The organism is Rhodococcus sp. 852002-51564_SCH6189132-a, from assembly GCF_001665495.1.
Classification (GTDB): Bacteria; Actinomycetota; Actinomycetes; order Mycobacteriales; family Mycobacteriaceae; genus Rhodococcus; species Rhodococcus pyridinivorans.
The window spans coordinates 1-55,331 of the sequence record NZ_LZMJ01000072.1; the positions used below are offsets into that span (position 1 = coordinate 1).

At 68.9% G+C, this 55,331-nt stretch carries 62 protein-coding genes and 1 pseudogene (1 of these 63 running past the window's edge); 18 read left to right on the plus strand and 45 right to left on the minus strand.

Features of this window, described 5'->3' with window-relative positions:
- Positions 1-106 precede the first annotated feature (106 nt).
- The 5 genes from A5767_RS18275 to A5767_RS18295 all read right to left on the minus strand — a co-directional run bounded on the left by A5767_RS18275 (position 107) and on the right by A5767_RS18295 (position 5,480).
- The gene (locus A5767_RS18275) at positions 107-1,672 is read right to left on the minus strand and encodes a uroporphyrinogen-III synthase (protein WP_033096113.1); all 1,566 of its coding nucleotides are present in this window, start codon (positions 1,670-1,672) and stop codon (positions 107-109) included.
- A 63-nt stretch (positions 1,673-1,735) separates the two neighbouring features.
- Positions 1,736-2,746 carry a hydroxymethylbilane synthase gene (gene hemC / locus A5767_RS18280; RefSeq protein ID WP_006552338.1) on the minus strand — a complete coding sequence of 337 codons (1,011 nt, stop codon included), beginning with the start codon at positions 2,744-2,746 and terminating at the stop codon, positions 1,736-1,738.
- Positions 2,743-4,164 (minus strand): glutamyl-tRNA reductase, encoded by a 1,422-nt coding sequence (locus A5767_RS18285; RefSeq protein ID WP_024101721.1) that lies wholly within the window; start codon positions 4,162-4,164, stop codon positions 2,743-2,745. The genes hemC and A5767_RS18285 overlap by 4 nt, the downstream gene beginning before the upstream one ends.
- On the minus strand, positions 4,161-5,030 hold the full coding sequence (locus A5767_RS18290; RefSeq protein WP_019291201.1) for a redox-sensing transcriptional repressor Rex: 870 nt from the start codon (positions 5,028-5,030) through the stop codon (positions 4,161-4,163). Before A5767_RS18290 ends, A5767_RS18285 begins: the two co-directional genes overlap by 4 nt.
- 159 nt (positions 5,031-5,189) lie before the next feature.
- Positions 5,190-5,480 (minus strand): glutaredoxin family protein, encoded by a 291-nt coding sequence (locus A5767_RS18295; protein ID WP_006552340.1) that lies wholly within the window; start codon positions 5,478-5,480, stop codon positions 5,190-5,192.
- Positions 5,481-5,722: 242 nt separating this feature from the next.
- Between A5767_RS18295 and A5767_RS18300 the strand changes: the two genes are divergently transcribed.
- Positions 5,723-6,679, plus strand: coding sequence for an HAD family hydrolase (locus tag A5767_RS18300; RefSeq protein WP_006552341.1), 957 nt, complete (start codon positions 5,723-5,725; stop codon positions 6,677-6,679).
- Positions 6,680-6,691: 12 nt separating this feature from the next.
- On the opposite strand, the gene A5767_RS18305 is transcribed toward A5767_RS18300, so the two are convergent.
- From A5767_RS18305 to A5767_RS18330, 7 genes are all read right to left on the minus strand, one after another.
- Positions 6,692-7,675 carry a lysophospholipid acyltransferase family protein gene (locus A5767_RS18305; protein WP_006552343.1) on the minus strand — a complete coding sequence of 328 codons (984 nt, stop codon included), beginning with the start codon at positions 7,673-7,675 and terminating at the stop codon, positions 6,692-6,694.
- Positions 7,672-8,703 (minus strand): NAD-dependent epimerase/dehydratase family protein, encoded by a 1,032-nt coding sequence (locus A5767_RS18310; protein WP_006552344.1) that lies wholly within the window; start codon positions 8,701-8,703, stop codon positions 7,672-7,674. Before A5767_RS18310 ends, A5767_RS18305 begins: the two co-directional genes overlap by 4 nt.
- Positions 8,704-8,928: 225 nt before the next feature.
- Entirely contained in the window at positions 8,929-9,030 is a 102-nt protein-coding gene (locus tag A5767_RS22805) for a 30S ribosomal protein bS22 (RefSeq protein ID WP_003402602.1), read from the minus strand.
- Between the two features lie 260 nt (positions 9,031-9,290).
- Positions 9,291-9,527, minus strand: coding sequence for a helix-turn-helix domain-containing protein (locus tag A5767_RS18315; protein WP_006552345.1), 237 nt, complete (start codon positions 9,525-9,527; stop codon positions 9,291-9,293).
- A gap of 213 nt (positions 9,528-9,740) precedes the next feature.
- Positions 9,741-10,601, minus strand: a complete 861-nt coding sequence (proC, locus tag A5767_RS18320) for a pyrroline-5-carboxylate reductase (RefSeq protein WP_039958125.1) — start codon at positions 10,599-10,601, stop codon at positions 9,741-9,743.
- A gap of 77 nt (positions 10,602-10,678) precedes the next feature.
- Positions 10,679-11,536 carry a thioesterase family protein gene (locus A5767_RS18325; RefSeq protein WP_064852876.1) on the minus strand — a complete coding sequence of 286 codons (858 nt, stop codon included), beginning with the start codon at positions 11,534-11,536 and terminating at the stop codon, positions 10,679-10,681.
- Positions 11,533-12,198 carry a MerR family transcriptional regulator gene (locus A5767_RS18330; RefSeq protein ID WP_006552348.1) on the minus strand — a complete coding sequence of 222 codons (666 nt, stop codon included), beginning with the start codon at positions 12,196-12,198 and terminating at the stop codon, positions 11,533-11,535. Before A5767_RS18330 ends, A5767_RS18325 begins: the two co-directional genes overlap by 4 nt.
- Before the next feature lie 94 nt (positions 12,199-12,292).
- On the opposite strand from A5767_RS18330, the gene A5767_RS18335 reads away from it, so the two are divergent.
- On the plus strand, positions 12,293-12,709 hold the full coding sequence (locus tag A5767_RS18335) for a hypothetical protein (RefSeq protein ID WP_064852877.1): 417 nt from the start codon (positions 12,293-12,295) through the stop codon (positions 12,707-12,709).
- Here A5767_RS18335 and A5767_RS18340 read toward each other — a convergent pair.
- The 3 genes from A5767_RS18340 to A5767_RS18350 are packed head-to-tail and all read right to left on the minus strand — an operon-like array spanning position 12,668 to position 15,856.
- Entirely contained in the window at positions 12,668-13,621 is a 954-nt protein-coding gene (locus A5767_RS18340; protein WP_019291195.1) for a sugar phosphate isomerase/epimerase family protein, read from the minus strand. The two genes, A5767_RS18335 and A5767_RS18340, sit on opposite strands and share 42 nt — an antisense overlap.
- Positions 13,622-13,625: 4 nt before the next feature.
- The gene (locus A5767_RS18345) at positions 13,626-14,906 is read right to left on the minus strand and encodes a hypothetical protein (RefSeq protein WP_064852878.1); all 1,281 of its coding nucleotides are present in this window, start codon (positions 14,904-14,906) and stop codon (positions 13,626-13,628) included.
- A complete protein-coding gene (locus A5767_RS18350) occupies positions 14,903-15,856 on the minus strand; it encodes a Ppx/GppA phosphatase family protein (protein WP_082920950.1) in 954 nt (317 codons plus the stop codon). Before A5767_RS18350 ends, A5767_RS18345 begins: the two co-directional genes overlap by 4 nt.
- Before the next feature lie 45 nt (positions 15,857-15,901).
- Between A5767_RS18350 and A5767_RS18355 the strand changes: the two genes are divergently transcribed.
- Positions 15,902-16,732: a hypothetical protein gene (locus tag A5767_RS18355; RefSeq protein ID WP_024101732.1), complete on the plus strand. Its 831-nt coding sequence runs from the start codon at positions 15,902-15,904 to the stop codon at positions 16,730-16,732.
- Here A5767_RS18355 and A5767_RS18360 read toward each other — a convergent pair.
- The 4 genes from A5767_RS18360 to A5767_RS24035 form a co-directional block, all read right to left on the minus strand.
- Positions 16,714-17,403, minus strand: a complete 690-nt coding sequence (locus A5767_RS18360; protein WP_006552355.1) for a response regulator transcription factor — start codon at positions 17,401-17,403, stop codon at positions 16,714-16,716. The two genes, A5767_RS18355 and A5767_RS18360, sit on opposite strands and share 19 nt — an antisense overlap.
- Before the next feature lie 61 nt (positions 17,404-17,464).
- Entirely contained in the window at positions 17,465-18,646 is a 1,182-nt protein-coding gene (locus A5767_RS18365; protein ID WP_064852879.1) for a sensor histidine kinase, read from the minus strand.
- 201 nt (positions 18,647-18,847) lie between these two features.
- Positions 18,848-19,594 carry a phosphoglyceromutase gene (locus A5767_RS18370; protein ID WP_064852880.1) on the minus strand — a complete coding sequence of 249 codons (747 nt, stop codon included), beginning with the start codon at positions 19,592-19,594 and terminating at the stop codon, positions 18,848-18,850.
- Between the two features lie 145 nt (positions 19,595-19,739).
- The gene (locus tag A5767_RS24035) at positions 19,740-19,898 is read right to left on the minus strand and encodes a hypothetical protein (protein ID WP_331712102.1); all 159 of its coding nucleotides are present in this window, start codon (positions 19,896-19,898) and stop codon (positions 19,740-19,742) included.
- A 34-nt stretch (positions 19,899-19,932) separates the two neighbouring features.
- Here A5767_RS24035 and A5767_RS18375 point away from each other — a divergent pair, with 34 nt between their 5' ends.
- Positions 19,933-21,339: an NAD(P)-binding protein gene (locus A5767_RS18375; protein WP_331712103.1), complete on the plus strand. Its 1,407-nt coding sequence runs from the start codon at positions 19,933-19,935 to the stop codon at positions 21,337-21,339.
- On the opposite strand, the gene A5767_RS18380 is transcribed toward A5767_RS18375, so the two are convergent.
- From A5767_RS18380 to A5767_RS18405, 6 genes are all read right to left on the minus strand, one after another.
- Entirely contained in the window at positions 21,269-22,855 is a 1,587-nt protein-coding gene (locus A5767_RS18380) for an AMP-binding protein (protein ID WP_006552359.1), read from the minus strand. The two genes, A5767_RS18375 and A5767_RS18380, sit on opposite strands and share 71 nt — an antisense overlap.
- A gap of 247 nt (positions 22,856-23,102) precedes the next feature.
- Positions 23,103-23,432, minus strand: a complete 330-nt coding sequence (locus tag A5767_RS18385) for a transglycosylase family protein (protein WP_006552360.1) — start codon at positions 23,430-23,432, stop codon at positions 23,103-23,105.
- Positions 23,433-23,876: 444 nt separating this feature from the next.
- Entirely contained in the window at positions 23,877-24,431 is a 555-nt protein-coding gene (locus tag A5767_RS18390; RefSeq protein ID WP_006552361.1) for a YbjN domain-containing protein, read from the minus strand.
- Entirely contained in the window at positions 24,428-25,762 is a 1,335-nt protein-coding gene (gene mshA / locus A5767_RS18395) for a D-inositol-3-phosphate glycosyltransferase (protein WP_006552362.1), read from the minus strand. The genes A5767_RS18390 and mshA overlap by 4 nt, the downstream gene beginning before the upstream one ends.
- Positions 25,759-26,661, minus strand: a complete 903-nt coding sequence (locus A5767_RS18400) for an alpha/beta fold hydrolase (RefSeq protein ID WP_033096122.1) — start codon at positions 26,659-26,661, stop codon at positions 25,759-25,761. Before A5767_RS18400 ends, mshA begins: the two co-directional genes overlap by 4 nt.
- A 5-nt stretch (positions 26,662-26,666) precedes the next feature.
- Entirely contained in the window at positions 26,667-27,965 is a 1,299-nt protein-coding gene (locus A5767_RS18405; protein ID WP_231913221.1) for an MFS transporter, read from the minus strand.
- Between the two features lie 80 nt (positions 27,966-28,045).
- On the opposite strand from A5767_RS18405, the gene A5767_RS18410 reads away from it, so the two are divergent.
- Positions 28,046-29,140 (plus strand): tocopherol cyclase family protein, encoded by a 1,095-nt coding sequence (locus A5767_RS18410; protein WP_064852882.1) that lies wholly within the window; start codon positions 28,046-28,048, stop codon positions 29,138-29,140.
- A 15-nt stretch (positions 29,141-29,155) separates the two neighbouring features.
- Here the strand turns inward: A5767_RS18410 and A5767_RS18415 are convergent, their stop codons facing one another.
- Positions 29,156-30,481, minus strand: coding sequence for an ROK family transcriptional regulator (locus A5767_RS18415; protein ID WP_064852883.1), 1,326 nt, complete (start codon positions 30,479-30,481; stop codon positions 29,156-29,158).
- A 282-nt stretch (positions 30,482-30,763) separates the two neighbouring features.
- Positions 30,764-31,441 carry a TetR/AcrR family transcriptional regulator gene (locus tag A5767_RS18420; protein WP_033096125.1) on the minus strand — a complete coding sequence of 226 codons (678 nt, stop codon included), beginning with the start codon at positions 31,439-31,441 and terminating at the stop codon, positions 30,764-30,766.
- Between the two features lie 83 nt (positions 31,442-31,524).
- Between A5767_RS18420 and A5767_RS18425 the strand changes: the two genes are divergently transcribed.
- Positions 31,525-32,274 carry an SDR family NAD(P)-dependent oxidoreductase gene (locus A5767_RS18425; RefSeq protein WP_006552368.1) on the plus strand — a complete coding sequence of 250 codons (750 nt, stop codon included), beginning with the start codon at positions 31,525-31,527 and terminating at the stop codon, positions 32,272-32,274.
- Positions 32,275-32,417: 143 nt separating this feature from the next.
- On the opposite strand, the gene A5767_RS18430 is transcribed toward A5767_RS18425, so the two are convergent.
- Positions 32,418-33,512: a UDP-N-acetylmuramate dehydrogenase gene (locus A5767_RS18430; protein ID WP_082937742.1), complete on the minus strand. Its 1,095-nt coding sequence runs from the start codon at positions 33,510-33,512 to the stop codon at positions 32,418-32,420.
- A gap of 23 nt (positions 33,513-33,535) precedes the next feature.
- Here A5767_RS18430 and A5767_RS18435 point away from each other — a divergent pair, with 23 nt between their 5' ends.
- From A5767_RS18435 to A5767_RS18445, 3 genes are all read left to right on the plus strand, one after another.
- Positions 33,536-34,045, plus strand: coding sequence for a DUF2505 domain-containing protein (locus A5767_RS18435; protein ID WP_006552370.1), 510 nt, complete (start codon positions 33,536-33,538; stop codon positions 34,043-34,045).
- Between the two features lie 75 nt (positions 34,046-34,120).
- Complete coding sequence (locus tag A5767_RS18440) at positions 34,121-34,621, plus strand: DUF2505 domain-containing protein (RefSeq protein WP_064852884.1); 501 nt, start codon at positions 34,121-34,123, stop codon at positions 34,619-34,621.
- A gap of 3 nt (positions 34,622-34,624) precedes the next feature.
- Positions 34,625-35,434 carry a methylase gene (locus tag A5767_RS18445; protein WP_019291178.1) on the plus strand — a complete coding sequence of 270 codons (810 nt, stop codon included), beginning with the start codon at positions 34,625-34,627 and terminating at the stop codon, positions 35,432-35,434.
- Positions 35,435-35,469: 35 nt separating this feature from the next.
- Here the strand turns inward: A5767_RS18445 and A5767_RS18450 are convergent, their stop codons facing one another.
- Positions 35,470-36,087: a type IV toxin-antitoxin system AbiEi family antitoxin domain-containing protein gene (locus A5767_RS18450; RefSeq protein ID WP_006552373.1), complete on the minus strand. Its 618-nt coding sequence runs from the start codon at positions 36,085-36,087 to the stop codon at positions 35,470-35,472.
- 104 nt (positions 36,088-36,191) lie between these two features.
- Here A5767_RS18450 and A5767_RS18455 point away from each other — a divergent pair, with 104 nt between their 5' ends.
- Complete coding sequence (locus A5767_RS18455; RefSeq protein ID WP_064852885.1) at positions 36,192-36,944, plus strand: LmeA family phospholipid-binding protein; 753 nt, start codon at positions 36,192-36,194, stop codon at positions 36,942-36,944.
- 38 nt (positions 36,945-36,982) lie between these two features.
- Here the strand turns inward: A5767_RS18455 and deoC are convergent, their stop codons facing one another.
- Positions 36,983-37,648, minus strand: coding sequence for a deoxyribose-phosphate aldolase (gene deoC, locus A5767_RS18460; RefSeq protein WP_019291175.1), 666 nt, complete (start codon positions 37,646-37,648; stop codon positions 36,983-36,985).
- A 194-nt stretch (positions 37,649-37,842) separates the two neighbouring features.
- Between deoC and A5767_RS18465 the strand changes: the two are divergent.
- The 3 genes and pseudogenes from A5767_RS18465 (at position 37,843) to purU (ending at position 40,205) form a co-directional block, all read left to right on the plus strand.
- Positions 37,843-38,375 (plus strand): annotated as a pseudogene (locus A5767_RS18465) (GNAT family N-acetyltransferase).
- Positions 38,372-39,241: a class I SAM-dependent methyltransferase gene (locus tag A5767_RS18470; RefSeq protein WP_064852886.1), complete on the plus strand. Its 870-nt coding sequence runs from the start codon at positions 38,372-38,374 to the stop codon at positions 39,239-39,241. Before A5767_RS18465 ends, A5767_RS18470 begins: the two are co-directional and overlap by 4 nt.
- Positions 39,242-39,317: 76 nt before the next feature.
- Complete coding sequence (gene purU / locus A5767_RS18475; RefSeq protein WP_006552379.1) at positions 39,318-40,205, plus strand: formyltetrahydrofolate deformylase; 888 nt, start codon at positions 39,318-39,320, stop codon at positions 40,203-40,205.
- 95 nt (positions 40,206-40,300) lie between these two features.
- On the opposite strand, the gene A5767_RS18480 is transcribed toward purU, so the two are convergent.
- From A5767_RS18480 to A5767_RS18505, 6 genes are all read right to left on the minus strand, one after another.
- The gene (locus A5767_RS18480) at positions 40,301-41,338 is read right to left on the minus strand and encodes an alpha/beta fold hydrolase (RefSeq protein ID WP_064061803.1); all 1,038 of its coding nucleotides are present in this window, start codon (positions 41,336-41,338) and stop codon (positions 40,301-40,303) included.
- 40 nt (positions 41,339-41,378) lie between these two features.
- Positions 41,379-42,302 (minus strand): AurF N-oxygenase family protein, encoded by a 924-nt coding sequence (locus A5767_RS18485; protein ID WP_006552381.1) that lies wholly within the window; start codon positions 42,300-42,302, stop codon positions 41,379-41,381.
- Between the two features lie 89 nt (positions 42,303-42,391).
- Positions 42,392-42,682 (minus strand): DUF2516 family protein, encoded by a 291-nt coding sequence (locus A5767_RS18490; RefSeq protein ID WP_024101750.1) that lies wholly within the window; start codon positions 42,680-42,682, stop codon positions 42,392-42,394.
- A 64-nt stretch (positions 42,683-42,746) separates the two neighbouring features.
- Complete coding sequence (locus A5767_RS18495; RefSeq protein WP_006552383.1) at positions 42,747-43,661, minus strand: hypothetical protein; 915 nt, start codon at positions 43,659-43,661, stop codon at positions 42,747-42,749.
- Positions 43,658-44,134, minus strand: coding sequence for a helix-turn-helix domain-containing protein (locus A5767_RS18500; RefSeq protein WP_006552384.1), 477 nt, complete (start codon positions 44,132-44,134; stop codon positions 43,658-43,660). The genes A5767_RS18495 and A5767_RS18500 overlap by 4 nt, the downstream gene beginning before the upstream one ends.
- Before the next feature lie 61 nt (positions 44,135-44,195).
- Positions 44,196-45,407, minus strand: a complete 1,212-nt coding sequence (locus A5767_RS18505) for a DUF445 domain-containing protein (protein ID WP_259443923.1) — start codon at positions 45,405-45,407, stop codon at positions 44,196-44,198.
- A gap of 156 nt (positions 45,408-45,563) precedes the next feature.
- On the opposite strand from A5767_RS18505, the gene A5767_RS18510 reads away from it, so the two are divergent.
- The 3 genes from A5767_RS18510 to A5767_RS18520 all read left to right on the plus strand — a co-directional run bounded on the left by A5767_RS18510 (position 45,564) and on the right by A5767_RS18520 (position 47,672).
- The gene (locus A5767_RS18510; RefSeq protein ID WP_039585416.1) at positions 45,564-46,307 is read left to right on the plus strand and encodes a TetR/AcrR family transcriptional regulator; all 744 of its coding nucleotides are present in this window, start codon (positions 45,564-45,566) and stop codon (positions 46,305-46,307) included.
- 44 nt (positions 46,308-46,351) lie between these two features.
- Positions 46,352-46,705 carry a DUF4873 domain-containing protein gene (locus A5767_RS18515; protein WP_064852887.1) on the plus strand — a complete coding sequence of 118 codons (354 nt, stop codon included), beginning with the start codon at positions 46,352-46,354 and terminating at the stop codon, positions 46,703-46,705.
- 109 nt (positions 46,706-46,814) lie between these two features.
- A complete protein-coding gene (locus A5767_RS18520) occupies positions 46,815-47,672 on the plus strand; it encodes a polyphosphate kinase 2 family protein (protein WP_019291166.1) in 858 nt (285 codons plus the stop codon).
- Positions 47,673-47,773: 101 nt separating this feature from the next.
- Here A5767_RS18520 and A5767_RS18525 read toward each other — a convergent pair whose 3' ends face one another.
- The 4 genes from A5767_RS18525 to A5767_RS18540 all read right to left on the minus strand — a co-directional run bounded on the left by A5767_RS18525 (position 47,774) and on the right by A5767_RS18540 (position 50,575).
- Positions 47,774-47,995 carry a hypothetical protein gene (locus A5767_RS18525; protein ID WP_006552390.1) on the minus strand — a complete coding sequence of 74 codons (222 nt, stop codon included), beginning with the start codon at positions 47,993-47,995 and terminating at the stop codon, positions 47,774-47,776.
- Between the two features lie 63 nt (positions 47,996-48,058).
- The gene (locus tag A5767_RS18530) at positions 48,059-48,622 is read right to left on the minus strand and encodes a dihydrofolate reductase family protein (RefSeq protein WP_019291165.1); all 564 of its coding nucleotides are present in this window, start codon (positions 48,620-48,622) and stop codon (positions 48,059-48,061) included.
- Positions 48,619-49,650, minus strand: coding sequence for a helix-turn-helix domain-containing protein (locus tag A5767_RS18535; RefSeq protein ID WP_064852888.1), 1,032 nt, complete (start codon positions 49,648-49,650; stop codon positions 48,619-48,621). Before A5767_RS18535 ends, A5767_RS18530 begins: the two co-directional genes overlap by 4 nt.
- 67 nt (positions 49,651-49,717) lie before the next feature.
- Entirely contained in the window at positions 49,718-50,575 is an 858-nt protein-coding gene (locus A5767_RS18540; protein ID WP_024101755.1) for an SDR family oxidoreductase, read from the minus strand.
- 151 nt (positions 50,576-50,726) lie between these two features.
- Here A5767_RS18540 and A5767_RS18545 point away from each other — a divergent pair, with 151 nt between their 5' ends.
- Entirely contained in the window at positions 50,727-51,746 is a 1,020-nt protein-coding gene (locus A5767_RS18545) for an iron-containing redox enzyme family protein (protein WP_082937741.1), read from the plus strand.
- A 78-nt stretch (positions 51,747-51,824) separates the two neighbouring features.
- Here the strand turns inward: A5767_RS18545 and A5767_RS18550 are convergent, their stop codons facing one another.
- The 3 genes from A5767_RS18550 to A5767_RS18560 all read right to left on the minus strand — a co-directional run bounded on the left by A5767_RS18550 (position 51,825) and on the right by A5767_RS18560 (position 53,901).
- Positions 51,825-52,097, minus strand: a complete 273-nt coding sequence (locus A5767_RS18550) for a hypothetical protein (protein WP_006552395.1) — start codon at positions 52,095-52,097, stop codon at positions 51,825-51,827.
- Between the two features lie 126 nt (positions 52,098-52,223).
- Positions 52,224-53,330, minus strand: coding sequence for an NAD-dependent epimerase/dehydratase family protein (locus A5767_RS18555; RefSeq protein WP_064852890.1), 1,107 nt, complete (start codon positions 53,328-53,330; stop codon positions 52,224-52,226).
- A gap of 25 nt (positions 53,331-53,355) precedes the next feature.
- Positions 53,356-53,901, minus strand: coding sequence for a Dps family protein (locus tag A5767_RS18560; protein ID WP_006552397.1), 546 nt, complete (start codon positions 53,899-53,901; stop codon positions 53,356-53,358).
- Positions 53,902-54,118: 217 nt separating this feature from the next.
- On the opposite strand from A5767_RS18560, the gene A5767_RS23440 reads away from it, so the two are divergent.
- A complete protein-coding gene (locus A5767_RS23440) occupies positions 54,119-54,274 on the plus strand; it encodes a DUF6131 family protein (protein ID WP_006552398.1) in 156 nt (51 codons plus the stop codon).
- Between the two features lie 211 nt (positions 54,275-54,485).
- Here the strand turns inward: A5767_RS23440 and A5767_RS18565 are convergent, their stop codons facing one another.
- Positions 54,486-54,740 (minus strand): CDGSH iron-sulfur domain-containing protein, encoded by a 255-nt coding sequence (locus A5767_RS18565; RefSeq protein ID WP_019291160.1) that lies wholly within the window; start codon positions 54,738-54,740, stop codon positions 54,486-54,488.
- 4 nt (positions 54,741-54,744) lie between these two features.
- Positions 54,745-55,331, minus strand: the 3' portion of a protein-coding gene (locus tag A5767_RS18570) for a HemK2/MTQ2 family protein methyltransferase (RefSeq protein ID WP_019291159.1). 40 nt of this gene lie beyond the right edge of the window; only the last 587 of its 627 coding nucleotides appear in the window; the start codon falls outside the window, past its right edge — the gene reads right to left on this strand; it ends in the stop codon at positions 54,745-54,747.

Consider the following 55,331-nt stretch of genomic DNA (forward strand, 5'->3'; position numbering starts at 1 on the left):
GGGCCGTGGGTCCCCCACCTGCGCCCCCCCCCATCCCTCCGGGGGGGGGCGCGCCCGGTTTGCGCCCCCCCCCGCCCCCCCCCACGGATCATCGGATCACCAGAGATCAGCGGCGGGCGCGGGACTTCTTCCGCGGCGGAGGCAGTGCGCCTTCCGCGCGGAGCCGGGCCGCGTGCTCGGCGAGCGCGTCGACCAGGGGCCCGATCTGCGCGGTCTCGGGCTGCACGTCCACCCGCAGGCCGAACTCGATCGCCGTCTCGGCCGTCTTCGGGCCGATACACGCGACGATCGTGCGGGCGTGCGGCTTGCCGGCGATACCCACGAGATTGCGGACCGTCGACGACGAGGTGAAGCACACCGCGTCGAAACCACCGGTCTTGATCATCTCGCGGGTCGCGGCCGGCGGCGGAGCGGCACGCACGGTGCGGTAGGCGGTGACGTCGTCGATCTCCCAGCCGCGCTCGCGCAGACCCTCGGCGAGGGTCTCGGTGGCGATGTCGGCGCGCGGCAGCAGCACCCGGTTGACCGGATCGAAGACGTCGTCGTACGGGGCGAACTCGGCGAGCAGGCCGAGGCTGGACTGTTCGCCGCTGGGCACGAGCTCGGGGATGATGCCGACCGAGCGCACCTTCGCAGCGGTGGCCTCACCGACGCACGCGATCTTGACGCCGGAGAACGCGCGCGCGTCGAGACCGAACGCCTCGAACTTCTCCCACACCGCACGCACCGCGTTGGTGGAAGTGAACACCACCCACTGGTAGCGACCGTCGACCAGGCCCTTGACCGCACGTTCCATCTGCGCGGGACTGCGCGGCGGCTCGACCGCGATGGTCGGCACCTCCATCGGGATCGCGCCGTGCGTGACGAGCCGCTCGCTCATCTCGCCGGCCTGATCCTTGGTGCGGGGCACGAGCACGGTCCAGCCGTACAGGGCGCGCGACTCCCACCACGACATCTTGTTGCGGTGCGAGACGACCTTGCCGACGGTGACGACGAGCGGTCCGACGAGCTCGGAACCCGCGTCGTTCAGGGTCGCGAGGGTGGCCTCGACGGTGCGCTGCTGACGGGTGGTGCCGCGCACGGTGATCGCGGCGGGGGTCTGCGGCGCCAGGCCGTGTTCGACCAGCGCGCTGGCGGTCTCGGCGAGGTGGCCGGAGGTCGCATGGAGGACGAGGGGGCCGGGGGCGGCGGCGAGCGCGGCCCAGTCGACCTCTCCGCGCACGTCGACCTCGGTGTGGCACGAGCCGAGCGCCATACCGGCGTAGCTCGGCACGGACGATCCGGCGGGCAGGCCCGGCAGGACCTCGAAGACCACCTGGGTGCGGGCGACGGCGTTGACCTCGGCGATCACCGAGTCGGTGGTGAGCGGGTCGCCCGCGACGAGGCGCACCACGTCGCGACCGGCCTTCGCCTCGGCGACGAGCGTCTTGGCGACCTCGGCGGGCTCGCCGAGCGCGGGACGGACCTCGGCGACGGGCTCACCGGTCTCCGGGTCGGTGCCGTGGTCGACACCGACGAGGGCCACGACACCCTTGTCGACATCGGGGTCGGTGAAGGCGATCGTGGCGCCCGCCAGCACGTCACGCGCGCGCACGGTGAGCAGCGCAGGATCGCCCGGGCCCGATCCCACGAACAGGATGCGCCCGGGGTTGTGCTTACGGACTCGGCTCATCGGTCATTCTCCAGTGCGGTCAAATCAGCGGTAAGGGCAAATCGGGTGACGGTGCCGGCTGTGTCAATCATCGGCAGGTCTCGTCTCGGGGAGGACCCCGTGCTCGACCATGAGCTCGCGCGCACCGAGGTCGAGCAGTTCACGGGCGACACGGCGACCGAGTTCCTCGGCCTTCTCCGGCGCCCCCACCGCGCTCGCTCGCAGCACATCCGATCCGTCCATGGCGGCGGCGCATCCGCGCACCGACAGTTCCTCGATCACCCGGCCGTCGTCGTCGAGCGATTCGACGACCTCGGCGATCGCCCCCACCGGTGCGGTGCATCCGGCTTCGAGTTCGGCGAGCAGCGAGCGCTCCGCGACGACTGCGGCGCGGCTCGGCGCATGGTCGAGTCCGGCGAGCAGCTCGATCATCTCGGGATCGTCCGACCGGCACTCCACGGCGAGCGCACCCTGCGACGGCGCGGGCAGCATCTGTACCGGTTCGAGGGACTCGGTGACCCGGTCCAGGCGTCCGATCCGCGACAGTCCGGCACGCGCGATGACGATCGCGTCGAGTTCGCCGGAGTCGACCTTGCCGATGCGGGTGTCGATGTTGCCGCGCAGCGGTTCGATCTGCAGTCCCAGGCCGAGCGCAGCGAGTTGTGCCCGCCGGCGCGGCGCCGAGGTACCGACCTTGGAGCCGGGCGGCAGCTCGCCGAGGACGAGTCCGTCGCGGGCGACGAGCGCGTCGCGCGGGTCCTCCCGCTCGGGGACGGCCGCGACGACGAGGCGCGGATCCTGGAAGGTCGGCAGGTCCTTGTAGGAGTGCACGGCGACGTCGACCTCACCTGCGAGCAGCGCCTCGCGCAGCTCGGCGGTGAACACGCCGACGCCGATGCGCTGCACCGGGCCGGGCGTCACATCGCCCTTGGTGGTGATGATGACGAGCTCTGCCGGGCGACCGGCGGCAATCAGTGCGTCGCGCACGGTACCGGCCTGGGTCGTGGCGAGCACGCTGCCGCGGGTACCGATCCGCAGGGGACGATCCTGCCGAGCAACATCGTCGCGGGAAACCGATGCGGCTTCGGTGCTCATGCGGTGCCGTCCTTTCGTGAGGCCTGGAGTTCGGTGGTGACAGCGGGGTCGAGTGCGGCGGACAGATCCCCCGAGAGGGTGGGATCGGTCAGCGAGTTCAGATCTTTGGTGGGTGTCGCGACCGCCTCGACCGAGCCCGGGCGCAGCTCGAACAGCTCGCGCAGGGCCTCGGCGTACTGGTCGCCTCCCGGCGTCGACGCGAGCTGCTTGACGCGCACCGTCGGTGCGTGGAGGAGCTTGTCGACGACCCGGCGCACGGTGCGGGCGACCTCGCCGCGCTGGCCGTCGTCGAGATCGGGCAGTCGCGATTCGAGGCGCATCAGTTCGCCCTCGACCACTTCGGCGGCGCGCTGACGCAGTGCCGTCACGGTGGGGGTGACCTCGGCGAGTCGCTGCGCGGTGAGGTACTGCGACAGCTCGGCGGCGACGATCGTGCGGGCGGCCTCCGCGTCGGTCGCGGCGGCGCCGGCCGACGGGTCGCGCTGCAGCGACTCCATGTCGAAGACCTGCACACCGGGAAGACCGGCCACGGCGGTGTCGACGTCGCGCGGCAGACCGAGATCGCAGATCGCGAGGGGGCGTTCGCCGCGGCCGGGCTGCGCGAGTGCGCGGTGCGCGTCGGCGAGCGTGACGACGGCGCCCACGGCTCCGGTGCAGGTGACGGCGACGTCGGCGCGGCTCAGTGCGGTCGCGAGATCGTCGAATCCGACGACCTCGGCGTCGACACCGGCGGCCTGTGCGGTCTCGGCGAGTCGCTCGGCACGGTCGCGGGTGCGGTTGGCGACGACGATCGAGCCGACCTCGGCCCGGACGAGATGCGCGACGGCGAGACCACCCATGGCGCCGGCACCGATCACCGCGGCGGTGCGGCCCTTCAGGGCGCCTCCGAGGAAGTTCGAGGCCTTGTCGAGCGCGACCGACACGACGGATGCACCGGCGGCGTCGATGCCGGTCTCCGAGTGCACCCGCTTGCCGACGCGCAGCGCCTGCTGGGCGAGTTCGTGCAGGGTGCGGCCGGCGGCCTGCTGAGCGTCGGCGGCGGCGTAGGCGGTGCGGATCTGGCCGAGGATCTGCTGCTCCCCCACGACCATCGAGTCGAGCCCGCTGGCGACGGAGAACAGGTGTTCGGCAGCGGCCTCGCTGTAGCGGACGTAGGCGTGCTTGTGCAGTTCGGTGACGGGCAGACCCGAGTGCTCGGCGAGCAGTTCGCTGACCGCGGCGAGCGCGCCGTGGAAGGCGTCGACCACCGCGTAGATCTCCACCCGGTTGCAGGTGGAGACGATCATCGCTTCGGAGATCTTGTCCGACGCCAGCATCTTGTCGGTGAGCTTGGGGCGGTCGGTGTCCGTGACCGCCACCTTCTCGAGCACCGGGACCGGTGCGCTCCTATGCGATATCCCGACGAGGAGAACACTCACGGTGCGATCACCGATCCGTTTCTGGTCGCGGCCGAGCCCATCGGACCCGCCTTTCCTGTTGTGGTACGCCGAGCAGAGCTTCGGGTGGACACCCGCGGTATGCCGGCGGGGCGTACGTCGCCGGCAGCAGGACGAACGTCAGCGGTCGCGGCCCGGGGGGTCTCCCCGTTGCGGGTGCTGTTGAAGGACAGGACCTGCATCTCGACGGACAGATCGACGCGTCGGATCTCGACGTGGTCGGGGACATCGAGTTCGACGGGAGCGAAGCTCAGGATGCTGCGCACTCCTGCGAGCACGAGCCGATCGCACACCTGCTGTGCTGCCTCGTCGGGGGTGGCGACGACACCGATGGTCGCGCCGAGTTCATGGGCTCCGTTCTCGAGATCGTCGACGTGACGCACGACGAGATCGCCCACACGTGTGCCCACCACGTCGGGATCGGAATCGAAGAGTCCGGCCATCGTGAAACCGCGGCGGTCGAAGCCCGGATACCGGGCGAGGGCGCGGCCGAGGCTGCCAACTCCGACGAGCACGACGCGATGGCCCCGGTCGAGTCCGAGAGCTGCTTCGATGCGGGACTGGAGGCGCAGGACGTCGTAGCCGACGCCGCGCACTCCGTTGGGTCCGAGGAAGGACAGATCCTTGCGCAGTTTGGCCGAACCGACCCCGGCGGCGGCCGCGAGTTCCTCACTGGAGACGATGAGAGTGCCCGCTTCGGCGAACGCACCGAGGACCCGGAGGTAGGTCGCGAGACGCGTCACAGTAGCCTGTGGGATATCGCGGACCGGAGGAGTGGGAGTGGCACCCTCGCCGGACTCGGCGGTGCCGCGAGCGTCCTCGCCCTGCGGTGGGTGCAACTGCGTCACGGTACGTGGCTCCTCGTCCGGCCGGTGGATACACGCCTGGCCTCACGGTGATCCGGGAATTCGTTCACACCACGGTAACCGCTTGTGAAGCCATGCACAAAGTTGCTCGAAGCACCCCGAATGTGCTTCCCACCTGCTGTACGACGAGGACCTGCCGACTCACCGAGCGAGATCTGCGCGCAGTCGCGGCTCGTCGACCTCCCAGTAGCTGTGCTCGCGTCCGTCGAGCAGAACGACGGGCAGACGGTCCCCGAATTCGGCCCTCAGATCGGGATCGGTTGCGGCAGCGACATCCACGTCGATGCAGGTGACCTCGACGCCGAGTTCCTCCGCGAGCGCCTCGAGCTGCTCGCGCGCAGGACCGCACGCACCGCACCCGGCGCGCACGAGAAGGGTCAGGTGATGACGGCTCGCGGAGCCGCTCGTTGCCGATGACGATTGCTCACTCATGCCTCCACTGTGCGGCACGACCTGTCGAGATGAACGTCACACCTCGTCACGGGGGCGACGGCCTCCCGGTGAGGGGCGGTGTCGCGGGCTAGGCTTGGCGCGGGTCGCCCGTGCATGCGGTCGCCATATGTGCGGCGCCCGGAAGTGCAGGGGTCACACGGGGCCCGCCCGTTTCGACAGCCCCGCCCGTTACGACACCGGAGGTGCGAGTGCCAGGACGTTCGTTTCCCTACGGATGGGGCATGGGTGAGACGTGGGCGAGCATCATCCGTCCCGGACGTCGGCTCTTCTCTCGCAAATTCGGACCCAGCGAGGAAGAGGTCCGCGCCAATCTCGCAGGTGAGGCGAGCGCCGATGCCGCCCTCGCGTTGCAGGAATCCCGCGTCGAACCCGAGCCCTCCCCCGATACCGCTCCCGTCCCGCGCGATCTGACCGCGGCGGCGTTCTTCGACGTCGACAACACGATGGTGCAGGGCGCGTCGATCATCCACTTCGCCCGCGGCCTCGTCGCCCGGAACTACTTCGACAAGTCCGACTTGTTCGAGTTCGCCTGGCAGCAGGTCAAGTTCCGCCTGACGGGCAAGGAGAACATGAACGACGTCGCGTCCGGTCGCGACAAGGCGCTGTCGTTCGTGCAGGGCCGCTCCACGGAGGAACTGCGCCGGCTCGGCGAGGAGATCTACGACGACATCATCGCCGATAAGATCTGGCCGGGCACCCGCGCGCTCGCGCAGATGCACCTGGACGCGGGCCAGCAGGTGTGGCTCGTGACCGCGACGCCGGTCGAACTGGCCGACGTCATCGCCGAACGCCTCGGCCTGACCGGTGCGCTCGGCACCGTCGCCGAGTCGAAGGACGGCGTCTTCACGGGCCGTCTCGTCGGCGACATCCTGCACGGTCTCGGCAAGGCGCACGCGGTGCGGGCCCTCGCGATCCGTGAGGGTCTGAATCTCAAGCGCTGCACGGCTTATTCGGACAGCCACAACGACGTGCCGATGCTCTCGGTGGTCGGCACGGCCGTCGCGATCAATCCCGATCCGGATCTACGGCAGGTCGCTCGCACACGCGGGTGGGAGATCCGCGACTTCCGGACGGCGCGCAAGGCCGCGAAGGTCGGGGTGCCGACGGCGCTCGGTCTCGGTGCCGCGGGTGGTGCTGTCGCGGTCCTCGTGGGTCGCCGCCGCGACCGAGCGGCTTGATTTTCGAGGTGCTCAGCCGAGGAAGACGTTCCGCCGGCGCGTGAGCAGTTTGTAGAGGGTCTGCTGGATCGTCTCGCGCACGTGGTCGGTGACCTCGAACAACACCATCGGATCCTCCGCCGAGGCCTCGTCGTACACGTCGGTGACGATGGGTGTGCCGAACTCGATGTACCACTTCGACGGCAGCGGCACGATCCCGAGCGGGCCGAGCGCCGGGAACAGCGGGGTGATCGGGAAGTAGGGCAGGCCGAGCAGGCGCGCGAGCGAGGTGAGGTCGGCGATGTTCGGGTAGATCTCCTCGGAGCCGACGATCGAGCACGGCACGATGGGCGCCTGGGTGCGCAGGGCCGCCGACACGAAACCGCCGCGGCCGAACCGCTGCAGTTTGTAACGCTCCTTGAACGGCTTGCCGAGTCCCTTGTACCCCTCGGGGAAGACCGCGACCACCTGGTCCTGCCGGAGGAGTCGTTCGGCGTCGGGATGGCACGCGAGGGTGTGGCCGGCCTTGCGCGTCACCGTCCCCACCACGGGCATACCGAAGGCGAGATCGGCGGCGAGCATCCGCAGGTGACGATCCGCGTGGTCGTGCACGGCGACGGAGGTCATCAGTGCGTCGACGGGGAGCGTGCCGGCGTGGTTGGCGACGACGAGTGCGCTGCCCTCGGCGGGGATGTTCTCGACGCCGCGGACCTCGACGCGGAACCACTTGTCGAACAGGGGTCGCAGCACCGGCAGGACGACGTTCTCGGTGAAGTGCGGGTCGAAGCCGAAGTCGTCGACTTCGTAGTCGCCGGTCATCCGGCGGCGCACGAACTCGGCGGTGGCGGTGACCTGTTGTGCGAGCGTGCCGCGCAGGTCGTCGAGGAATCGATCGGTGCGGTTCACCTGCTCGGGGGTGGGCGGTGGCCCCATCGACGGATGGGGTGTGCGTGTGACCCGTTCACCGGGACGGCGGTTGCCGGCGTGCAACGGGATGACCTTCGCGACCTCCGTCATCGCGTCTCCCTCGTCTCTCCGAGCACGGAGAGCGCCATCGACTCGGCCTTGTCCACCCATTCGGTCTTCACGATGCGGGTGAGGGCGAGGCCCCGGGCGAAATCGTCGAGCGCTTCTCTCGTGGTCCAGCGTGGTTCGAATCCGAACTCGTGGCGCATGCGCGTGGTGTCGAGTCCGCATCCGAAATGGAAATAGTCGAGTTCTTCTTTGGTGAAGGAGTTCATCACGGAACCCATGAGTGCGTGCCCGACCGTGCGGAACAGCGCGTAGGGCATCGGCACGGTGACGCCACCGGCCCGGCGCACGGCCTGGGTCATCGTGACGATCCCCTCACCGGCGATGTTGTACGTCCCTGACGGTCCGGCGACGACCGCGTGTTCGAGCGCACCGAGTGCGTCCTCCTCGTGCAGCAACTGTAGTCGCGCGTCGCGGCCGAGCACGTTGGGGACGAGCGGGGAGGTGAGATAGCTCGACACCGAGCCGGGCAGCCGGTTCCCGACGGTGGGTGCGAACCGGAGGATGGTGGTCGCGATGTCGCTGCGCCGCCGGGCGACGCCGCGCAGATATCCCTCGACCTCTATCATGTCGCGGGCGAAGGCGCCCGTGGGCCGGCGGCGGGCGCTCATCTCCTCGGTGAACTTCGCGGGGTCCTTGGCACTCGATCCGTAGAGGACGGACGACGAGCGCAGCACGATCCTGCGCACCGAGGGTGCCTTCTGGCACACCGCGAACAGCTGCATCGCGCCGAGGACGTTCATGTCCTTCATCGCCGTGCGGCTCCCGGACTTCGGGGCCTTCGTGACGGCGGACGCGTGGACGACAGTGTCGACGTCCATGTTGCGGATGATCTTGCCGATGAGTGGGTTGCGGATGTCGGCGAGCACGAACTCGGCCCGCCCCATGCGCCGGAGCATGTCCTTCGACGGCGACTGGGTGTCGACGCCGATCACCCGCTCGATGTCGGGATTCTGGGCGAGCCTGGTGACGAGGAAACCACCCAGGAACCGACTTGCTCCGGTGACCAGCACGACTCGTGGACGTGCCACTTCGTGCCCCTGCGAAACCACTCGTGAAACCCCCTGCTGCCCCACACGCGTCATCGGTCACATTCGCCCCGACGCGGTATGCCGTCCCACAATACGGCCACTTCGCCGCCATCGCACGACTCGTGGGTGAACTTTCGTGTACCGGGATCCACAGACGAACGATGCCCGCCACCATGGAAGGTGACGGGCATCGGATAGGCGCAGGGCTTACTTGCCGAGTTTACGACGCTGCACTCGGGTGCGGCGGAGCAGCTTGCGGTGCTTCTTCTTCGACATGCGCTTACGGCGCTTCTTGATCACAGATCCCATGTGGGCATCCCTCACGTTCCTTGTAGCGTTCCTGCGCACGCCGGTGACGTACGCCTGATGTATGTCGACGCTGGGCCTCGTGGCGACGAGTAACAGCGCCTCACGACACCGGCTGGCCGGTACGACGACAAGCAATCCTACCGGGGCGGCCCACCCGGCGTGAAACCGAGGTCCGTCCCGGAACGCGACTTCCCTCGCGCACCGGATCCGTTCGTCGTACCGTCGTCCCCGACGATGCGCCGATCGTCCCTGTCCGACCTCTATCCGACGTCGAAGTACGACGTCTCGAGGTAGTCGTGGACGGCCTTCGCATGCACGCGGAACGAGCGTCCCACACGCACTGCGGGTAGTTCGCCACTGTGCACCAGCCTGTACACGGTCATCTTCGACACCCGCATGAGAGCTGCTACTTCGGCAACCGTCAGGAACTGGGTACCGGCGAGAACCGACTGTCCGTCTTGAGGTTGACCCTTCGACGGCGTGTTTCCTGAAACCATTACACACCTCCGGCACGCCCGCGCCGCCGGCTTCCCCTCCGGCGGAACAGACACGCACGTGCTGATTCGAGCTTAGCGTGACGAATGGTTCCTGTGCGACGATGCAGCTGGGGAATTTCCGGCGGGCGGCTGTTCGTCGCCACGCTACGCCCTACGGTGACGTCTGTCAGCGTTGCGCAGTGACACCTGTCAGTGCCTCGGGTGGATGCCCTGTCAGGCCGTCCCGGAGAGCCCCTCGCGGGCCGCAGGCGACGGCTGATCCGATGCCGCCCCGAGTTGCGCGGAACGGCGCTTCGCAGCGTCGAGCGCCTCGTAGAAGGCCGTACGCAGGCCTCCACGCTCGAGTTCGCGGATCGCGGCCGCCGTGGTGCCACCCGGCGAGGTGACCGCGGCGCGCAGGTCGGCAGCGTTGTCCCCCGAGCGCGTGAGCATCGCGGCCGAGCCGGTCATCGTCTGCACCACCAGATCGGTGGCCACCGCCCGCGTCAGGCCGAGCGAGACACCGGCGTCGATCATCGCCTCCGCGACGAGAAAGAAATATGCGGGCCCGGATCCGGAAACCGCGGTGACCGCGTCGATCTGCGCCTCCGGGACCACCGAGACCGTTCCCACGCTCGCGAGGATCTCGCGGACCGTGTCGAGATGCTGCTGCTTGACGTACCGACCGGCGGACAGCACGCTCGCGCCCTCCCCGACGAGAATCGGGGTGTTCGGCATCACGCGCACGACGGGGAAGCCGGCCGGGAGCTTGGTCTCGTAGCGGACCGTCGGGATGCCCGCGGCAAGCGACACCAGGATCTGCTCGTCGTCGTTCCCGGCGTCGACCGCCGCGAGGGCGGTGACGACGACGTCCACGTCGTTGGGCTTGACGGCCACGACCACCACGTCGGCGCCTTCCGCGGCGTCGGAGGTGCTGTCGGTGACCCGGATCGAGTAGGCCCGGGACAATTCCTCACGCCGTTCCTCGAACTTCTCGGCGACCACGAGATCCTTGGTCGCGAAGCCGTTCTTCAGCAGACCCGAGATCAGCGCCTCGCCGATCCTGCCGCCACCGATCACTGCGATTCTCGTCATGGGGACAGCCTGCCACGACCGTCCGTGCGGCCTACACCACGGTCACCGCCTGTCGGGACCTACCGCGTTCGGGCCTATCAGCGCGGCATCATGGCCAGCTGACGCGATTGCACGACCACCTGGCCGGTCGAGTCGACGACGGTGTGGTCCTCCTCGAACCAGGTGCTGCCGAGCACGCTGCTCTCGGCGATGACCCGCAGCCATCCCGGAGCCGGAACCCGCCGCAGATAGGCGGTGAGTTGCACCGTCGGCGCCCAGCCGAAACGGCCGAGGTTCATCGCGACGGGAGCCGACACGTCGCCGCACATGAGCGCGAACAGCACCGAGGTGTCGACGTCGGCCTCGTCGCCCGGCGACGGCCGCGTCCACATCGACACGAGCGGTTCGCCCTGCTGCCCGTCGAGGAAACGCGCGGTGGCGGAGTCGATCCGGAGGTGGGAGGTGGCGGCGAACTTCACGATCTGCCCCATGGGGTGCTCGGGGGTGACGAGCACCGACTCGGCCGGCGGGTCGGCGGGCATGGTGGTCGCGCGGTGCGGCACCGTGTGGAAGGGCTCCTCGGTATCCGGCGTGCCGAGGGTGACACTCGCCCGCACCGCCACACGCCCGGCCTGGGACAGTTCGACGTCCACAAGGGCGATCTGCTTGCCCTGCTTGCGTAGGACGGTGGTGAGTTCGACGTCGCCGGGGTCGGGCGCGGCGACGAACGAGGCACTCACGGCGAGGGGCTGGGTGAGCGGGTCGACGCCGGCGTCGAGCACCGACCTGCGCGCCGCGGACGCGCAGACCGCGAGCATGCATCCGCCGTGCGCCTTGGGCCCGATGGTCCACACCGGATCGATGTGCGCCTGCCAGGCCGCCGTGCCATCCGGGTGCTCTCCCGGCACCCGGGTGACCGAGGTCAGGTCGAGGAAGGGCTGGTCGGTGAGGGTCACTGCTGCTCCTGGTCGTCGTTCGGGGCCGGATCGGCGCCGGTCGTGGGGGGTCCACCGGACCCGAACATGCGGGCGGCGAGATGCTGGTGGGCCAACCGGCGCATGGCCGTGAGGACCGGTTCGTACAGGGCGGTCCCGAGCACGGCCGCTTCCACGGTGGCTTCCCGGGAGTGCGTCGGCAGCAGTTCGAGGTCGAGTTCGGCGATGGCGCGGACGTGACGGCCGTAGGCGTCGATCCGGCGGTCGTCCATCCGCAGGCCGGCGGCTTCGAGTGCCGCGAGCGCGTGTTCGAGTTGCGCCACGGCCGCGAACCGTGGGTCGTAGACCTGGCCGAGGCGTTCGAGCAGGTGGCGGGCGCGGGGATAGCCGGGACCGGCCGAGTCCTCGACGTAGGGTGGCAGCGCGGCGATGGCGTGGCCGAGTTCGACGAAGAGGTCGTCGCGGGGATTGTCGACGAGATCCACGACGGTCTTGATCTTCTCGAGGGGCAGACCCTGCGCGGCGAGTGACCGGACCAGACCCAGGCGCCGCACGTGCCGGTCGTCGTAGGTCGCCGAGGTGACGCTCGTCGCCACGCCCGGCATGAGCAGCCCCTCGCGCAGGTAGTACTTCACCGTCGGCAGCGGTATGCCGCAACGCTCGGCGAGTTCCGAGATACGCACCGATCACCTCCGCTCCTCGACACCGGATACTACAACTATCCAGTATTGGATAGTTGTAGTATCCAGTCACGGAGTACCGGCCGAGGAGGCCCTCATGCGTCCGCTCGTGACCATCGTTCTCGGGAGCACCGTGCTCACCGTCGCAGGCATCGCCTTCGGAGGCACCTTCCTGCTACGCGTCGCCGCGGGCGGCGTACCCACCAACGACCTGCAGAAGACGTTCTTCCGTGCCGGTCACGCCCACGCTGGAGTACTCGTCACCCTCGGGTTGCTCATCGCCGTTCTCACGCACGTCGTGGGCGCATCACCCGGTTGGTCGGCGGCCGGCGCCATCGCCGTGCTCGTCGCCGCGATCCTGATCCCGGCAGGCTTCTTCCTGTCGGTGCTCGGGCCCGATCCGACGCGGCCCGGCCGGATATTCGCGGCGGTCCGGCTCGGCGCCGTCTCCCTCACCGCGGGCGTGCTGATCTCAGGCGTCGCCGTGCTCGCCGCCGGAATCGCTGCCCTCTGAGGCGGGGACGCGCGCGATGTCCGTGTGCCGGGGACTCTCGGGGCCGGCGGTGATCGCGCGCGTCGCCGAGCGATCCAGGTGCGTGCGCGCGAAGGCCAGCGAACGCGCCAGCATCCCGGCGCGCTCCGCACGCGTCCGTGCGCTCTGGGTGCTGATCTCGAGCACCACGTGCCCGCCGAAGTCGCTCGCGGCGAGCCGGCGGCACACGTCCGCACACGGCTGCGTGCCCGTTCCCGGGACGAGGTGTTCGTCGAGCGAGGAGCCCCGGCCGTCGGCGAGATGGAGGTGGGCGAGCCCCTCCCCCATCCGATCCGCGAGCGCGAGGGCGTCGGCCCCCGCGGTCGCGGTGTGCGACAGGTCGAGCGTGTAGTGCGCGAAACCGGTGTCGGTGGGGTCGAGCGACGGGCTGTAGGCCGAGACCGCGCGGCCGGGACCGCGCCGGCGCAGACGTTCGGCGCCGCGATCACGACCGCCGAAGACGACGTCGGCCCTCATCGGGTACATGTTCTCGACCGCGAGCACCACGTGGCTGTCGGCCTCGAGCGCCGCGACCTGGTCGGAGAATCCCTCCGCATAGCGACGCTGCCACCGGAAGGGCGGATGGACCACGACGGTCTCCGCACCGAGGATCTCGGCGACACGCACCGAACGGTCGAGCTTGGCGGCGGGATCGGATCCCCACACGCGCTGCGAGATCAGCAGACACGGCACGTGCACGGCGAGCACCGGCACGCCGTACTCGCGGACCAGACGCTCCACCGAGGTGGGGTCCTGGCTCACCGGTTCGGCCCACACCATCAGCTCGACCCCGTCGAAACCGAGATCGGCCGCGAAGCGGAACGCCGCTTCGGTGTTCTCCGGATAGACCGAAGCGGTGGACAGCCCTACCCGGATTCCCTGCGCGGTCGGCATCGGCTCACCCGGGCAGCAGGAACAACAGCGGCCCGAAGGCCACGAATGCTCCCACCGCGAGCGCGATGAGCTGACTCGTGATGTCGTCGGTGCGCCGCAGGACACGCACCAGCGCGACCAGGCCCACGATCACCAGCAGCGCGAGCGCGAAGGCGACCCACGGCATGAGGTCCCACAACCGCTCGAAGCCCTTGAAGAGCAATCCGCCCGCGACGATCGCGGCGACGCTCTCGCCGATCAGTAACGCCCATTGCTTGAGGCCACTGCCCTGCTCCGCGTCGGCGGACTCGTCGTCCGCACTCTTCCGTGCCGAGTCGTCGGCGGCGTCGGACGTCGCCTTCCCACCCTTGCCGCGGGACTTCCGCGACCGCGACGATGCCACTCCCTCCGAAGCGTCGGGCGCGGCACCCGCAGCACCGATGGTGTCGGTCGAGTCGTCGGCGTCGGAACCGGTGCCCTGCAGGTCGCTGGCGGGGCCGGACAGTAGTCGCGGTTCGGCGACGTCGGCCTTGCGCACCGACACCACCGGGACGCTCGCCTTCTCGGACTTCTTGTCCGCCTTCTTGTCGGCGACCGCTGCTCCTTCACCGGACTGCGAGCCGGGCGCTGCCGCTCCGAGATGCGCCCGCGCGCGCCGGGGAAGCGCCTCGGGACGGATGACCTCGGTCGGCGACTCGATCTTGGGCGGCGCCGCCTTGGACGCTGCCTTCGTCGATGCGGCCGTCTTCGACACCGTGTCCGTCTTCGACACCGTGTCCGTCTTCGGCACTTCATCCGCGGCTGCAGGCACCTTCGCCGCCGGGCCGGACGGCGCCTTCGCAGTGGGTGGTGTTTTCGCGGCAGGCGGCGTCTTCGTGACGGCAGGCGTGCTCGTTCCGGTCTTCACCGGCGGCGTCTTCGTCTCGACGGCAACCCGCGGGGTCACGGTGGTCTTCTCGATGTCGGACAGCGCGAAGGTCGCCGCCTTCGGCGTCTCTAGCTTCGGGGTCTCGACCTTGCGTGGCGCCGGGACGGCCTTCGGCGGGGTCTCCGCCTCGACAGCAGCCGTCGAGGACGACGAATCCGCCTGCCCGGCAGCGCTTTCCGCATCGGTCGGGGTATTCCGCTCGACCTTGCTGTCTGCGCGGGTGATCGGGATCTCGCCCGTCAGTTCGGCGACGGAGATGCCGCCGCTCGCACCTCGTCGGCGTCGTCCCCCGGCCCGTGTTCCCACCTTCTGGCCGTTACGCGCCAACAGCTCGGCCACGGAGATCTGCCCCGTGTCGTTGCTGCGATTCTCGCTCATCCGGTTGCCACCACCAGTTCGCCACCCATATCCGTATCGAGCTTCCGAAGAATCAGGCCTTCGCGCAACGCCCACGGGCAGATCTGCAGCGTCTCCACTCCGAGGGCACGCATGCTCGCCTCCGCGACGAGGGCGCCGGCGACGAGTTGCTCGGACCGGTCCGAGCTGACGCCTTCGAGTTCTGCGCGGTCGGCCGTGGTCATCCGGGAGATGAATGCGATGAGCTGGCGCAGTCCGCTGGCCGTCAGGGTCCGTTGTACCCGCAGGCCGGCGGACGAGGGGGCCGCGCCGGTCAGGCGGGCGAGGGTCCGGAAGGTCTTGGAGGTGCCCACACACAGGTCGGGGTCGCCCGCGTTGCGTATGGCCTTCGCCGGCTCGGCGAGTTCGGCGTCGAGCCAGTCGCGCAGCGCCGAGATCCGGCGCTTGCCGGGCGGGTCCTCACGGAACCAGTCGCGGGTGAGCCGTCCCGCACCGAGCTGGAGCGAGTAGGCGATCTCGGGGTCCTCGTCGCCACCGAAGGTGAGCTCGAGCGAACCACCGCCGATGTCGAGGTCGAGGATGTTTCCGGCGCTCCAGCCGTACCAGCGGCGCACCGCGAGGAAGGTCAGCCGCGCCTCGTCCTCGCCGGAGAGCACGTCCAGCGACACCCCGGCCTCCCGGCGCACCCGCTCGAGGACGGCCTCGGAGTTGCCGGCGTCGCGCACCGCGGACGTCGCGAACGCCATGAGCTCGCCGCATCCCGAGGTGCGGGCGATGCTGGCGAATTCGGCGGCGGTCTCGACGAGCTGATCGGCGCCGTTGGAGGTGATGTCGCCGTTGTCGTCCATGTTCTCGGACAGCCGCAGCGTGGCCTTCGTCGAACTCATCGGCGTGGGGTGCCCACCACGATGGGCGTCCACCACCAACAGGTGAACGGTGTTGCTTCCGACGTCGAGTACCCCTAAGCGCACATCAATACGGTACTGGGTCTACCGTCGGGACCTGTGACAGCAGGTATGTCCCATGCCCCACACAAACTCGACCCGGCCCCGGAAGTCCCTCTCGACTTTCCTCGGGAATGGGTGGAGTTCACCGACCCCGACAACGACGAACACGTCATCGCCGCAGACATGACATGGCTGCTCTCGCGGTGGACCTGCGTGTTCGGCACTCCGGCGTGCCAGGGCATCATCGCCGAGCGACCCGACGACGGGTGCTGCTCGCACGGTGCGTTCCTGTCCGACGACGACGATCGCCAGAAGCTGGCGAAGGCAGTGAAACACCTCACGCCGGCCGATTGGCAGTTCATGGACAAGGGCCTGGGCAAGAAGGGCTACCTCGAAGAGGACGAGATCGACGACGAGCCCGCCCTGCGCACCCGCCGCTACAAGGGTGCGTGCATCTTCCTGAACCGTCCCGGATTCGAGGGCGGCCAGGGCTGTGCCCTCCACACCATGGCGTTGCGACGCGGCATCGAACCGCTCGAGATGAAGCCGGACGTGTGCTGGCAGCTCCCGATCCGCCGCACCCAGGACTGGGTCGAGCGTCCCGACGGCACCGAGATCCTGCGCACGGTCATCACCGAGTACGACCGACGCGGCTGGGGTGAGGGTGGGCACGACCTCGACTGGTACTGCTCGGGCTCTCCCGACGCGCACGTCGGCGAGCGTCCGGTCTGGCAGTCGTACGCCCCCGAGCTCACCGAACTCCTCGGTGCGGCGGCCTACGACGAGCTCGCGCGCCTGTGCCGGCGACGCCAGGGACTGGGTCTGATCGCGATCCATCCCGCGACGTCGGCAGCACAGGCGGGCTCCGATGCCGGCTCCGATCAGGCCTCGAGCTTGTAACCCAGACCGCGCACCGTCACGAGGTGACGCGGCTTGGCCGGATCCTCCTCGATCTTCGAGCGCAGACGCTTGACGTGGACGTCGAGGGTCTTGGTGTCGCCGACGTAGTCGGCGCCCCACACCCGGTCGATGAGCTGTCCGCGGGTGAGCACCCGCCCGGAGTTCCGCAGGAGATATTCGAGCAGGTCGAATTCCTTGAGCGGCATGGCAACCGGCTCACCGTTGACGTGTACGACGTGACGGTCGACGTCCATCCGCACGGGTCCGGCCTCGAGCAGTCCGTCGTCCGCCGCTACCTCGCTCTCGGTGTCGGCCCCGCGCCGCAGGACCGCACGGATCCGGGCGATGAGTTCACGCGCCGAGTACGGTTTGGTGACGTAGTCGTCGGCGCCGAGTTCGAGCCCGACGACCTTGTCGATCTCGCTGTCGCGAGCGGTGACCATGATGACCGGCACACCCGAGCGGGTCCGCAACTGCTTGCACACGTCGGTGCCGCTCATCCCGGGGAGCATCAGGTCGAGCAGGACGATGTCGGCGCCCTCCCGGTCGAACTCGGCGAGGGCCGAGGGGCCGTCGCCGGCGATGGTCGTCTCGAACCCCTCCTTCCGCAGCAGGAAGGCGAGCGGATCCGCCAACGATTCCTCGTCCTCGACGATCAGCACACGCGTCACGAGCTGGTCCTCCGTCTGTTTCTCGATATCCGTCCGCCCGGGAACCCGGGTGGGGTCTGCGTCACGATCCGACCACCTTCTCGGTGCGGTCGGCGGTGTGGTTCTCGTCGTCCTCGGCGTCCTCGACGTGAGCCGGGACGAGGAGGGTGAAGGTGGAGCCGGTACCGGGCTTGCTCCACAGGGTGATCTCGCCGTGATGGTTCGCAGCGACGTGCTTGACGATGGCCAGCCCGAGGCCGGTGCCTCCGGTGGCCCGCGACCGGGCCTTGTCGACGCGGAAGAAGCGCTCGAAGACCCGCTCCTGGTCCTCCTTGGCGATACCGATCCCCCGGTCGGTGACGGCCATAGCGACCTTGCCGTCGCGCAGCGACCTGCTGATGGTCACCGGTGAGCCGGCCGGGGAGTAGGCGATCGCGTTCTCGATGAGGTTGGTGAGGGCGCTGACGAGCAGCGTTCGGTCGCCGAGGATCTCGAGACCGCTCGGCCGGTCGGTGCTGATGGTGATCGAGGCGTTCTCGGCGGTCAGGCGCGTGCGGTCGAGAGCCTCGTCGACGACGGCGTCGACGTCCACGACCTCGAGATCGGGCAGTTTCTCGGCACCCTGGAGCTTCGAGAGGGCGATCAGTTCGGTCACCATGTTGCCGAGGCGCGTCGCCTCGCGTTGGACCCGTTCGCCGAAGTGGCGGACGGTCTCGGGATCGTCGACGGATTCGAGCAGCGCCTCCGCGAGCAACGCCATCGCGCCGACGGGGGTCTTCAGTTCGTGGCTGATGTTGGCCACGAAATCGCGCCGGGTGGCCTCCATGCGGACGTGCTCGGAGTCGTCGAAGGCGTAGAGCACGACGAAGCGCGGATCCTGGTCGAGCAGCAGCCGGACGGTGCAGCGCACCGCGACGGGCTCGCGGCCGAGCAATGCCTTCGCGCCCAGGTCGAGTTCGATCGGCTTCCTCTTCTCGAGCACCTGGCAGGCGGCCGCCCAGGCCCGGTCGTCGATCTGCCGGTTGCGGACGAGGCCGAGTTCCTCGGCGCGCGGGTTCGACAGGACGACGTCGTGGAACTTGTCGACCACCGCGATACCGGTCGACGCCCCGTGCACGACCCGGTCGAGCACGTCGAACATCGTGAGGTCGGCTTGGTCGCTATCGTGGGCCCGGCGCTGCACCAGCCTCCCGGCGGCGACGGTGACGATCCCGCCGAGGACCGCTGCGACCACGGCCAGCAACACGGCCTGCGTAACACTCACACTTCGAATCGTAATGACACCGGTACCCCACCGGACAGCGGGTCGACGGCATTTCCCGCACGTCACACCCCATTTTTCGGACGTTGGAGTGTTGTTCACCCTTTGTTCGCCCAGAACGGACCACTCTGCGACGGACCTGCACGAACGAACCGACCCCGTCACCGAACGGCAACGGGGTCGGATCTCGCTTCCGTGAGGCTGCTACTTGGCGCCCTGGTTCGCGACCGCCGCCGCACCGGCAGCTGCGGCCTCGGGGTCGAGATAGGTGCCACCCGGGTTCAGCGGGCGCAGGTTCTCGTCGAGGTCGTAGCGCAGCGGGATGCCCGTCGGAATGTTCAGGCCCGCGATGTCGTCGTCGGAGATCCCGTCGAGGTGCTTGACGAGCGCGCGCAACGAGTTGCCGTGCGCGGTGACGAGCACGGTCTTGCCCGCGAGCAGGTCCTGGGAGATCGTCGACTCCCAGTACGGGATCAAACGGGCGACGACGTCCTTCAGGCACTCCGTGAGGGGAACCTCGTCGACGTCGGCGTAGCGCGGGTCGGCGTCCTGGCTGTACTTCGAACCCGGCTCGATCGGCGGCGGCGGGGTGTCGTAGCTGCGACGCCACAGCATGAACTGCTCCTCGCCGAACTCGTCCTTGATCTCGGACTTGTTTTTGCCCTGGAGCGCGCCGTAGTGGCGTTCGTTGAGACGCCAGTCGCGGATGACGGGGATCCAGTGCCGGTCGGCGGCGTCGAGCGCGAAGTTGGCGGTGCTGATCGCGCGGCGCAGCAGGGAGGTGTAGGAGACGTCGGGAAGCACATTGTGCTCGACGAGGAGGGCACCGGCCCGCTTGCCCTCGGCGATCCCCTTGTCGGTCAGATGCACGTCCACCCAGCCGGTGAACAGGTTCATCGCATTCCATTCGCTCTCGCCGTGGCGGAGCAGAACAAGTGTTCCGATAGTCATGACCCAATCCTGACATGCACGGATGGGGATTTCGCCACGGGCGCCCCCGATCGTGGGCCGTATCTGACAATGTACGTTGCCAGGAACGCGGGAGTCGGCGCCGCGCACCACAGTTCGTCATCACCGACACACACGGGATTCGATGTCACACCGGGGTCCGCAGCCACACCGGGGTCCGCAGCCACACCGGGGTCCGCAGCCCGACGGACGCATGTCCCGCCGCACCGTCCTCACCGCCCTCGGCGCGCTCGGGGCCGCAGCCCTGCCGGTCACGGCGGGCGCACAGCCGAGCCCTGCCGGTCACGGCGGGCGCACAGCCGAGCCGCCGCGCACCGGCGGTGCACTCCGGCGGACGCCGGGTCGCGATCCTCGGCGGCGGGATGGCCGGACCGGCCGCCGCGCACGAGTTGATCGAACGCGGCTTCGAGGTCACCGTCTTCGAGCCGACCGCGCTCGGCGGCAAGGCGCGCAGCACCCCCTCCCCCGGCACCGCGGCAGGCGGCCGCCTCGATCTGCCCGGTGAACACGGCTTCCGCTTCTTCCCCGGCTTCTACCAGCACATCCCCGACACGATGCGACGGATCCCGTTCCCCGGAAACCCGAACGGCGTGTTCGACAAACTCGTTGCGGGACACGGCTTCCGGATGGCGATCCCCGGCGCGCCCGACCTCACCGCCCCGGCCTCCATCGCACCGTTGCGCTTCGATATCTACGACCCGCTGAGTCTGCAGGAGAGCCTGACGGCGGCCTTCTCCCTCGGCGGCTCGATCCCACCGCACGAGCTCGCGGTCTTCATGCGCAAACTCGTCATGTTCCTCACCAGCAGCCTCGAACGTCGCGACGGCCAGTGGGAACACGAGACGTGGGCGCAGACCCTCGAGGCCGACGGCAAGTCGAAGGGATACCGCGAGATCCTCGTCTCCGCACTGACGCGACAGCTCGTCTCCGCACTGACGCGACAGCTCGTCGCGGCGATGCCGGCCGAACGCGCCGTCTCGCTGTGGCGCGGCGACTTCCCTCAACGGTACGGCGACGGTTCGGCGCACGACTGCCTGTCGGTGGACATCTCCGACTGGGACACCCCCGGCATCCTCTACGGCAGAACCGCCAGGCAGTGCACGCCGGAGGAGATCGCCCGCGAGGTGTGGGCGCAGATGTCGGCCTGCCTCGAGGACGGGACGGGCGCGATCGACGAGAACGACATCGCCTCGTGGTTCCTCGATCCCGGCGTGAAGTGGGGAGCCGGTGGCGTCACCAACGACACCCGCTGCTCATCAACACCGCGGGGTCGCTCGCGAACCGGCCCGAGGCACACACCGCGATCCCGAACCTGTTCCTCGCGGGCGACTACGTCCGCAACGACATCGACCTCGCGACGATGGAGAGCGCGAACGAATCGGCGCGGGCGGCGGTGGGTGCGTTGCTCCAGACTGCGGGCTCCCCCGCCGCACCGCCGGCACTGTACAAGTTGCACGAACCGCCCGAACTGGAACCCTTGCGGCGCATCAACGCCGACCGGTACCGAGCGGGACAACCACACATGCTCGCCTGATCGGGCAGGGTCCTCCACGGCCCGAGAGGTCGAGGCCCGGCGGTTCCGTAGCAGGGGCCGGACAGCGGCATCCCCGGGAGACACACGATCTCCCGGGGATCCACACGTCGCCGGTGCGCCCGTCAGGCGTTCAGGGCGCGCAGATCCTTCCGAAGAATCTTGCCCGCAGAGGATTTCGGCACCGTGTCGATGAACTCGACCTGGCGGACCTTCTTGTGCGGCGCGACCCGCGCGGCCACGAAGTCGATGACCTCGTCCTCGTCGATCGTCGAATCCGGCTGCCGGACGACGAAGGCCTTCGGAACCTCCTCGCCCTCGGCGTCACGGACGCCGATCACCGCGGCGTCGGCGATCTGCGGGTGCGTGAGCAGCAGAGCCTCGAGCTCGGCCGGCGGCACCTGGTAGCCCTTGTACTTGATGAGTTCCTTGAGCCTGTCGACGATCCGGACGGCACCCTTCCCGTCGACCGTGGCGATGTCGCCGGTGTGGAGGAAGCCGTCCTCGTCGAGGGTGTCGGCCGTGGCCTCGGGATTGCCGAGATAACCGACCATGACGTTCGGTCCCTTGCACCACAGTTCGCCGGGCGCCGAAACGCCGTCGCCGGTGGGATATTCGACTTCCTCGCCGGTGGCGGGATCGACGATCTTGCATTCCATGTTCGCGATCGTCGGTCCCACCGAATCGAGTTCGGTCTCGTTGTCCTCGAAGGGAATTGCGTGCGACACGGGAGACATCTCCGACATGCCGTATCCCTGCCGGACGTTGCAGCCCAAGCGCTTCGCGACCGATCCGGCGAGTTCCTTGTCGAGCGGTGCAGCACCGGAGAAGACCGTGTGCACGCTCGACAGATCGTACTGGTCGACGAGGGGGTGCTTGGCGAGCGCGACAGCGACCGGCGGCGCGATGAACACGTACGTGCACTTGTGTTCCGAGATGTAGGTGAGGAAGTCGACGAGGTCGAACTTCGGCATCGTCACCAGCGACGCGCGGTTGTACAGCGCGGCGTTCAGCAGCACCGTCATGCCGTAGATGTGGAAGAACGGCAGCAGTGCGAGCACGCGGTCGTCGGCGGCGATACCCATCCGCGGGGTGATCTGGCAGACGTTCGCGACGAGATTGCGGTGCGTGAGCATCACGCCCTTGGGCCGGCCGGTCGTGCCCGAGGAGTACGGCAGTACCGCGAGGTGGGTGGCCGGATCGAACTCGACGGCGGGAGCCGGTGAACCCTCGGTGAGCACGTCGCGCAGGGACGGATGGCCCTCGGCGCCGTCGAGCACGAAGAGCAACTCGTCGGGGATCCCGGCGGCCGCGGCGGCCTCCTTCGCCTGCGGCAGGAACGGGGACACCGTGAACAGTGCCACGGCCCCCGAGTCGTCGAGTTGCTTCGAAATCTCCCCGGCTGTGTAGAGGGCGTTGATCGTGGTCGCGGTGGCGCCGGACCTCAGGATGCCGTGGAAGACCGAGGCGAAGGCCGGCACGTTGGGTGCGAGCAGCCCGACGACCTTCCCCACACCGATGCCCCGGGCGGCCAGCGCTCCGGCGACGGCGTCGATGTGGGCCACGAGCGTGCGGTAGTCCGTCACGGTGCCGGACGCGCCGTCGATGAGCGCGGGTCGATCGAGCTCGGACTCGTCGAGCGAACCGAACAGGAAGTCGTAGACACTCGATGCCGGGATGTCGACGTCGGGAAAGGGACTGCGGAAACTCATTACTCATCCTCCGAGCATTCTGCTGGCACGCCGTGCCGACTTTCGGTCGAGTCCACACTACCGCAGCGGTTGTGAAGCCCGTCACACGCGCTGTGTGAGGATTGCGAGGATACCGTTCCCGGCGCGGTTCGCCTGCCGGAGAGCACGAACCCCGCGTGCGACGGATCGCACGCGGGGTTCGGAAGCTGCTGGAGCTGCGCTCACGATGTCGTGTGAGCTGCGCTCCCTACGCCCGAGGGCGCTGCGGTCAGAGGTACTGACCGCAGACCGGCCATGCACCGACGCCCTGTCCGGCGAGGACGTTCTCGGCGACGCGGATCTGCTCCTCGCGCGAGGCGTTGTTCGCGGTTCCCGAGCCACCGTAGGCCTCCCAGGTGCTCTGCGAGAACTGCAGACCGCCGTAGTAGCCGTTACCGGTGTTGATCGCCCAGTTTCCACCGCTCTCGCACTGTGCGACGGCATCCCAGTTGCCGGATGCGGCGTTGGCGGTACCGGCACCCAGAGCGAACGGGGTCGCAACGAGTGCAGTGGAGGCAGCGAGGGTGCCCAAGGCGCGCTTGATCGTGAACTTTGCCATGTGGATGAATCCTTTCCGGCTGCTTGCGAGGCCCCCGACGCAATGGGTCCGCCACATGTGGGCTGGACGGTCGGTGCCGGCGACACGGTGCGGTGCTCGCGCACGCCCGGTCGCTCTCTCGCTCCACCCCTCGGCAGGTTGTGGATCCGACAATCCCGCGGGGGTGGAACGAGCGGCTGCGGGGCCGGTGTGTAACGCCCGTCGGTATCGGGCCTACATCGACGGTAAGGGTTCATCACGGCGAGGTCACGGGTCGATTTTCCGGTACGGCTGTGCGAGAAACCGGACCGGCGATCGACAAAACCCCAGTTCGCTTCGCGGGAACGCACCGTTTCCCGGACGTTTCCAGCGGATTTCGATTGTGGTGATGGTCACACCATACGGCCGTGCAGACCTCTCCAACCGGACATGTTCACGGCGAGATAACGGTGTCCGGCAACGCCGTCACCCGTTCGCTTCGCGCCGATCCTCGGGTTCGTCGTCGTCCACATCGGGCTCGAACGGCGTGCCGGTCTCCTCCTCGATGAGGTGACGGAACGGCTCGAGATTGCGCAACGGTTCGCCGCGCGAGACCCGCCACTCCCATTCGCGCTTGATGGACGTGATGAACCCGATACCGAGGATGATGTTGAAGTCGTGGTCCGCCGCCTCGAGGACCTGCCCGAGGACCGCGTCGATCTCCTCGGGGGTCACCGCGTGCGCGGCGATGCGTCCCACCAGATAGATGTCGCCGACCTTGTCGAGCGTGTACGCCACGCCGTAGAGGCGACGGTTGCGGCGCAACAGGTAGCGGTACACCGATTCGAAGTTCTCGTCCGGCTTGCGGCACACGAACGCCTCGACCCGCACACCGTGCTGTCCGACGCTGAGCAGCGTGGTCGTCTTGAGCTTCTTCTCGCCCGGGAGCTCGACGACGAAGTGCCCGCCCTCCTTGACGGAGAACTCGAGCTCGCGATCGCGCAGCGTCGATTCGATCAGTTCGATGAGCCGGTCGCTCATGCCGTGACTCCCCTCGTCCGTCGCAACTTCCACACTCCACGCTGCCGTCGCAGCGAGTGCTCGCCGGTACCGAAGGCGCGGTTGCGGCGCATCCCGGCCCGTCGGTAACTGTCGAGCAGTCCTTCCGCGGTGTGTTCCCACGAGAAGGACTCCGCATGCACGGGCGCGGTCGCCGCGAATCGGGCGAGACGATCCGGATCGCCGACGAGCGACCGCAACGCCGTCGCCCAGTCGTCGATGCGGTGCCCGTCGACGAGCACGCCGGTCTCCCCGTCGCGCACGGCGACGCCGAGACCACCGACGTTCGCGGCCAGCACGGGCGTGCCGCAGGCCTGCGCCTCGATCGCGACGAGACCGAAGGACTCCGAATAACTCGGCACCGCAACGAGATCCGCAGCCCGGTAGACCTGGACGAGACGGTCCGGCGGCTGCGGCGGGAGGAAGGTGACCCGCGACGCGATACCCAGTGCGGACGCGAGTTCGATGAGCGCGTCGGGGCGCTCGAGACCCGTTCCCGACGGGCCTCCCACGACGAGGACCCGCAGCGGCATGCCGGGGTCGTCGGCGAGGGCCCGCGCCGCGGCCTCGAGCAGCACGTCGGGAGCCTTGAGCGGCTGGATGCGGCCTACGAACGCCACGACGGTCTCGCGCGGATCGAGTCCGAGCTCGGCGCGGGCGGCCGCGCGGTCGCCGGGCCGGTAGCGGTTCAGGTCGGCGCCCGGTGCGACGACGTCGATCTTCGCGGGATCGGCCCCGTAGATGCGTTCGAGCTGCCCCGCTTCGTCGGCGGTGTTGGCCACCAGGCGGTCGGACTCCGCGACGACCTGCTGTTCCCCGATCTGCCGGGCTGCGGGTTCGGGGGTGTCGCCCTCGGCGAGCGAGGCGTTCTTCACCGCGGCGAGCGTGTGGGCGGTGTGCACGAGCGGCACACCCCAGCGGTCGCGGGCGAGCCAACCGACCTGCCCCGACAACCAGTAGTGCGAGTGCACCAGGTCGTAGTAGCCCTGCGGGTGCCGTGCCTCCTCGCGCAGCACGCCGGCAGCGAAAGCGCACAGCTGCGTCGGCAGGTCGTGTTTGTCGAGGCCTTCGAAGGGGCCGGCCTCGATGTTGCGGACGAGCACCCCGGGCGCGGCCTGCTGGACGGCCGGATCGGCCGACGAGGTCGCGCGGGTGAAGATCTCGACTTCGACGCCGCGACGCGCGAGCTCGACGGCGGTCTGCAGGACGTACACGTTCATACCGCCTGCGTCCCCGGTTCCGGGCTGCGCCAGCGGCGAGGTGTGGACCGAGATCACGGCCACGCGGTGCGGGCGGCTGGGCTGGGACGTCACCCCTCCATACTGCCCTGCTGCCGATCTTCGCGTGTCGCCGCCTCCGCCGTCGCGGTGCGAGCGAACTCTCCGACCTCCGACACGAATCGGTGGGGATCTTCGACGAACGGACCGTGGTCGACGCCCTCCCAGATCGAGGTCGTGGCGCGTCGCAGCAGCGACGCCGCGTGGTGCGCCGCGGAGACGTCGACGACCGAGTCGGCGTCGCCGTGCAGGAGGAGAACCGGCACGTCCAGACCGGCGAGCAGGTCGTCGTTGCCCACCGCCCGGTCGAACAGCGCCGCACGGACGCGCGGCGGGGTGGACAGGCTCGCGCCGAACAAGGCCTGCGACACCGCACCCTTGCCTTCGAGGAGAGCGCTGCCCTCGACGACGGGACCGGTGAGGGCGTTGCCGAAGGAGCCGAGCGCGCGCACCGCTTCCTTCGGGTCCTCCGACATCGCGGCGGGAATCGCGGCACGCATCGAGGCACCGACGCGTCCGCCCTTCTCGCCACGGCCGATGCTCGTGATGGCACCCACGAGAACCAGGCCGGCGACGGCTCCCGCGCCGTGTTCAGCGAGATAATCGCAGATCACCAGGCCGCCGTACGACCAGCCGAGCAGCACCGCCGGGTTCGTCTCGGAGACGTTCTCGGCGGCGAGCACCGCGGCGAGGTCGCCGGCCCACAGGCTGCGATCGGCGTATCCGGTCTCGGGGGCCTGCGAATAACCGTGTCCGCGCAGGTCGACGGCGACCACCCGGAAGTCGCGGGCGAGTGCGTCGAGAACCCCGTCGCCCCAGCACTGTGACGACTGCGCCCACCCGTGGAGCAACACCAGAACCGGTGCCGTCTCGGAGCCGAATGCGCGATAGACGAGGGAGGTGCCGTCGATACCGGCCACTTCACGAACTGCCATGCGCGTCACTCTAACCGTGCTCGCACATGGATCCCGCCGGCACAGGTGACCGCGAGGATGCCCGAGGCAACCGCCACGAGATATCCGGTGCCGGCGTCGGTCCGGTCGATGACCTGTCCCACCAGCGCCGAACCCGCGGCGACGCCGACGCCGACACCCGCGACCGTCCAGGTGATGCTCTCGGTGAGCCGGTCGGGCGGCACGATCTGCTGCGTCAGCGATGTCGCCACGATCATGATGGGTGAGATCGCGCATCCGGCAACGAAGTACAGCACCGTGAGCATCGGCACCGAACCGGCGAGCAGCAACGGGCACAGCAGGACGGCGAGAGTGCCGGTGGCGGCGAACAACTGGCGGGTCGGAGCACTCGATCCCACCCGGCTACCGAAGATCAGGCCGCTCGTCGCCGAACCCGTCGCGAACAGCGCGAGCGCGAAGGTGGCCGATCCCGGAGAGTTCTGTTCGGCCGTGAACGCGACGGCCGCGACATCGATCACCCCGAAGACCACACCCATCGCGACCATCACCACGACGATCGACAGGAGGACGGGCATGCGCAGGATGTTCGTCCGCGCACGGTCGTCGGTGTGCGGTTGCACGGGAGGCTCCGTGCTGCGCAGCGCCGCGAGGGCGAGGGTGCCGACGAGCAGCAGGACGGCGCCGAGCAGCGGGCCGGCCTCGGGGAAGACTGCCACGCTCAGGCCCACCGACAGGACGGGGCCGACGATGAAGCACACCTCGTCGACCACCGCTTCGAGTGCGAAGGCGGTGCGCAGTCGCGGGGTGCCGCCGTAGAGCTGTGTCCACCGCGCCCGCACCATCGCGCCGATCGTGGGCATGAGTCCGGCCGGGATCCCGCAGACGAACAGCCACACCGTGGGCACCTCGAACCGGACGCCGGCGAGCATCGCGAGGGTGGCGACCGCACTGACGGCCGCGGCCGTGGGCAGGACCCGTCGCTGGCCGTACCGGTCGACCGCGCGGGAGACGAGCGGGGTGAGCACGGCGTACGACAGCGCGAACACCGCGGACAGTGCGCCGCCGACCGCGTAGTTCCCCTCGAGCTGGGAGAACATCGTGACGATGCCGATCCCGACCATCGCGATCGGCAGGCGCGCCACGAATCCCGCCAGGCAGAACGCGGCTGCCCCCGACGCTGCGAACAACTCGCGGTACGAGCCGCCCTTCTCTCCTGTCACGTACTTCTCGCGTTCTCTTCGGTCCGATCCGGTCCGGTCAACGTTATGGCCGACCGACCACGCGAGGTGCAGGTACCTCCCGACCTCCGGACGTCGCCGCCCCATTCCGCACGTTCCGTGACGGGAACGGCCATGCTTGGTACATCCGGGGAACGGACAGGACGGATCTACGGAACGGAGCGGGCATGGCGGTGCACGAACGACACGGGCGGCTCTCACCGAAGGAACTCTCACCGAGGAATCTGTGGACCCGCTACCGCGCGTCGGGAGCGGATCTGCCCTTCGGGAATCCTCTCGCCGCGCACGGCGTCGCGATGGAGGGTTACTTCTGGCGCTTCACCCAGCCCGGAACCGGCCGCGTCGTCATCGCCCTGTGCGGGGTCAACCGTGCGGACGACTCGGGAGGGCCCGGCTCGCACTGGGCGACGCTCGGCCTGGCCGCCCATCCCGGGGGTTTCCTGCGCACCGCCGCGCATCCGGTGGCCGCTGCCGATCCCGATCGGCTCGGCGCGTCGGCCGGCGACGTCTTCTGTGGCGACAGCGAACGCGTGTGGATGGATCTCGGCGACGACGCCCGTCTCGACATCCGGTTGTCGGATCTGCGGCCCTGGCCGCGACGCCGCTTCGGCGCGTCGAGCGTCTTCCATTCCGTCCCCGGCCTCAACCAGTACTGGCATTCCTGGCTGCTCGGCGGCCGGGTGGAAGGGCACGCGATCCTCGGCGACGAGAAGTGGGATCTGACCGGAGCCCAGGTCTACGGCGAGAAGAACTGGGGTAAGGGCGGTTTCCCCGAGTCGTGGTGGTGGGGGCAGGCGCAGGGATTCGCCGACCCGCAGGCGTGTGTGGCGTTCGCCGGCGGGCAGGTGCATTCGGGTCCGCTGCGCACGGAGGTCACGGCGGTCGTCGTCGCACTAGCCGACGGGCGCATCGTGCGACTGGGCAATCCCGTCACATCCCCCGTCCGGGCGACGGTCACCGACGAGAGCTGGCACCTGCGCGGCCGCAATGCCCGCTGGAGCGTGGAGATCTCGGGAAGCTCACCCCTCGGAGCGGCGCACGTCCTTCCGGTCCCCCTGCCCGCGGAACGACGGAACGTCGCCGGTTCGATCGAACATCTCGGCGGTCGCATGACCGTGACGGTCCACGAACGCGGGAAACTGGTGTGGGCCGACGAATCGCACTCGGCCGCACTCGAACACGGCGGGCTGGACCGGGCCCGGGCGGAACTCGACCGGCGGGGCGCCGCTGCGGACGCGACGGACGCCCCACCGAGCGTGTGAATCCGACGGGATCACTCAGAGTTCGGTGCGCTTCATCGCCGCGATCGGATCCGAGAACAATGAGCTGAGCGAGACGACACCCGCGGCGTGGGCCTGCACCCGGTTGCCGAAGCCGGTGATGCGGATGTCCTTGCGCGGCAGGATGGTCGACGCGGCGAACGCGCGGGCGACGTGCGGAACCGCGGCCGGGTACTCGGTGAAGGCCTGTCCGCCGAGAATCACACGGTCGGGATTGAACAGGTCGCGCAGCATTCCGACGGTGCGGCCGAGCACGGTGGCCCGCTCGACGAACAGACCGTGGGCGGCCTCGGAACCGTCCCGCGCGAGGCGGTAGAGCGACTGAATGGTGTTGTCGCCGTCGGCGAGGATGCCCTCGGCCACCGCGCGCTGCACGACCGCCCGATCGCTCACCGTCGCTTCGAGGCAACCCGTGCCACCGCACGAGCACCGGGCCGACGAACCGGTGGGGAAATGCGTCACCGAACCCGGACCGCCGGCAGGGGTGTGCACCTTGCCCTCGAAAGTGATTGCCACACCGGCCGTCTCACGAACGTAGAAGTACAGGCCGGTGCCCTTGGCCTCGGGGGCGTCGCGATCGGGGGTGAGGAGCAGTTCGGAGGCGGCCATCGCCTCGACGTGCGCGGCCACCGAGACCGGAAGCCCCATACCGCCACCGACGATCGCGCCGACCCGGGCGTCGACCCAGCCGAGTCGCGGGTGCGTGACGACGGCGGTGTTCGAGTCCACCCGCCCGCCGAGTGCGACGCCGACCCACAACGGGGCGCGGCGGTGCCACCGCCCGACGAAGGCCTTGGCGCTCGCGGTGATCGACGCGAGCGCGGCGTCCTGGTCGCCGGTCGGCGTGGGGACCTCGACGGCGCCGATGATGCGACCGCGCAGGTCGCTGGCGACGATGCCGGTGGTGACGGCACCGATGTGAATGCCGACCGTCAGGTACCGCTCGTGGTCGACCTCGACGGGAACACGCGGCCGGCCGACCGCGCCGGGTTCGGTCAGGTCGGCGCGCTCACGCAGCAGACCTGCCGAGAGCAGGGCCGACACCTGACGATTGACGGTGGCGATGCTCGCACCGGTGACCTTGGCGATCACGTCGCGCGAGACGGGGCCGCGGTTGGCGGCGACACGGAAGACCGACGCCCCGGTGCCGTCGGCGATACGCAGGTCCGGCGGAACGATCCTGACGGGGCTCGACACACGGGAGGTGCGGGGACGGACGACCGTCGCACGCGTGGATCCACGGACGGCGGAACCGGCGGCGCGACGGGGCGCGGACGACCGCGAGGGAAGGGAAACGGACGGCGAGAGAGTGGGAACCGACACGGCGCTGATCCTTGGCTGCTGATCCGGACGTGATGACCGGAGAACGGGCGGGAGACGATCGACGCACCGAGACCCCGACGTGGAGAACATGATCGGAGACGGACCCGCACAACGAGGGCGGGATCGGTGCGGAGTTACTTTCCGCAGCAGCGACAACAGAGTTCGCGCGCCAGAGGCAGCCGTGATCCCAGCGCGGCGGTCACATAGGTGACCCGCGGTGCGGAGGCGTGGCCGACTGACATGTCGCTCAAACTATCGCCCGAACCGCGTCGTGTCCAATCCTCACCGATCCGGTGGGAAATCTTCCTGCACGTCCCCGCGTGCGTGCGCGGTCTCCGCCGACACCGGGGCGAGCAACAACGCCTCCCATGCGTCGACGAGCGCGGCGAGTTCTGCCGTGGTGGGTGATTCGCCTGCACGGTGACACCGCGCCAGCGCACCGACGGTGCCGGAGTAGACCAGCCGCAGACGCTGCCCGGCGATATCGTCGGGCAACGGCCCGAGCAGGGTCCGTAGCGCGGTGTCGGACCGGCGGCCGCTCTCGGTTCCCGTCGGTCCGGTGACGCGGAAGCACTCGGCGAACCGGTCGTGGTTCGACAGCCGGTCGAGGAAGGCGACGTAGTGGTTGTTGCGGCCGAGCGTGCCGGCCAGGGGGCGGATGATCACCCACAGCAGGTCGCGGACCGAGAGGGTCTCCCGCGTCCGCAGCATCTCGGCGAGGAGCGCTTCCCGCTGGGAGTTCAGGGCGGGCAACCGGTGGGAGAAGACCGCCTCGAGCAACCCCTCCTTGGTGCCGAAGTAGTAACCGACCACGGACGAGTTGTGCTGTCCGGCGGCCTTGCGGATGTCGGCGAGGGTGACCCCGTCGTATCCACTGCGGGCGAAGAGCCGCTCAGCGGCTTCGACGAGCCGGATCCGGGTCTGTTCGCCCGAACTGTATCGACCGCGGGTGGTGGTCATACGCCGCAGGGTAGCCGCACGGAAAGGACTTCGCAGGCCGGGACGTGCGGCGGCATCCGGTGCCCGACACTACGATTGCCCCCATGAGCATCTCTCCCGATTCCCGCGTCGCCGTCGTCACCGGAGCCTCCTCCGGAATCGGCGAGGCGACCGCCCGCACGCTCGCCGCACAGGGCTTCCACGTCGTGGTGGGCGCACGCCGCCTCGACCGCCTGCAGAAGCTCGCCGACGAGATCGGCGGTACCGCGCTCGAGCTCGACGTCACCGACGAGGATTCGGTCGACGCTTTCACCACGGTGCTGCCGCGGGTCGACGTGCTGGTCAACAACGCCGGTGGCGCCAAGGGACTCGCACCGGTGGCCGAGGCCGTCGAGGACGACTGGCGCTGGATGTGGGAGACCAACGTCATCGGCACCATGCGCATCACCAAGGCGCTGATCCCCAAGCTCATCGCCTCGGGCGACGGCCTGATCGTCACCATCACCTCGGTCGCGGCCTTCGAGGCCTACGACAACGGCGCCGGCTACACCTCGGCGAAGCACGCGCAGGCCGTGCTGCACCGCACGCTGCGCGGCGAACTGCTCGGACAGCCCGTCCGCCTCACCGAAGTCGCGCCGGGCGCGGTCGAGACCGAGTTCTCGCTGGTGCGCTTCGAGGGCGACAAGGATCGGGCCGACAAGGTGTACGAGGGCATCACCCCGCTCGTCGCCCAGGACATCGCCGACATCATCGGCTTCGTCGCGTCGCGGCCGTCGCATGTCAACCTCGACCAGATCATCGTCAAGCCGCGCGACCAGGCCAATGCCGGCCGGTTCCACCGCGTCACCGACTGACCCACCGCGGTGGTGGGCGCGGCGAGGCGGTCGCGCCCACCCCCGTCGGTACTGTCACGGTCACCGTGGGTGGGCGGGAGCTGGTCTTCGATCCCGCCACCGCCTTCGGGGTGTTCGACCGGGGACGACGGGCGGGCCGTCCGTCAGATCACGCAGTTCACGGTGACGGGTTCGGGATGCAGACGGACCCCGAAGGCGTCCTCGACGCCGTCGCGCACCGTCCGCGCCAGCGCCACGAGGTCCGCGGCCGATGCCGCTCCCCTGTTGGTGAGCGCCAGCGTGTGCTTCGTCGACAACCGCGCCGGTGCGTCGGCGCTGGGGAAACCCTTCACGAAACCGGCCCGCTCGATGAGCCATCCGGCCGACAGTTTGGTGCCGCCGTCCGCGGGGAACTGCGGGATGCGCACGTCCTCCCCCACCTTCGCCGCGATGGCCGCGAGCACCTGCGGCAGGCGGTCGTCGGGGACGACGGGATTCGTGAAGAACGATCCGGCGCTCCAGGTGTCATGGTCGTCGGCGTCGAGCACCATGCCCTTGCTGCGGCGCAACGCGAGCACGTGCTGGCGTACCTGCGCCGCCGGCCGGCGCTCGCCCTCCTCCGCACCCAGCGCGACAGCGAGCTCCCGGTATGCGAGGGGTGCGGACGAACCGTCGCTCCGCACGTCCAGTTCCACCTCGAGGACGACCGCTGCGTCGGTGTGCTTGAGGATGCTGGTCCGGTAGCCGAGACCGAGTGCCTCGGGGCCGGCCCACGAGTCCTGGCCGGTGGCGCGGTCGAACAGGCGGACGCGACGCAGGATCGAGCCCACCTCGACGCCGTACGCGCCGACGTTCTGCACCGGCGTCGCTCCCGTGGAGCCGGGGATGCCCGACAGGCATTCGAGGCCGCCGAGGCCGGCCTCCACGGTGGCCGCGACGACGGCGTCCCATTCGGCTCCCGCGTCCACCCGGACGTGGTCGTCGCGGAGGTCGACACCGGTGGTCGCGACACGCACCACCACGCCGTCGAAGCCGTCGTCGCCGATCACGAGGTTGGAGCCACCCGCGAGGAGCAGCAGCTGCACTTCCTGCTCGTCGAGCAGGCGCACGACCTCGATCAACGACGCGGTGGACGTGCATTCGACGAGATACCGGGCGGGGCCACCGAGCCGGAGGGTCGTGAATTCCGACAGCGACACCTGCTCGGACACCGTGGCTCCCGTTTCGACGAGCCGGGCCCTGGTACGTGGATCAAGCACCAGCAAACGGTAGCGTGCCCCGTATGGGCAGCCCTATCGACCACACTGCGAACTACTCGTCCCCGCCTGCTGCGGTCCACGCGGCGTTCGTCGATCCGCAGTACTGGCAGACCCGGCTGCGTGAGGTCGGTGGCCCGGGTGCGGCGGTCGAACGCGCCGACACCGGCGACGGCACGATCGAGCTCGACCTCCATCAGGCCATCCCGGCCGAACACCTGCCGAGCATGGTCACGAGCCTCCGCCCGGGCGATCTCGTCATCCGGCGTCACGAATCGTGGGGAGCGCTCGCCGACGGCCGCGCCGAGGGCAGGTTCTCGGCCCACGTCGACGGCATGCCCGGCGAGGTCACCGGTGGGATGACGCTCATCGCCGACGGCGCGGGCTCGTCCGTCGTCATCGAGGGCACCGTCGAGGTGAAGATCCCGTTCCTCGGTTCCAAGATCGAGGGGATGATCGTCGAGCAGCTCGTCGAGCTGTTCGACGCGGAGCGCACCTTCACCGAGCAGTGGTTGAACGGGGATCACTCGGCCTGATCGCACCCCCGCTGAGCTCTCCGTGGACGGTCGCGATTTCCGGGCAGGCCGTCCGGCGCGGTAACCTGGCCGGTCGTGGCACGGCGTATCGACTACTCCGCCCGCTTCCCTCATCCACCGGAGCGGGTGTACGAGGCTCTCGCCGACCCCGCCCACTGGGAAGCGCGGATGACCGAGATGCGCAAGTACTCGGAGAACCACGTCCGCGGGTTCACGGTCTCCGAATCGGGCATCGCGCTGGTGTTGCACCACGTCCTGCCGCGTTCCGACCTGCCGGAGATCGCCCGCACGGTGATCAAGAAGGACATGGTCATCACGCGCAAGGAGAACTACGGGCCGTTCACCGACGGCGCGACCGGCACCTACCAGGCGTCGATCCCCGGCGGTCCGGGTAGCCTCACGGGCACGATGGAGCTCTTCGGCGACGACCATGGCGCCACGCTCCGCACCACCTCCGAGGCCAAGGTGCACATCCCGTTCGTCGGCGGCAAACTCGAAGAACTCATCCTCACCAATCTCGTCGACGTGTTCCGCACCGAAGCGGCCATCACCGCCGACTGGCTCGCCGGTCGGTAGCGCGTGCGGAATCGAGGACCCGTCGGTGTCGTCACGCGCGGCACCACCGGCATCAACAGGCTGCGCCGCAGCGACCGCTGGGCGATGCACGACCCCCACATCATGAGGGCGTTGACGCACGCCACCGACCCGCTGGTGGTCGATCTGGGTTACGGCGCCATGCCGGTGACGACCCTCGAACTCGCCGCGCGCCTGCGTCGGGTCCGCAGCGATCTGCGCGTGGTCGGTCTCGAGATCGATCCGGACCGTGTGGTCCCGGGCCGCGACGGTGTCGAGTTCGCCCGGGGCGGCTTCGAGCTCGCGGGCCTGCGCCCGACCCTGGTCCGGGCCTTCAACGTGCTCCGGCAGTATCCGGAGGAGGCGGTCGAACCGGCGTGGGCGCACCTGCGTTCCGGTCTCGCTCCCGGCGGCCTGCTCATCGACGGCACGTGCGACGAGCTGGGCCGGCGCTGCGCCTGGGTGCTCCTCGACGAGCACGGTCCCCGTTCGCTGACCCTGGCGTGGAGCCCGTTCCACGTGGAGAGACCGTCCGACGTCGCCGAACGGCTGCCGAAGGCGCTGATCCACCGGAACGTCCCGGGCGAGCCGATCCACGCGCTGCTCCGCGCGGCCGACCGGGCGTGGGCGACGAGCGCTCCGCACGCGGCGTTCGGGCCGCGGATCCGATGGAAGGCGACGCTCGAGCTGCTGCGGGATCAGGGCTTCCCGGTGTCTCCGCCCCGCCGCCGTCTGCGTGACTGCGTGCTGACGGTGCCGTGGGACGCGGTCGCGCCCGCCGGCGCACCCGTTGCATCCGAGCTGGTCGCGGTCTGAGACCGTCTGTCCGAGTTCGTCGTCGCTCCGGTCGGTCAGCCCGCGGCGAGGAGCGCGAGCTCGATCCGGTCGGCCACTGCGGCCGGCTGGTTCGCCACGGCGGCGTGCAGCTGGTCGGAGTCGACCCGTCCGAGCGCGATTGCGTCGCCGACGAGTTCGTCGAGCACTTCCTGGGACACGCCGCCGGCCGCGAGGTCGACCGCGGTGCGGGCGGGTGTGGTGATCCGGAAGGCCCCGACGACCTCGCAGTCCTCCTCTGCCAGCGTCCGGTGATGCAGCGCGAGCCGGTTGCTCGGCACGGTGCGCTGGTCGGGTGTGGACAGGTGCAGGAAGCGGGGCTGCAGGTGGCCCATGCCGTGCAGGTCGGCGGCGCTCTGGTGCGAGACGACCGCTTCCCCCTCGTACCAGGTGCACCATTGGGCGAATTCGTCGAACTTCGTCCGTGGGCTGTCGCTGAGGCGGAACAGTTCGGTCTCGACGCGGATCCACAGTCCCGCCTCGATGCGTTCCGCGAAGTCGTGAGCTGCTATTCCGTGACCGACGGCCTGGCGTGCGGTGAAGAACCCGGCTTGTGTGGCGGCGAGGCGCCGCAGCGAGTCGTCGGCATCGGCCCGCCCGGTTGCGTCGTAACCTGAATCCGTCCACCCTGTCATGGCGCCCAGCGTAGCCGAAGAATGTGGTACACCTCACATATTTTCCTCATCCTGTGGCCGTGTGCTCAGTCGATCCTCAGCGTCGTCCGGAAGAATCGGCGACCATGACGCAACGGAAGCGCAACCGCACCGTCACGATCGCCGTCGTTCTCGTCGCGGCGCTGGTCGCAGTCCTGGTGGGCGCGGAGGTCTACGTCCGCAACCGCGCGACGGCCTGCCTCGCCCAGTCCTTCGAGAGCGAGCTCGGCACGGGAGTCGACGTCGACCTGAGCTGGAAGCCGGTGTTGCTCCAGCTGCTCGACCGGCAGGTTCCCTCGGTCGCTCTCGACAGCGACGACACCGCCTTCGGTCCGGCCCAGCAGATGCAGGTGCACGCCGAGGTCAACGATGTCGACCTGCGCGACTCCGCCGAGGGCGCCGGCACCATCGGCAGCTCGAGTGCCGACGTCTCGTGGCCCACCTCCGGGATCCTCGCGACCGTGCAGAGCCAGTCGGTCGGCGGCCTCGTCACCGATGTCATGGCCGACGAGAACGCGGGCACCCTGACGTTCAGGGTCGGCGGCCAGGGTCTCGCGGAGTTCACCGCGCGACCGGTGGTGAACGGCGGTGTGGTGACGGTCGAGACGACCGACGCGACGATCCTCGGCATCGGGCTCCCGACGGCCCTCGTCGACGGCGTCGTGGAGATCCTGACCTCGGGTCTGCAGCAGTACCCGCTGGGTATGCAGGCCACCGAGGTGAACGTCACCGACAGCGGTATCGATCTCCGCCTCGAGGGTGGCCGCTTCGTGCTGCCGGAGGCCCCGCAGGGACAGCAGCAGCAACAGCAGGAGGGCAGCTGCGGCCTCCTGTCGTGAGCGAGGAGGCCGGTCCGGCAGACCGTCGAGAGCTGTCGTCAGCTCTGCAGCCCGTCCAGCACCGCGCGGCTGCCGGACAGTCCGAGTCGCGTCGCTCCGGCCTCGATCATTGCGACCGCGTCCTCGGCGGTGCGGATGCCGCCGCTTGCCTTGATGCCGAGCTTGCCGCCCACCGTCTCCGCCATGAGCGCGACCGCGTGGGTGGTGGCGCCACCCGCGGGATGGAAACCGGTGGAGGTCTTCACGAAGTTCGCCCCGGCCTTCTCCGCGGCGCGGCACACCTCGACGATCGCCTCGTCGGAGAGCACCGCGGATTCGATGATGACCTTGAGGACAGGGTCGAAACCGATCGCTTCACGCACGGTGAGGATGTCGGCGAGGACGGCGTTGTAGTCGCCGGCCACCGCTGCGCCCACGTCGATCACCATGTCGATCTCGCGTGCGCCCTCGTCGACGGCGAGTCGCGCCTCGGCGCCCTTGATGAGGGAATGGTGCTTGCCGGAAGGGAAACCGACGACCGTCGCGACCGTGACCCCCTCGGCCCGCAGGGGCAGCATCGACGGCGACACGCACACCGCGTACACGCCGAGTTCGACGGCTTCGTCGACGAGGGCCCGCACGTCCTGCGAGGACGCTTCGGGCTTGAGGAGGGTGTGGTCGATCATCGACGCGACCTGCGCGCGGGTCAACGTAGTTCCGGACATGACTGCAGCTTTCCACACGGCGAGATCCGACGGCCGTGCTCAGCAGGCTTCGCCCCGTGCCGGGTAGTCGATTCCCATGGAAATCCTGGTGATCGCGCTTCTCGTCGCAGTTGTGGCCGTCGTGGTGGTCCGGAGGAACAGCAGACGGCGATAATTCGATACCGCCGCACCGCTTCGGCCACGACAATGATCGCGTGCTGATCCGTCGAGAACTCCCCGCCGACGTCCGTGCGACCGCCGACGTGCATCGGCCGCGTTCGCGCCGTTCGCCCCGGAAGGTCGCGAGCCGGTCGAGCCCGGTCTGGTCGCGTCGTTGCGGGCGAGCGACGCATGGCTGCCGCCGTTGTCGCTCGTGGCCGAGGACGCCTCGGGCGCGATCGTCGGCCAGGTCGTCGCCACCCGGGGTCACGTCGGCGCCACCCCTGCTCTGGGCCTCGGTCCACTCGGTGTCCGTCCCGATTTCCAGCGCTCCGGCGTGGGCGCCGCTCTCATGCACGCCGTGCTCGGTGCGGCGGATGCCCTGGACGAGTCGATCGTGCTCCTGCTCGGACATCCCGACTACTACCCCCGCTTCGGTTTCGTGCCCGCCGCCGAACTCGGGATCTCCCCCGACGTCGAGGAGTGGGCGTCCCACTTCCAGGCACGGGCGCTCACGGCACACGACCCCGAGCTGCGGGGCACCTTCCGGTACGCCGAGCCGTTCTACGCCCTCGAGGAGCAGGCATGAACGACGATCCCGAGAACCCCTGGGCCGATTCCGCCGAGACCGCACGCACCTTCGACGCGGCGAGCGGGGATTTCGACGAGCTGACCCCGACGGTGTGGGGACCGGCCGGGCAGGCACTGGTCTTCCAGCTCGGCGTCGCCCCCGACGAGGCGGTGCTCGACGCGTGTTGCGGAACGGGATCGTCCGCGCTTCCCGCCGCCGCCGTCGGACCCGAAGGTCTCGTCCACGGCGTCGACGTCGCCGACGAGATGCTCGAACACGGCCGCCTGACCGCGGAACGCCGCGGCCTGAAGAACATCGAATTCGTCTGTGCGGACGCCTCGCAGTGGGAGGCACCGTCGGACGTACCCGACGCCGGCTACGACGTGCTGTCGATCTCCTACGGGGTGTTCTTCCTCCCGGACATGGACCGAACCTTCTGGCGTCTGGTCTCGCTCGTGAGGCAGGGCGGACGCGCCGGCGTGACGGTCTGGCGACGCGGCGCGATGGAGGAGTTCTCGTCGATCGTGTTCGATGTCGCGTCGCGCTACTCCCCCGGGCTGCGCGAGCACGGCGTCCTGCGCGACCGCACACCCCTGCACCGGATCGACACTCCGGACACACTCGAGGCGTGGCTCGCGGACGCCGGAACCGATTCCGTGGAGGTCCGCACCCTGTCGAATCTCCTTCCGGCGACGGAGGAGTTGTGCTGGTCGCTCGTAACGGGCACCGGTTTGCGCGCGGTGCTGACCGGGCTCGACTCCGGGCAGGTGGCGTCGGTGCGGCAGCAGATCGCCGAGGAGGTCACCGCACGCGGACTGCGCACGATCGATGCGACCACTCTCGTCGCCACGGGTACGGTTCGACGTCCTCCGGTCTCGGGCTGACGACCGGAGCCAGGGTCTACCGGGAGCAGGGCCGACCGGAAGTAGGACGCCGTGTGTCACCTGAGAGAATCGGGGCATGACGCTCGCCTCATCCGCCGACGATCGACGTTACGTTCTGACCCTGGGCTGCCCGGACACCACCGGGATCGTCGCCCGCATCGCGACCTTCCTCGCGGAGGTCGGTGGTTCGATCGTCGAGGCGGCCTACCACGCCGATCAAGACACCGGTTGGTTCTTCACCCGGCAGGCCGTCCGGGCGTCGTCGATCCCGTTCGGACTCGACGAGCTGCGCGAGAAGTTCGCGAGCGTCGCCGCCGACATCGGCCCGCAGACCGAATGGACGCTCTCCGACACCGGCAAGCGCAAGCGCGTCGTGCTGCTCGTCAGCAAGGAAGGGCACTGCCTGCACGACATCCTCGGACGGGTCGCCGCAGGGGAACTCGACGCCGAGATCTGCGCGGTCATCGGCAACCATCGCGATCTCGAACCGGTCGCGCAGCGACACGGCATCACCTTCCACTACGTGTCGTTCCCGAAGGATCCCGCCGAGCGCGGACCGGCTTTCGAGCAGGTCCGCAAGCTCGTCGACGCCCACGACCCGCACGCGGTGGTCCTCGCCCGGTTCATGCAGGTGCTCCCGGAGGAACTGTGCGAGCACTGGGCCGGCCGCGCGATCAACATCCACCACAGTTTCCTGCCGTCGTTCATCGGCGCACGGCCCTACCACCAGGCCTTCACGCGCGGCGTGAAGCTCATCGGCGCGACCTGCCACTACGTCACCGCCGAACTCGACGCGGGCCCGATCATCGAGCAGGACGTCATCCGCGTCAGTCACAGCGACAGCGTCAGCGACATGGTCCGTCAGGGCCGCGACGTCGAGAAGCTGGTCCTCTCGCGCGGTCTGCGCTGGCACCTCGAGGATCGGGTGCTGGTGCACGACAGTAAGACCGTCGTCTTCCGGTAGATCCCCCGAGCCGAAACCGGTCCACCCGCGAGCGGATGGACCGGTCTTTCGTGCGTGGGTGATCGGTTCAGCCGACGTGCGTGCGAGTGATCGGCTCAGCCGACGGGCACACCGGCTCGTTCGACAAGGTGCGCGAGCTCCTCGTCGAACCGGTCGATCGCTTCGACCGAGCTCATGTGGCCGATGCCGTCGAGCACCACGAAACGTTCGAGGTTGCCCGCACGGTCGAGTTCCTCGGCGAGACGCCGGGCGTGGACAGGCGGGGTGAGACGGTCGGCGGTGCCGACCAGCACCGTCGTCGGCACGGTGAGATTGCGCAGACCCTCACGGATGTCGAGGGCACTCAGTGCCCTGCCCCAGCCGCCCCGCGTGCGCGGCGGGCAGCCGAGCACGATCTTCTCGCAGAACTGCACCTCGGCGGCGCTCGCACCGGGCGACAGGGCCACGTAGCGCAGGGCCCGCGTCGTCACCGGGGACGCCGCCAACGGGACGGTCGCACCCATGAGCCGGCTCGCGACGGGCACCGGCACCCGCGGGAAGCGTTGCGGCAGCGGCACGATCGCCGAGTCCGCGACCAGCCGGTCGGTGCCGGTGCTCGCGAGCAGCACGCCTGCGACCGTGCGGCCGACGTTCTCCGGGTACTTCTCGGCCCACGCGATGATGCTCATCCCGCCCATGCTGTGACCTGTGAGCACGGCCTTCGAACCGGGCCGGACCACAGCGTCGAGGACCGTCTGGAGATCGTCGGCGAGCACGTCTGCTCCCAGCGTCCGCGCCCCGGCCTCGCTGTCGCCGTGCCCGCGCTGGTCGTAGACCACCACCCGGTAGTTCTCCGCGAAGGCGTTGATCTGCGGGGTCCAGTACGCGGCGTTGCACGTCCAGCCGTGGCAGAACACCAGCACGGGAGCGTCCGCGTCGCCGTAGGCGAGCACGTTGAGCCGGGCACCGTCGTCGGCGCGGACGTCGAGGATCTCGGGTTCGAGTTCCGGTTCGCGCAGCAGCTCGTGCGGGGCGACGTCCTCGGTACGGACGACCGTCCGACGACGCCGGCGGACGAGCACGGCGGTGGTCGCCGCGGCAGCGAGGACGATCGAGCCCGCGGCGATCGACGCGGTCGGGGACGGCTTTCTCACGGGTGGAATTCTCCTGTCGGTTCGGTGGAGCAGCGCGACGTCACAGGACGTGCGCGCGACGCAGAAGCAGAGTGGACGGACCGCCGATCAGTCCCACCTCGTCGAGGAACTCGACCGTGCGGCGAGTGCCCTGACGGAGCTTGTCGTGGTAGTGCCTGTTCTCCTGTGCGGCCTTCTTCGCTTCGGCGACGTCGAGTCCGGCCGCGGCGTAGACCTGGTCGTTCACGAGGCTGGTGACGACGAAGTACGCGCTCACCCCGAGGTGGATCCGGATCCATGCCCGCTCGAGACGTCCGAGCCGGGCCGAGCGCCTGCGTGTCTCCTCGCGGGCGTAGCGGATGTGCCGCGACTCCTCCACGACGTGGACGTGACTCACCGTCCGGGTGATGGGCTGCACCCGCTCGTCGCGCATGAAATCGCGCTGCATCATGTCGAGGATCTCCTCGGCGAACAGGGTGCCGCCGTAGGCGAGGGCGCCGCGCGCGACGGCCTTGAACAGCCGGCCGGTCTCGCGGATCCAACGCTTGGGCCGGTAGGAGGGGATGCCGTATCGCTGCGCCGACCGCGCGAACATGATCGAGTGCCGGCATTCGTCGGCGATCTCGGTGAGCCCGAACTGCACGTAGGGGGTTGCCGGATCGTGCCGGTAGAGATCGCGGACGAGCATCTGCATGAGGATCATCTCGAACCAGATCCCGGTGCCGGCGATGCTCGCGGCCTCGTGCTCGGTGAGGGTGATGCGCTGGTCCTCCGACATGCGTTCCCACAGGTCGGTGCCGTAGAGACTGCACCACTCCGGGGTCATGCCGTACTTGCCGTCCACGAGCGGCGCGTCCCAGTCGATCTCGAGCTCGGGATCGTAGGAGAGCCGCGCCGACGAATCGAGCAGGCGTTGCGCGGTCTCCTGCCGGTGATCCGTGGAGTGTTCACCCGGCAGGCTGTCGTGCTTTCGCAGGAGCGTCATCGCCGATCACCTCGTCTCGGAAAATTATCCGTTACCCGAAGTGTCATTATCTGGATCACACTTGTCAAGCGAAAGGGAGGCCCGACCCCCTACCACCGAGGGCGCTGGACCTCCTCGACCCGCGGACGGACGTCCACGAGATACACGCACACGGCGACGACCGCGATGATCCCGAGCAGACCCACCGCGCCGAAGACGACGAGGACGAGCAACGCGGCCACGAGGATGCCGAGCCAGACGGGCTTGGTCAGCTTGTCGACGGCCGGAAACGCCTCGGCGGGCTGACGCACGACGTGGAACAGCGCGAATCCCGCCCCGGCGATGGCGATGATCTGCAGCGCGAGGATGATCAGACCGGCAAGTGAATCGACATTGGTCACCACACCAGTCTACGAGAATCGGCCCTCGTGCGAGTTCGCACGAGGGCCGATCGATCACTGCAGGTCAGGAACCGCTGGTCTTGCGCGGAGCCGCCTTCTTGGCAGGGGTCTTCTTCGCCGGGGTCTTGGCGGCGGTCTTGGCCGGAGCCTTGGCGGCGGGCGTCTTGGCAATCGTCTTGGCCGGGGCCTTCGCCGGAGTCTTGGCGGGAGTCTTCTTGGCCGGAGCCTTGGCCGGGGTGACCTCGACCGGCTCGACCGGGGTGGCCACCGACTCGACCTTCTCCGCAGCCTTGTCGGCCGCTTCGCGGACCTCGCCGCGGGCCGACTCGACCCGTCCGGCGGTCTCGGAGCCCGTCTCTTCGGCACGCTCACCGAGCTCGACGACGCGCTCGGCGGCCTTGTCGCCGGCGTCGGACACGGCCTCGCTCACCTCGTCGCTCGTCTCGGAGATGCGGCCGGCCGCGCGACCCGCGAGCTTAGCGGCCTGCTCGCCGACCTCGCGGGTCCGGCGGGCCACCGTCCCGAGGGCTTCCTCGGTGAGGTCGGCGGCGTCGCCGAGCACGGCTTCGGCGCGACCGAGGCCGTCCTCGAGGGCCGGCTGGGAGCGCAGACGCTCGATGGTCTCCTCACCGCGCTCGGCGAGTGCGGTGTAGAGGTCGGAGGCGACCTTCAGGTACGCCTCGGCGACCTTGCGCAGCTCCTCGGTGCTGAAGCGCTCGCGCAGCTCCGCGATCTCCTCGGGCAGCTCGGCCGGGAGTTCGGCGAGACGCTCGCGGAGGGACTCGACGGTCTCGGTGAGATCGGCGGGCAGGGTCGCGAAGCGGTCGCGGGCGGTCTCGACTCGCTCGGCCACCTCGGTGCGGTTGGTCTCCGCACGTCGGCGCGCCTGGGCCACGAGGTCGGCGACGGCCTGGACGACGGCGTCGCCGGCACCGACCGCGGCGTAGAGGGAGGTACGGATGTTGGTGGGATCGGTCATGGAGTTTTCTCCTCGTCGAAGTCTGTCGGATGGTCGGGCCGGGCCTCGCCGGTGTTCTGCTGGTTCTCTCGGCAGAACGAGTCGTAGATGTCGAGCAGGACCTGCTTCTGCCGCTCGGTGAGAACGGTGTCGACGAGCACCGCGTCGCGCACGGCGCTCTCCGCTCGATGCTCGAGGATCCCCGCTCGCACGTAGAGAACCTCGGCCGAGAGCCGCAACCCCTTGGCGATCTGGGCGAGCACTTCCGCGGACGGCTTGCGCAGGCCCCGTTCGATCTGGCTCAGGTACGGGTTGCTGACACCGGCCAGTTGCGACAACTGGCGGAGCGACACCTGTGCAGCCTCGCGCTGCGACCGAATGAAGGCACCGATGTCCTGGGCGGCGTTGTTGACCACCCGAACGGCGATATCCCCCGGTCCGGCGCTGTCGTCCGGCGTGTCCGAGCCCTCGATCGGATCTGGTTCCGTGGACACACCGACCAGTCTACGGACAAGTGCTAGCTACAGCAAGCACCTTGCTAGCACGTGACCGTCGTCACGCGAACAGCAACTCCGAGACCGTGTAGATCGTCAACCCGGCGAGTGAGCCGACCACCGTGCCGTTGATGCGAATGAACTGCAGGTCGCGACCCACGGCGAGTTCGATCTTGCGGCTGGCCTCCTCGGCGTCCCAGCGCTCGACCGTCTCGCGGATGACGGAGGTGATCTCGTCGGCGTAGTTGGACGCGACGAAACGCACCGCGTCGAGCAACCAGCCGTCGATCTTGGTGCGCAGCTCGGCGTCCTCACGCACCCGGATGCCGAACGCCATGACGTTCTCCGCGATCTTCGTGCGCAGGGTGCTGTTCGGGTCGTCCACCGAGTCGAGGATCATCCGCTTGGCCGTCCGCCAGGTCGCCGCGGCGAGCCCGGTGATCTCGTCGCGGCCCATGATCTCGGCCTTGACCTTCTCCGCCTTGGCGATGGTCACGGGATCGCTTTGCAGGTCGCGGGCGTAGTCGGCGAGGAACTTGTTGACCGCGAGCCGCACCTCGTGGTCGGGATTCGACCGCACCTTCCACGTGAACTCCACGAGTTCGCGGTGGATCTTCTCGCCGAGCAGCAGGTCGACGAACTTCGGCGACCACGACGGCGAGTCGCGGCTGATCACGCGGTCGATGGTCTCCTGGCTCCCGAGCGCCCACTGGTGCGCGCGTTCGGCGAGCATGTCGACGAGCGGCAGGTGGCGGTTCTCGGCGAGGAGTTCGGTGAGGACACGCCCGATGGGCGGTCCCCATTCCGGTTCGGCGATCCGCTTGACGATGGTGTGGTCGATGATCTGCTGGATGTCGTCCTCGCGCAGGATTCCGACCACGCCGCGCAGGACCGTCGACGTCTCCTTGGCCACACGCTGGGCGTTCTCGGGTTCGGCGAGCCAGGTACCGACCCGCAGCGGGATCTGCGCCGACTCGACCTTGGCCGACACCACCTCGGGTGCGAGGAAGTTGTTTCCGACGAACGAGCTCAGGTTGGCGCCGAGCTGGTCCTTCTTCCGCTTGATGATCGCCGTGTGCGGGATGGGTATCCGTAGTGGGTGCCGGAACAGGGCGGTCACGGCGAACCAGTCGGCGAGCGCGCCGACCATGCCGGCCTCGGAAGCCGCGCGCACGTAACCCACCCATGCGCCGGCGCCGCGGGTTTCCTGCCAGCGGCAGAAGAGATAGATGATCGCGGCGGCGACGAGGAAGCCGGTCGCGACCGCCTTCATACGGCGGAGTTCTCGGCGTTTGATCTCGTCGTCGGTCGTCAGGAGCTGCACCCGATCGATTGTGCCGAAAGTCGGCACTCGGCGGACGGATCGCCCTCGAGTTCTGAAGGACGGGGGGCCGGATCGTAGACTGAGCCGACGATCGAAACCGAACGGATGTGCCACACAGTGTCCAGCAGACCGCAGACGACTTCGACCACGACCTCGAGCGAGGCCGCCCCGCCCGTGAAGCAGGACGGCCGCAAACGGCGCTGGCACGAGCACAAGATCGCCCGCCGGGAAGAGCTCGTGGACGGCACCATCAACGCGATCCGCTCCCGCGGCCACGAGATCGGCATGGACGAGATCGCCGCCGAGATCGGCGTGTCGAAGACGGTGCTCTACCGCTACTTCACCGACAAGAGCGACCTGACGACCGCGACGATGCTGCGGTACGTCGAGACGGTCCTCGCTCCCCGGATCTACGCGGCGGTCGCGGAGGATCTCGATGAGTACGAGCTCACCCGGGAGGCGATCACCGCCTACGTCGAGACCGTCGCCGACGATCCCGAGGTCTATCTGTACGTGATGAGCAACAGCGCGTCGGCGGGGCGCGACGTGGTGGCCGATTCGGAGCGGATGATCGCCGAGCTCGTCGCTACCGTCCTCGGGGAACGGCTGCGGCTGCTCGAGATGGATTCGGGTGGTGCCGTGCCGTGGGCGTACGGAATCGTCGGCGGCATCCAGCTCGCGACGCACTGGTGGATCTCGAACAAGTCGATGACCGCCGAGGACCTGATCGATTATCTGACGATGATGATCTGGGGCGGCATGAAGGGCATCGCCGGAGTCGCCGGATCTCCGGTGCGCTTCAAGTCGCAACCGCATCCACTCCTGCCGGAGTCGTCGACCACTCCCTGATCGACACCCTTACTGTTACTCGAAGTTGCATGTATAGTGCGGACATGAGCGACCACGCCGACGACCTGCACGACGAGGACGATCCCGGCTACCGCGGTCCCGCCGAGGTCACCGTGGGCAACCGCACGGTCGCCGTCGACGTCGAGATCTCCGGACGGTTCGACCCCCTGCTCGGCCGGCACGTGTGGCGCGGCCGGCTCCGCAGGCTCGCCGAGACCCTCGGAGCAGACGCCTCGCCCGCCCCCGGCACCACCGTGACGATTACGGTGCCCGACGCCCCCGAGACCGCGACCGCCCGCATCTCGGAGGTCGACCTGTGGGGCAGCCACATGGTCGACGGCACCTCGCGACCGCCCTACCCTCTGCCAACCGAGACCGACGGTGTCGATCCCGCCTGATCACGACTGCGTGTGGCACACCCCCGATGACCACTGCGTGTGGCACACGCCCGATGACCACTGCGTGTGGCACACGCCCGATGACGCCTGCGTGTGACACGCTGGCGGGATGACGAAGGACGACGTCTTCCGGCCCGCATCGATCGTCGAAGCCCTCCGGGCGACGCCCGAGACCCGCGTCGCCGACATCGACACGAACGGCACCCCGGGATTCGACGGCGACAAGGCACTCGGCGAACGTCTGTTCGCCGAACGTGGTGCCATCCTCTCCGATCTGCAGGAGATGCTGTTCGCCGAGGGGCGGACCGGCGGCACCCGCTCGGTGCTGCTGATCCTGCAGGGCATGGACACCGCCGGGAAGGGCGGCATGGTGCGTCACGTCGTCGGCCAAATCGACCCGCAGGGCGTCGACCATAAAGCCTTCGGGGTGCCGACGGAGGAGGAGAAACGGCACCACTTCCTGTGGCGGATCGCGAAGGCCCTCCCCCGCAACGGTCAGCTCGGCGTCTTCGACCGGTCGCACTACGAGGATGTGCTGGTCGCGCGGGTGAGATCACTGGTGCCGGAGAATGTCTGGCGCGGACGCTACGACGAGATCAACCGGTTCGAGAGCGAAGTCGTCCGGGAGGGCACGACCATCGTGAAGGTCGCGATGTTCGTCTCGTTGGACGAGCAGAAGAAGCGCCTCGCCGAGCGCCTCGAGCGCCGCGACAAGCACTGGAAGTACGACCCGAGCGATGTCTCGGAGCGCGCCCTGTGGCCGCAGTACCAGCAGGCCTATCAGGACGTGCTGGATCGGACCAGCACCGACGAGGCGCCCTGGTACGTCGTACCGTGCGACCGCAAGTGGTACAGCCGCCTCGCGGTGACGGAACTGCTCATCGACGCGTTCGAACGTCTCGACCTCGATTGGCCGGAGCCGACTTTCGACATCGAAACGGAGAAGCGCCGACTCGCAGAGTCGTGATGTCACAGACTCGCAGAGTCGTGATGTCACAGACTCGCAGAGTCGTGATGTCGTGTGAGTGATGCGAGTCGGCTTTCACCGACTCGCGTCAGGTATCACCCTCAGAACAGATGCGGGGTGTCGTAGTGCCGTCTGTGGTCTCGGCGCACGGTTCCGGCCATCATGCCGAATGCCGCGCCGAGTGCGACGACAGCGCCGAGCGCCGCGACGAGCGCCCAGCCCGAGAATCCGTACCCCGCGGCGACGATCGTCAGGGCGATCATCAGGATCGAGGCGAGTGCGAGCGCATAGGCGCTCCAGGCTACGAACAGATTGAGTTTCACGACCGGCCTCCTCGGACGAGGTGTGTCCCTCTCGATGCCGACGGTACCTGCACGTGACTCGCATCACAACCGACCGGTGGATTCCTTCAGCACCTCGTAGCGGAGGACGGCGAACTCGCCGCTCTGCCCGAGCTCGGTGAGGCGCATCTCCACGTGTAGCGGGAGCAACGGACGGCCGGAACCGATGGTCACCGGCGCGAAGGAGACGACGAGCTCGTCGAGCAGACCGCGCTCGGCGAACTGTCCGGCGAGATCACCGCCGCCCACCATCCACAGGTCGCGGCCGTTCGCGGCCTCGGCCATCTCGTCGTAGACCTGACGGACGTCCTTCTGCGTGAAGCGGATGTCGCCGGGTTCGTCGCCTGCCCGGGCGACGGGCAGGTCGTCGTGATGCGTGAACACCCAGCAGGGCAGGTCGTACTCCCACTTGTCCTCGCCTGCATGGTCGAGCACCCAGCGGTAGGTGGACGATCCCATGACGATGGCGCCGATACCGGCGATGAACTTCTCGTAGTCGAACGGCCCGCCGTCACCGGACTCCCGGGTGAGCAACCAGTCGAGCGAATGGTCCTCGGTGGCGAGGAAGCCGTCCAGTGTGCTTGCGGTGTAGTAGATCATCCGGGTCATGAGCTGCTCCTGTTCCAGTCGAGTGGATCTCCGTGATCGACGTCGAGCCCGACCGCCCGCATCATGTGCCGCGCGAGTTGACGGCGGTGTGCGGCGAAGGTGAGGACGTGGGCGACCACTCCCCCGAGGACGAAGCTCTCGGGAGGGTCGCACAGGGCGTCGATGAGCACGTCGCCCCAGGCGCCGCGGCGATGGATGTCGCGGATCGTCTCCACCCAGCGCGGAGCAACTTCCTCGAAACGCACTGTCAGAGAGTCGATCCCGTTGTCAGAATCCTCGGGGTGGTCAGCGCCGGCCATCGCGGCCAACCACATCTCCTTGGCACGTACCAGGTTGCCGAGCACACGTGAGACGGATTCCTCCGGACCGTCCCATTCGAGGACCACCAGTCCGGGGAACCTGATCCGGTCGCGCTCGTCGTCGTCGAGCTCGGTGGCGCGCGCGAGGAGATAGCGGGTGTCCGCGAGGTCGTGCTGCACCATCTGCGCGAGGACCTCGGCGGCCGGGTAGTCGGGCGCGGTGGACCGCCCTCCGTCCTCCTCGACCCAGAGATTGGTGGGCGGATGGAAATGTACGCCGTTGGGGGCGGGCAACCAGTGATCGACGGGCGCGGGCGCCCAGTGGTCGACGGGTGCGGGCGCCCCGGGGTCGACGGGCGCAGGCGCCCAGTGGTCGACGGGCGCAGGCGCCCCGGGATCCCTACGGCCGGTGCCGAGCACCCGGGCGGCCTCGCTGGGCGGATATCCGTAGGCACGGACGAAGGCCCGGGCGAACCCTTCGACGCTGTCGTAGCCGGCGGCGAACGCCGCATCGGTGACCGAACTGCCGTGACGCAGTTGCCAGGCGGCACGCTCGAGCATCACCCGGCGCCGCAACGCCACCGGCGACTCGCCGGTGCCCACCGCGAAGGTGCGGCTGAAGTGCCACTGCGACGCGTAGGCGTGCTGCGCCATCCGTTCGAGGGTTGCGTTGTTCTCGTCGAGAACGGCGTCGAGCAGTTCCCGCAGTCGGTCACGGCCGAAGGTCATGCGTTCAGTGTCGCGCGCAGACCCCGGCCGCCGCCCGACCGTTCTTGCTCTCTACCGGCTCACCCGGTCAGCCCGGCATGGTCTCGCCGCCGAGCGGGGCGAGTACCTCACCGCTGTAGTACGACGACATCGTCTCCGATGCGAAGAAGACGTAGGACGGGGCGATCTCGTCGGGCTGCGCGGCGCGGCCGAAAGGGGCCTGTTGCCCGAACTCGGAGACCTTCTCCGCGTCCATCGTCGCCGGGATCAACGGTGTCCACACCGGTCCGGGCGCCACGCAGTTCACGCGGATCTGCCTGTCCTGCAGTGCCTGTGCGAGCGAGTAGGTCAGGGCGATCACCGCGCCCTTGGTCGCCGAGTAGTCGATGAGCGTCTTGTTGCCGCGCAGACCGTTGACCGACGCGGTGTTGATGACGGAACCGCCCGGCGTCAGATGCGGCAGGGCCGCCTTCGTCACGTGGAAGAAGCTGTCGATGTTCACGGCGAAGGTGTGGCGCCACTGCTCCTCGCTCAACTCGGCGAAATCGTCGACGGGCTGCTGGGTGCCGGCATTGTTGACGAGGATGTCGAGGCCGCCGAGTTGCTCGACCGTCTCGGCCACCACCGCCCGGCAGTGCTGCGCGTCGCCGAGGTCGCCCGCGATCACGTGGCATGTGCGGCCCTCGCGTCGCACCAGGTCTGCGGTGTGTTCGGCGTCGCGGTGTTCCTCGAGGTACGCGATCGCGACGTCGGCACCCTCCTTCGCGAAGGCGACGGCGACCGCCCGTCCGATGCCGGAGTCGCCGCCCGTGACGAGGGCCTTGCGGCCGGACAGCAACCCGCGGCCGACGTAATCGCGCATCTCGTCGGCGGGGCGCTCGGCCATCTCGTCGGTCTCACCGGGATAGTCGATGGTGTGTGGTTCTCGTTCGCGGTCCTCGCTCATGGCCGCCGGATACCCACAGGCTGCATCGATATTCACGCCCGTTTCCCCGGTCCGCACCGACCGACGGGTCGTTTCTGCACCGACCGACGGGTCGTTTCTGCACCGACCGACGGGTCGTTTCTGCACTGCTCCGAGAGGGTAACCCCGGCGTATGGCTCATGAGACCCGGATGTGCGACGTGCACGACGCTCCGCTTCCCACGCCCCGCGGACCCATCTCCGCCGAGATCGTCGAGCGACTCGGTGGCCCGGTGGACGATGCCGTGTGGGACGTCGCGACCGACGGCGCGGATGCCTACGGCGAGGACGTCCAACTCGCCCTGGCCGTTCTCTACGAGCTCCACTACCGCGGGTTCGCGAGCGTCGACCCGGCCTGGGAATGGGCACCGGGCCCGCTCGGGGTCCGGGCGCGTCTCGAGCGCATCTTCCTCGATCGGCTGCGCGCCGACGTCCCGGCTTCCGACGATCCGCAGGGTGTCCTCGAGGACCTGTGCCGCGAGCCGGACGACTCGTGGGGTGTCTCCCACGAGCTCGCCGCGAACGGCACGTGGAAGATGATGCGCGAGTTCTTCGTGCATCGCTCGATCTACCACCTCAAGGAAGCGGACCCGCACGCCCTCGCGATCCCTCGACTGTCCGGTCGCGCCAAAGCCGCGCTGGTCGCCGTCGAGTTCGACGAGTACGGCGGAGGTCGGGCCGAGCGCATGCACTCGCGGTTGTTCGCCGACCTGCTGCTCGCCGCCGGCCTGAAGGACGACTATCTGGGCTATCTCGACGTCGTTCCCGCCGTCACCCTTGCAACGGTGAACTTCATGTCGTTGTGCGGTCTGCACCGCGCATATACGCCGATGCTGGTCGGGATGTTCGCCGCGGCCGAGATCACCACCGCCCCCAGCGCCCGCCGCATGGTCGAGGCTCTCGAGCGTCTGGGCGCCGACGACGCGTGCGTCCTCTTCTACTCCGAGCACATCGAGGCCGACGCCGTCCACGAGCTCGTCCTGCGGCATGACGTGGTGGGTTACATGATCGAACAGGATCCGTCTCGGGCGCAGGACATCTCGTTCGGTGCGCAGGCCATCGAGTTCCTCGAGGGCCGGCTCGGAAGCCATCTGCTGGGCAGCTGGACCGCCGGTCACAGCTCGCTCCTCACGTCGGCGGAGGCACCGGCCTGACACTCGGGTACGAGTCAGCGAGTGGAGCCCCGGGACAGTGCGTCCCGGGGCTCCACTCGTCGGTGCCGGGGTCCCGGCTCAGTCGATCAGGCCGGGTTCGTGTGTGGGGGTGCCACCGGACCCGCGGAGGCGGCGTCGACGGAGGTTGAGCGCGGACATCACCACGCCGACGACGATGAGCACGGCGGCAGCGATGGCTCCGACGATCACCCATCCCTCGAATCCGTCGCCCGCCGCGTAGAGGACGAGAGCGACGACAGCGATCCCCGCGAGGATGCAGGCGTATCCGACCCAGCCCGAAGCTCGGGACGCAGTGGTGGGAGCGTGAGCTCGATTCGATGGTTTCGTCATGGTGGTGGATACCGCATCCGGCCCTCCACGAAACCAGCCCTCCACGAACCCGCCCTTCCCGGCCCAGCAGGGGACGACGGAGGGCGGCGGATGGCTCTGCGCAGGAGAGCGTTACGGCCGAGAGTGTTACGGCGGTATCCGCCGGCCGATGGGCCCACGTTCGACGAGCGCGGCGAGTCGTTCGCGCGCGCTGCGCGGAGAGAGGACGGGGCTGTCGGTGCCCGTCGCGCTGCGCATGCCGCGCACCGTCTCGGACCACACCTCGGGACCGTCGTACTTCGGCGACCATCCGAGTTCCTCGCGGGCCCTTCTGCAGTTGAGCATCGGGCAGGTGTAGGCGAGGTCGATCCATCCGCCCTGCACCGGTTGCAACCGTAGGCGCCAGGTCGCTTCGGCGAGCGCCGACAGACCCCATCGCGGCACCGGAATCGTCGGGCAGTCGAACGGAGCGGCGAAGTCCCGCGCTCCCACCGGGGTCGGTGCACCCAGGTTGAACGGACCGGGCACCCGTCGCTCGAGCGCTGCGACCAGCGCGTCCGCCACATCGTCGGAGTGCACGGCGGGAATCGTGAGCTTGTGATCGATCGGGATCAACGGCAGATGGTTCGTGATGCCGGCGGGCACGAACTCGGGCAGCACGTAGCGTTCGAGGCCCGAGCCGGAGACGAGCTGCCCGATGAATCCCGGGCGGAAACGGGTGAGGACGGGCACGTTCGTGCCGGACTCGAAGTCGTCGAGGAATGTCTCCGCCGCAACCTTGTCGACGCTGTAGACACAGGTGGGCACGCCTTCGCGGGCCCACGACTCGTCGACCTCCCGACGGTAGGCGCCCTCGGAGTACACGGCGGCGGAGGACATGTGGATCACGTGCGCGACACCGGCGTCGGCGGCGGCCGTCATGACGGCGCGGGTGCCGTCCACCGCCACCCGCCGGAGATAGTCGCGACGGTGCGAGGGCTGGAATCCCCAGGCCAGGTGCACAACGGCGTCGGCCTCCGCGAAGATCGGAGTCAGGACCCGGGCGGCGTCGGGAGCCCCGAGGTCCACGGCGCACCACTTCGCCGCCGCATACGGATCGCGCGCCGGGGGAATCCGGCGCGCGATCGCGACGATATCGAGTTGTGCGGGGTGAGCGGCCAGCCTGCGCAGGAGCGCCGTGCCGACATTTCCGCTCGCTCCGGTGACGACGATGCGTCGTGGCAGACCGGTTCGGGGTGTGGAAGCCATCGGCATCGTCGGTATCGTCCGAATGTCCCGGTCAGCGGGCCGATTCCGCTGCGTCCTTCTCCGTCTGCGCATCGGCGTTCGGGAGAATACCGGCAGCGTTCTCGAGGTGGGCGCGGACGAACCACTGGAACTTCTCCAGCTGGCCGGTCTGGCCGATCAGGACGTCCTCGGTGATCGGGTCGAGCTTGCCGACCTCGTCGATCGCCTTGCGGTTGTCGGTGATGATGCCGTCGTAGACGAGGTCCAGCGCAGCGAGGTGCGCCTGCGCGGTGTCGCGGCCGACCGAGTAGTCGTCCCACGTGCGGTTCTTCTCGATGGCGCCCGGCGTGCCCTTGGGCGACGCACCGAGCGCGGCGATCCGCTCGGCGACCTCGTCCGCGTATCCGCGCACGAGCTCGACCTGCGGGTCGATCATCTCGTGGACGCCGATGAAGTTCGGACCGACGACGTTCCAGTGGATGTGCTTCAGCGTGAGGTGCAGGTCGTTGTAGGCACTCAGGCGCTCCTGGAGAATCTTCGCGGTGCGCGAGCCGTCGGCATCGCTCAGACCGGGAACCGTATAGCTCGAGTTCGACATATCTTCCTCCGGAATGCTCTCGGGTGTGTCGGAAGGCGAATACCCGAGGCACGGTGGAATCCAAACATCCGGGCGCACCGGACGTCCCGTGACCTGCGTCGAATGAATTTGTCCGGATCAGGCGAGTCACAAACGTTTGGAAACGGACCAACCCGGTTATTCGATCGCCGGGCACCGAGGCTTCCAGGTTTCGGTCATGACATCTGAGGTGGCGACAATGATCATTCTGGGTCTGATTCTGTTGGTGGTGGGGTTCTTCACCGGTATCTCGATCCTCACCACACTCGGAGTGATACTTCTGGTGATCGGCGTGATCCTTGCGATCTTGGGCGCGACGGGCCGGGCGATCGGCGGACGCGCGCACTGGTACTGACCCCCTGTCGATCGTCCGTGCCGGAAGGAGACGTCCGGCACGAGGCAGAACTGCGGATCCCGGGTGCTCACGGCACCCGGGATTCGTCGTTTCCGGACCCTTACGACCCCGCCCCGATACGACAGGCCGACCGGCGGCCCGGGATCCCGGAACGACGTCCGGGCCGGCCCCTGTGCAGGGACCGGCCCGGACCGGAAGGTTAGTTCGATGCCTAGGTGTCGGTGCGCGCCGCCGCCTTCGGCGTACGGAGTGCGCGATGGCTGGTGTCGCAGAGGGGGTACAGCGCGCTGCGGTGACACCGGCACACGGCCACCACGAAACGGTCCGAGACCGTCTCGGCGCCGTCGTCCTCGACGATCCGCACCGGGCCCTCGACGAGGGTGGGACCGCCCCTCACCTGCCGCACGACCCGCGCTTCGCACTCTCCGTCGGCGGTGAGCTGCGTGATCTTCGGTGCCTTGCTCACGTTCTCAACTCCTCGTGCGGGGGCGGTCGGCGCGGACGACGACCACCTCCTCGGTCAGTGCCCCGGGCTCCGCCAGCTGCGACGAGTACAGATAGTCCGTGCGGTTGCGAAGGACCGGTCCGAAGGGGATACGGCTGCGGGCGACGACGGATGCCTTGAGGTCCGCCTCGCGCAGCCGGGACAGTGTCGCCTCCACACCGGTGAACTCGGAGTGCACGATCAGCGCGAATCCGCCGGGCGTGAGCAGGGTGGGCAGGCTGTCGCACAACGGATCGAGCACGCAGCGTCCGTCGGCGCCGGCATCCCAGCGCGGGTCGCGGTTCTCCCCGTCGCACGGAACGTACGGCGGATTCGACAAGACGATGTCGAACGGACCGTGGCGCAACGCCTCGTCCAGGCCTCCCTGCCGGGCACGGATCGGCAGCCGGCGCGACCACGCGTTGACGCGGGCGCTGAACACGGCTCGCGGGTTGATGTCGAAGGCCGTCACCGACGAAGCACCGAGCATGGCGGCGTTCACCGCCAGAAACCCTGTCCCGGTGCAGAAGTCGAGCACCTTCGCACCCTTCGTACCGCCTGCGTCCGCAAGCG

Coding starts and splice junctions, on each gene's coding strand:
- A5767_RS18535 (WP_064852888.1), bottom strand. CDS start 49,650: ATGACCTTCGGCCGTGACCGACTGCGGGAACTGCTCGACGCCGTTCTC.
- A5767_RS18470 (WP_064852886.1), top strand. CDS start 38,372: ATGAACGACGATCCCGAGAACCCCTGGGCCGATTCCGCCGAGACCGCA.
- A5767_RS18450 (WP_006552373.1), bottom strand. CDS start 36,087: ATGACAGGGTGGACGGATTCAGGTTACGACGCAACCGGGCGGGCCGAT.
- A5767_RS18340 (WP_019291195.1), bottom strand. CDS start 13,621: ATGCCGACCGCGCAGGGAATCCGGGTAGGGCTGTCCACCGCTTCGGTC.
- A5767_RS18510 (WP_039585416.1), top strand. CDS start 45,564: ATGTGCCACACAGTGTCCAGCAGACCGCAGACGACTTCGACCACGACC.
- A5767_RS18335 (WP_064852877.1), top strand. CDS start 12,293: ATGCGTCCGCTCGTGACCATCGTTCTCGGGAGCACCGTGCTCACCGTC.
- A5767_RS18390 (WP_006552361.1), bottom strand. CDS start 24,431: ATGAGCGACCGGCTCATCGAACTGATCGAATCGACGCTGCGCGATCGC.
- hemC (WP_006552338.1), bottom strand. CDS start 2,746: ATGAGCACCGAAGCCGCATCGGTTTCCCGCGACGATGTTGCTCGGCAG.
- A5767_RS18345 (WP_064852878.1), bottom strand. CDS start 14,906: ATGAGCGAGAATCGCAGCAACGACACGGGGCAGATCTCCGTGGCCGAG.
- A5767_RS18505 (WP_259443923.1), bottom strand. CDS start 45,407: ATGAAGGCGGTCGCGACCGGCTTCCTCGTCGCCGCCGCGATCATCTAT.
- A5767_RS18370 (WP_064852880.1), bottom strand. CDS start 19,594: ATGACTATCGGAACACTTGTTCTGCTCCGCCACGGCGAGAGCGAATGG.
- A5767_RS23440 (WP_006552398.1), top strand. CDS start 54,119: ATGATCATTCTGGGTCTGATTCTGTTGGTGGTGGGGTTCTTCACCGGT.
- deoC (WP_019291175.1), bottom strand. CDS start 37,648: ATGTCCGGAACTACGTTGACCCGCGCGCAGGTCGCGTCGATGATCGAC.
- A5767_RS22805 (WP_003402602.1), bottom strand. CDS start 9,030: ATGGGATCTGTGATCAAGAAGCGCCGTAAGCGCATGTCGAAGAAGAAG.
- purU (WP_006552379.1), top strand. CDS start 39,318: ATGACGCTCGCCTCATCCGCCGACGATCGACGTTACGTTCTGACCCTG.
- A5767_RS18385 (WP_006552360.1), bottom strand. CDS start 23,432: ATGGCAAAGTTCACGATCAAGCGCGCCTTGGGCACCCTCGCTGCCTCC.
- A5767_RS18305 (WP_006552343.1), bottom strand. CDS start 7,675: ATGACGGAGGTCGCGAAGGTCATCCCGTTGCACGCCGGCAACCGCCGT.
- A5767_RS18380 (WP_006552359.1), bottom strand. CDS start 22,855: ATGAGTTTCCGCAGTCCCTTTCCCGACGTCGACATCCCGGCATCGAGT.
- A5767_RS18495 (WP_006552383.1), bottom strand. CDS start 43,661: ATGACCGATCCCACCAACATCCGTACCTCCCTCTACGCCGCGGTCGGT.
- A5767_RS18560 (WP_006552397.1), bottom strand. CDS start 53,901: ATGTCGAACTCGAGCTATACGGTTCCCGGTCTGAGCGATGCCGACGGC.
- A5767_RS18455 (WP_064852885.1), top strand. CDS start 36,192: ATGACGCAACGGAAGCGCAACCGCACCGTCACGATCGCCGTCGTTCTC.
- A5767_RS18315 (WP_006552345.1), bottom strand. CDS start 9,527: ATGGTTTCAGGAAACACGCCGTCGAAGGGTCAACCTCAAGACGGACAG.
- A5767_RS18435 (WP_006552370.1), top strand. CDS start 33,536: ATGGGCAGCCCTATCGACCACACTGCGAACTACTCGTCCCCGCCTGCT.
- A5767_RS18515 (WP_064852887.1), top strand. CDS start 46,352: ATGAGCGACCACGCCGACGACCTGCACGACGAGGACGATCCCGGCTAC.
- A5767_RS18425 (WP_006552368.1), top strand. CDS start 31,525: ATGAGCATCTCTCCCGATTCCCGCGTCGCCGTCGTCACCGGAGCCTCC.
- A5767_RS18545 (WP_082937741.1), top strand. CDS start 50,727: ATGGCTCATGAGACCCGGATGTGCGACGTGCACGACGCTCCGCTTCCC.
- A5767_RS18405 (WP_231913221.1), bottom strand. CDS start 27,965: ATGGGGCGGCGACGTCCGGAGGTCGGGAGGTACCTGCACCTCGCGTGG.
- A5767_RS18355 (WP_024101732.1), top strand. CDS start 15,902: ATGTCCCATGCCCCACACAAACTCGACCCGGCCCCGGAAGTCCCTCTC.
- A5767_RS18520 (WP_019291166.1), top strand. CDS start 46,815: ATGACGAAGGACGACGTCTTCCGGCCCGCATCGATCGTCGAAGCCCTC.
- A5767_RS18550 (WP_006552395.1), bottom strand. CDS start 52,097: ATGACGAAACCATCGAATCGAGCTCACGCTCCCACCACTGCGTCCCGA.
- A5767_RS18400 (WP_033096122.1), bottom strand. CDS start 26,661: ATGGCAGTTCGTGAAGTGGCCGGTATCGACGGCACCTCCCTCGTCTAT.
- A5767_RS18295 (WP_006552340.1), bottom strand. CDS start 5,480: ATGAGTGAGCAATCGTCATCGGCAACGAGCGGCTCCGCGAGCCGTCAT.
- A5767_RS18410 (WP_064852882.1), top strand. CDS start 28,046: ATGGCGGTGCACGAACGACACGGGCGGCTCTCACCGAAGGAACTCTCA.
- A5767_RS18540 (WP_024101755.1), bottom strand. CDS start 50,575: ATGAGCGAGGACCGCGAACGAGAACCACACACCATCGACTATCCCGGT.
- A5767_RS18485 (WP_006552381.1), bottom strand. CDS start 42,302: ATGACGCTCCTGCGAAAGCACGACAGCCTGCCGGGTGAACACTCCACG.
- A5767_RS18300 (WP_006552341.1), top strand. CDS start 5,723: ATGGGTGAGACGTGGGCGAGCATCATCCGTCCCGGACGTCGGCTCTTC.
- A5767_RS18530 (WP_019291165.1), bottom strand. CDS start 48,622: ATGACCCGGATGATCTACTACACCGCAAGCACACTGGACGGCTTCCTC.
- A5767_RS18420 (WP_033096125.1), bottom strand. CDS start 31,441: ATGACCACCACCCGCGGTCGATACAGTTCGGGCGAACAGACCCGGATC.
- A5767_RS18555 (WP_064852890.1), bottom strand. CDS start 53,330: ATGCCGATGGCTTCCACACCCCGAACCGGTCTGCCACGACGCATCGTC.
- proC (WP_039958125.1), bottom strand. CDS start 10,601: ATGACGAGAATCGCAGTGATCGGTGGCGGCAGGATCGGCGAGGCGCTG.
- A5767_RS18275 (WP_033096113.1), bottom strand. CDS start 1,672: ATGAGCCGAGTCCGTAAGCACAACCCCGGGCGCATCCTGTTCGTGGGA.